The organism is Aliikangiella coralliicola, assembly GCF_007004725.1.
Classification (GTDB): domain Bacteria; phylum Pseudomonadota; class Gammaproteobacteria; order Enterobacterales; family Kangiellaceae; genus Aliikangiella; species Aliikangiella coralliicola.
Window position 1 is genome coordinate 346,030 of record NZ_ML660167.1, and the last position, 57,671, is coordinate 403,700.

Annotated in this window: 26 protein-coding genes (2 of these 26 only partly in view); 2 read left to right on the forward strand and 24 right to left on the reverse strand. The window is 42.1% G+C overall.

Annotated features, from left to right (window positions below):
- The 3 genes from FLL46_RS18880 to FLL46_RS18890 all read right to left on the reverse strand — a co-directional run.
- Nucleotides 1-1,637: the 5' portion of a thiamine pyrophosphate-binding protein gene (locus tag FLL46_RS18880; RefSeq protein WP_142932897.1), read on the reverse strand. It extends 355 nt beyond the left edge of the window; only the first 1,637 of its 1,992 coding nucleotides appear in the window; its start codon is at nucleotides 1,635-1,637; the stop codon falls past the left edge of the window.
- A gap of 65 nt (nucleotides 1,638-1,702) precedes the next feature.
- Nucleotides 1,703-2,527, reverse strand: coding sequence for a DUF5996 family protein (locus tag FLL46_RS18885; protein ID WP_142932898.1), 825 nt, complete (start codon nucleotides 2,525-2,527; stop codon nucleotides 1,703-1,705).
- Nucleotides 2,528-2,823: 296 nt separating this feature from the next.
- Nucleotides 2,824-3,732 (reverse strand): MipA/OmpV family protein, encoded by a 909-nt coding sequence (locus FLL46_RS18890; protein ID WP_142932899.1) that lies wholly within the window; start codon nucleotides 3,730-3,732, stop codon nucleotides 2,824-2,826.
- Nucleotides 3,733-3,921: 189 nt separating this feature from the next.
- On the opposite strand from FLL46_RS18890, the gene FLL46_RS18895 reads away from it, so the two are divergent.
- Nucleotides 3,922-5,061, forward strand: a complete 1,140-nt coding sequence (locus tag FLL46_RS18895; RefSeq protein WP_142932900.1) for a sensor histidine kinase — start codon at nucleotides 3,922-3,924, stop codon at nucleotides 5,059-5,061.
- A gap of 39 nt (nucleotides 5,062-5,100) precedes the next feature.
- The gene (locus FLL46_RS18900; protein ID WP_210418759.1) at nucleotides 5,101-5,739 is read left to right on the forward strand and encodes a response regulator transcription factor; all 639 of its coding nucleotides are present in this window, start codon (nucleotides 5,101-5,103) and stop codon (nucleotides 5,737-5,739) included.
- Nucleotides 5,740-5,832: 93 nt separating this feature from the next.
- Here the strand turns inward: FLL46_RS18900 and FLL46_RS18905 are convergent, their stop codons facing one another.
- The 21 genes from FLL46_RS18905 to FLL46_RS19005 form a co-directional block, all read right to left on the reverse strand.
- The gene (locus tag FLL46_RS18905; protein ID WP_142932901.1) at nucleotides 5,833-9,498 is read right to left on the reverse strand and encodes a beta-ketoacyl synthase N-terminal-like domain-containing protein; all 3,666 of its coding nucleotides are present in this window, start codon (nucleotides 9,496-9,498) and stop codon (nucleotides 5,833-5,835) included.
- Between the two features lie 1,147 nt (nucleotides 9,499-10,645).
- Nucleotides 10,646-14,287 carry an AAA family ATPase gene (locus FLL46_RS18910; protein ID WP_142932902.1) on the reverse strand — a complete coding sequence of 1,214 codons (3,642 nt, stop codon included), beginning with the start codon at nucleotides 14,285-14,287 and terminating at the stop codon, nucleotides 10,646-10,648.
- Between the two features lie 119 nt (nucleotides 14,288-14,406).
- Nucleotides 14,407-15,213 (reverse strand): 4'-phosphopantetheinyl transferase family protein, encoded by an 807-nt coding sequence (locus FLL46_RS18915; RefSeq protein WP_142932903.1) that lies wholly within the window; start codon nucleotides 15,211-15,213, stop codon nucleotides 14,407-14,409.
- 63 nt (nucleotides 15,214-15,276) lie between these two features.
- Nucleotides 15,277-16,035, reverse strand: a complete 759-nt coding sequence (locus tag FLL46_RS18920; RefSeq protein ID WP_142932904.1) for a metallophosphoesterase family protein — start codon at nucleotides 16,033-16,035, stop codon at nucleotides 15,277-15,279.
- A 433-nt stretch (nucleotides 16,036-16,468) separates the two neighbouring features.
- Entirely contained in the window at nucleotides 16,469-16,894 is a 426-nt protein-coding gene (locus FLL46_RS18925; protein ID WP_142932905.1) for a PaaI family thioesterase, read from the reverse strand.
- Nucleotides 16,895-16,961: 67 nt separating this feature from the next.
- Nucleotides 16,962-18,287 carry an MATE family efflux transporter gene (locus FLL46_RS18930; RefSeq protein ID WP_142932906.1) on the reverse strand — a complete coding sequence of 442 codons (1,326 nt, stop codon included), beginning with the start codon at nucleotides 18,285-18,287 and terminating at the stop codon, nucleotides 16,962-16,964.
- A gap of 155 nt (nucleotides 18,288-18,442) precedes the next feature.
- Nucleotides 18,443-22,732, reverse strand: a complete 4,290-nt coding sequence (locus FLL46_RS18935) for a non-ribosomal peptide synthetase (protein ID WP_142932907.1) — start codon at nucleotides 22,730-22,732, stop codon at nucleotides 18,443-18,445.
- Entirely contained in the window at nucleotides 22,729-28,287 is a 5,559-nt protein-coding gene (locus tag FLL46_RS18940) for a non-ribosomal peptide synthetase (protein WP_142932908.1), read from the reverse strand. Before FLL46_RS18940 ends, FLL46_RS18935 begins: the two co-directional genes overlap by 4 nt.
- Before the next feature lie 1,033 nt (nucleotides 28,288-29,320).
- A complete protein-coding gene (locus tag FLL46_RS18945; protein WP_168204238.1) occupies nucleotides 29,321-30,292 on the reverse strand; it encodes an acyltransferase domain-containing protein in 972 nt (323 codons plus the stop codon).
- A gap of 46 nt (nucleotides 30,293-30,338) precedes the next feature.
- The gene (gene fabD, locus FLL46_RS18950; protein WP_142932910.1) at nucleotides 30,339-31,538 is read right to left on the reverse strand and encodes an ACP S-malonyltransferase; all 1,200 of its coding nucleotides are present in this window, start codon (nucleotides 31,536-31,538) and stop codon (nucleotides 30,339-30,341) included.
- A gap of 147 nt (nucleotides 31,539-31,685) precedes the next feature.
- Complete coding sequence (locus FLL46_RS18955) at nucleotides 31,686-32,966, reverse strand: beta-ketoacyl synthase N-terminal-like domain-containing protein (protein ID WP_142932911.1); 1,281 nt, start codon at nucleotides 32,964-32,966, stop codon at nucleotides 31,686-31,688.
- Entirely contained in the window at nucleotides 32,953-33,192 is a 240-nt protein-coding gene (locus FLL46_RS18960; protein ID WP_142932912.1) for an acyl carrier protein, read from the reverse strand. Before FLL46_RS18960 ends, FLL46_RS18955 begins: the two co-directional genes overlap by 14 nt.
- Nucleotides 33,193-33,377: 185 nt before the next feature.
- Nucleotides 33,378-34,151, reverse strand: coding sequence for a phosphoglycolate phosphatase (locus tag FLL46_RS18965; RefSeq protein ID WP_246119354.1), 774 nt, complete (start codon nucleotides 34,149-34,151; stop codon nucleotides 33,378-33,380).
- A 144-nt stretch (nucleotides 34,152-34,295) separates the two neighbouring features.
- Complete coding sequence (locus FLL46_RS18970) at nucleotides 34,296-35,096, reverse strand: TauD/TfdA dioxygenase family protein (protein WP_142932913.1); 801 nt, start codon at nucleotides 35,094-35,096, stop codon at nucleotides 34,296-34,298.
- A complete protein-coding gene (locus FLL46_RS18975) occupies nucleotides 35,093-36,070 on the reverse strand; it encodes an L-tyrosine/L-tryptophan isonitrile synthase family protein (protein WP_142932914.1) in 978 nt (325 codons plus the stop codon). Before FLL46_RS18975 ends, FLL46_RS18970 begins: the two co-directional genes overlap by 4 nt.
- Before the next feature lie 310 nt (nucleotides 36,071-36,380).
- The gene (locus tag FLL46_RS18980) at nucleotides 36,381-37,130 is read right to left on the reverse strand and encodes a polyketide synthase (protein WP_142932915.1); all 750 of its coding nucleotides are present in this window, start codon (nucleotides 37,128-37,130) and stop codon (nucleotides 36,381-36,383) included.
- 84 nt (nucleotides 37,131-37,214) lie between these two features.
- Nucleotides 37,215-38,003: an enoyl-CoA hydratase/isomerase gene (locus FLL46_RS18985; protein ID WP_142932916.1), complete on the reverse strand. Its 789-nt coding sequence runs from the start codon at nucleotides 38,001-38,003 to the stop codon at nucleotides 37,215-37,217.
- Nucleotides 37,991-39,250, reverse strand: a complete 1,260-nt coding sequence (locus FLL46_RS18990) for a hydroxymethylglutaryl-CoA synthase family protein (RefSeq protein ID WP_142932917.1) — start codon at nucleotides 39,248-39,250, stop codon at nucleotides 37,991-37,993. The genes FLL46_RS18985 and FLL46_RS18990 overlap by 13 nt, the downstream gene beginning before the upstream one ends.
- Before the next feature lie 212 nt (nucleotides 39,251-39,462).
- Nucleotides 39,463-40,170 (reverse strand): MBL fold metallo-hydrolase, encoded by a 708-nt coding sequence (locus FLL46_RS18995; protein ID WP_142932918.1) that lies wholly within the window; start codon nucleotides 40,168-40,170, stop codon nucleotides 39,463-39,465.
- A 437-nt stretch (nucleotides 40,171-40,607) separates the two neighbouring features.
- The gene (locus tag FLL46_RS19000) at nucleotides 40,608-44,732 is read right to left on the reverse strand and encodes an SDR family NAD(P)-dependent oxidoreductase (RefSeq protein ID WP_142932919.1); all 4,125 of its coding nucleotides are present in this window, start codon (nucleotides 44,730-44,732) and stop codon (nucleotides 40,608-40,610) included.
- Between the two features lie 177 nt (nucleotides 44,733-44,909).
- Nucleotides 44,910-57,671, reverse strand: the 3' portion of a protein-coding gene (locus FLL46_RS19005) for an SDR family NAD(P)-dependent oxidoreductase (protein WP_142932920.1). It continues 1,254 nt past the right edge of the window; 12,762 of the gene's 14,016 nt are visible here — the last part of the coding sequence; its start codon lies beyond the right edge, outside the window; it ends in the stop codon at nucleotides 44,910-44,912.

The window sequence follows — 57,671 nt, forward strand, 5'->3', positions numbered from 1 at the left end:
GCTGCCCAGGCTCCCATGGCGGCAGGAAAAGAAAAACCAATTGAACCAAGATAACCGGACATCAGCACATTTTGATTCGCACATTCAAAATAACGGCCAAATGAATAGGTATTATTTCCTACATCTACTGCAATAATTGCGTTACCAGGAACTAAACGTGACAGGCTATCGAAAATTGACGCGGAGTTAATACCTTTGCCGCTGTCATCTTTCATTCGACTCGTTTTTTCCTCACGCCATATTTGCCATCGTTCGGCTAACTCTTTTCGCTGATCAACAGTCCCGATATTAATCTTAAGCTGTTGCTCAATCAGCGAGGCCGTGGTCGAAATCTCTCCCCAAACTGGTAAGGTGACGGGATGAAATTTCCCCAGTGCCATTTGATCAAAATCAACCTGAATAATCGGGCGTTTGTTGGTTATCCCTGTATGGTTTGAAAAAGAAGCACCGAACACCAAAATCAGGTCACACTCATTCATAAACCAACTGGCGACCGGCGTACCAGAGCGGCCTAGTACGCCAGCGGCGAGCGGATGAGAATCAGGCAGCTGACCTTTAGCTTTAAATGTCGTTAACACCGGAGCCTTGAGTTTTTCTGCTAAATGAACCACTTGATCCATAGAATACTTGGCACCATATCCGACAATAATAATCGGGCGCTTGTGCTTTTTGAGCATCTCAAGCACTTGGGAAATACTGTCCTTTGACGGTGTTATCGCCGTGTCGCCCAGTCGGCCCTTTGGTCCTCCGACAGATGCGTTTTCTCTAGCGCCTATGGTCTGAACGTCGTCAGGAAAAATCAAGTGGGCCGGCGTACGATTGACAATTGCATTTTTACAGGCCAGGTTCATAAGCTCCCCATGTTTAGAACTGTCGAGAACCGTTTGACTAAAGTCGGCAACTGATTCAAAAGCCGACGACAAATCAATTTCTTGAAACGCTCCCGGACCAAGAACTTGAGCGTCGATTTGTCCGGTTAAAGCCAACACAGGAGCACGATCAACTTTTGCATCCCAAAGACCGGTTAATAAATTAGTCGCGCCGGGACCGGCAATGGTCAAACACGCCGCCGGTTTTCCCGATGCCTTGGCATAACCGGAACACGCAAATGCGGCTGCACCTTCATGACGTACGCCAAAAAATGAAAGGTTACCTTTTACTTCCTGGTTTCTGAGAGCGTCTGCTAATCCAAGATTTGAATGACCAACCATACCAAACACACTTTTAACGCCCCAGTTAGTCATAGTTTCCGCCATCACATCAGAAATTGTTCGAGGTTTGGTCACTTCTTTTTTCAGACCGATATAAACCCCATTCTCTCGAACTTCAAGGGGGAAAATTTCCTGACCCGAGTCTTCGTGACCACCGGGCGGCTTGCCGGTAATCGGATCGAAATCCCAACCATGCCACGGACACCTTAACCAACACTCACCATTGGCTCCCTGTTCAATAGAGCCTTCTCCCAAAGGACCGCCCTGATGTGGGCAACGATTATCCATTGCGGTGTACTGCCCCTGAATATGAGTCAGCGCAAATGACTTGGTTCCTGCTGTCACCGTCTTGCATCGCCCTTCAGGTAAATCATCTAATTCTGCCACTTTGTGCCAGTCAAGATCCGGTTGTTTTTTACCCGTCATTATTACTCTCCCCTCTATCTCATCGAATTGCGCTTATGCAATGAACCAAGTTAATTTCAGCTGTTTTATTGCATCAGTTTTGCCCCGGATTTGACGACTTCTCGCATTATTTCAAGCAGGCTTTCAGCTGGCTCCTTTTGTTGACAAAGTATCGAGTAAGAAAGATACACGCCTTGCCAACCGTCTTCATTCCACTGCGCGCCTGACGGTAAACTAATGCGATTAAAATTTTCAGGCGTTGGGTACGCAGTGAAATAAAAATAAGGTTCCGGTGTTTGTTGGTCGCCTACTGAAAATCCAAAGTTCATCTGCTCATCTGCGTTTTCTTCGTCATCGGGATCTTGTTCTGGCACAAGACGACCGGAAAACCATAAAACAGCAAGATCGAAATGGTGGGGCCATAGTTGAACCGGGCTGGTTTCTCGTCGTTGCTCATTTTTGAATTGTTGAAATACGGCACCAATAGCGCCTAAGGCCTTAGCTAAGTTTACAGCATTATCGACGTCAAAATCTGGATGAGCTTGGTCGGTTATCTTTTCTGGGTTGCCAGATACTTCGATTTTTCTCACAAAAAGTAACCCCGATATTTCAACAAATAATGTGGATGCCGACTGTCCCGATAGAGGAACTGACTCAAGTAAGTCGTGCCACTGAACTATCACCCTTGAGTTAGCCAAATCTAGTATGATTTCAAAAATTTCACCTTTTTGATAAATTGGGCCGGTGGAGAACCCATTGGAAACCGGCAGTAAACTAACATGCCACCAGTGCTTTTGTTTTGGAACTAACTGAGCTCTGATAATACCAAGAACCTTTGCGTAGCTATGCAGCGCGTCGCGTGTGGCCGGCCATTTGTTATTTTGAAAATGGCTAAACTGGTAGAAAGACATCTAAAATTCCCTCGTGTTAATTTTCTCAATTTAAATCCTTGAATCAGCATGCTACTGACTGTCACTGATTATTAATAAGTTAGACCTACATCAGCAATTGAGCAAATTTTAGACATTCATTTTCAGAGGTTCATTCTCTTATGGTCGTCTGGATACCTTGAAAAAGTCACCTTGAAAAAAGTCCTTTGAAATAAATCACTTTGAAATAAGAGCGGTTAAAATAATCGTTGAGGGATCCCCTTGTATTTTCACAGGAAATCCGCTCAGCATGTTTTAACTCGATTGTTAACCCGAAACTAACGCAATGAATAAGAAACAATAGCAATCAGGGTATCTTGAAACTCGCTATCGATCAGCGGACTGTTAGTAATATTTTCATGCAACCGGGTACGTGATATCTGGCCAACGATCGCCCATTTTTGATTGATTGGAACAACGGCACTAAGGCCTAGTTGATAATTCGTTGCAGCATCTGTCTGGTAATAAAAACGTCCAACGCTTATATCGGTTTGTTGTTCGTTTATTCCATAATAGTAGTTAACGTATTTGTCGTTATACCAATGGGCAGATGCAATGGCTTTTATCATTAAGCCTCGTTTGTTGGCGTAAAGAGGAATATCAAAAGATGCGCTGGCTGAAGTCGAATCTGACCGGTCTGAAATATCCTGGGTAACATCCAATGAGAACAAACCGAACTTAACGCCGAAATTTCCGACCAGCTCTCCATCGGGTGACTGGTAACCGTCAAATACCGGGTGATCAGATAATTTATTCAATGGTGAAAAGTCGCTATCATAGCCGTCGTTTCGATAATTCAAGCCGGTAGAGAAACTTAATGTATCGCCTGGTTTATAGTGATAAGAAACCATATTGTTAACGCCGAACTGCCAGTTGCCATAAATTGCTTGAAAATAAGGTAATGCCCCCGCTTCTACATCAAGTGAACGCCATGGTTTCTCCCCAACGATAAAGCCACCTCCAACATTGATTTTCCAATCAGAAACTTTTGACTTTAATTTGGCAGAGCTGACACTCTCAGTAACTTTTTCGTTGTGATGTTGTTCCGCATAAAATTGAGCGATACTCGTTTTTTTTAAGTCAATAGTTTGAAGTGTGGCAAAGCCATCAACCGCTCTCACCTCGCAGCTAAAAATAATTGATAATAAAATACATAAATACTTTTGAGTTCGTTTTAATAAATGCATAGTTCAATTTCCTTGTTAGTGATCGCGGAAATTTTATCGAGGGTGTAGTTAAGGAACAGGTGTCAAATGTCACGGAAAATCTTGATAGTTCCCTTAAATCCCAACCGAAATACGTCGTGACATTTGTCTATATTGATGAAACAAGTGATATGGCATAATGTCATCCACGCGGTATTTGGTCGATTTTAGATGAAGCAACAACCTTTAGAATTATACTTGGGACTGGTCACCTGGCTAGGTGTGGCGCTGTTGACGTTTTCAGCCTGGAATGGTGAAGATATTAGTTCTCTCGATTTAAACAATACGAACATTAGTATTGTGGCCAGCTTGTTCATTTTATATCTCATCGGCTCTCTTGCTTGTGATGTGAACTTCGAACACCCGAAAAGGTCTAGAGTTCGTAACATTGGTACTATCGTCTCAACTTTAGCTTTTCTTGCATTAGTTGTCTTTTTCCAATATCCAGTAGTGGGCATTTTGGCAATTATTATTGTTGTGCAAATTGTCGAGTTTTATGGGCAGAAACTTGCCTGGGCAGCGGCGATTCTATTTCCTGTTTCGGGTGCGTTGATCGATGGTGTGATAAAAGAAATTCCATATGCTTATCAGGGGATATTGTTATATGCACTATTTAATTTTTTCGCATTGTTAACAAAAAGTCGCTTTATCAGCGAGCAACACGCCAAAAACCGATCATTACAATTAGTCAGAGAATTAAAGGCGACTCAAATTCTTCTAAGCAGCGCAATCAAACGAGATGAGCGATTAAGAATTTCGCAAGATTTACACGATGTTATCGGTCATCACTTAACCGCATTGAGTTTACAGTTAGAAGTTGCTTCACACGTTAAGGAAACTGAAATACAGCAGCATATTCAGCGGGCCAAAGCCATCACTGGTTTGTTACTGTCGGATATTAGAGAGACGGTTTCCGAAATCAGGCCCGATAAAAATCTGGACCTGGAAGAAGCCTTAAAAACCTTAACTCAGGATATCACTAACCTGGACGTTGAGCTCAACTATCAATTACCAACATCGATTTCCGAGCCACGATTAGCGGAAGTCATTTTTCGCTGTGTACAAGAAGCGATAACCAATACCTTAAAACACGCCAATGCTTCCAGGTGCACCGTTGATTTGTCTTTAGCCGGCCAAGAGATAATTTTGACTATCGCTGATAATGGTCTATCGGAGGCCCCGATTAAGAAAGGCAATGGCTTAACAGGAATGAGTGAAAGAGTAAACAATCTTGATGGTCAGCTTAATATCGAGAATATGGCCGAGGAGTTTTTGTTAACCGTTAGACTCCCGTATCGATATTCGATTTAGTCAGTCGGTGAAAAATGAACTTGGGAAAAAGGTAGCTTAATGTCGATAAAATTATTATTAGTCGATGATCAAAACTTGGTCAGGATGGGGATCTGTAGTTTGTTGCAGTTGACCGACCATATCGATGTGGTTGAACAGTTAGACGACGGAACCGGCGTGCTAAGCGCAATTAATGAACATCAACCCGACATCATGCTACTCGATATTCGAATGCCGAGAATGGATGGTCTGGCTGTTCTGGAAACACTCAACGCCCACAAAATAAATTTGCCAACATTAATTTTAACAACTTTTGATGAACATGAGTTGGTATTAAATTGTCTTGAGCTAGGAGCAAAAGGATACTTGCGCAAAGATGTCACCCTTGAAAACCTGGTTAATGCGATCGATGCAGTCGCTGCTGGGAAAATGTGGGTGCAACCGGCAATTACCAATCAAGTGCTAGAACACAAAGATGTCATTAAATCCGATAAAAATGATGTCATAGAGCCATTGTCTGAAAATGAAATTCAAGTGTTACGATTGATCGCTGCAGGTTACTCAAACAATGAAATCGCCAGTGCCATTCATCGCTCTGTTGGTACAGTGAGAAACCTGGTGTCATTTATTTTAGCCAAACTGCAGGTTCGTGATCGAACTCGGGCTGTGTTAAAGGCAATAGAAAATGGTTTGATTTAAGTTTGATAATTTAAACGATTGAAGAAAAGGACTGCGAACCTGCCCTGTTCATAGAACAAGACAGGCGTTCATTTTCGTGGTGATACCGGGTAATTAATCGCCAGGCCGTAATATGTTCTGCGCAATTTGTTTTGCAGGTCCGTCATCAACAATCGAAAAGTGACTGGCTTTGATATCAAAAATATGAATTGGTTCTGATGAATACTGCCCCCAACCATAATCTTCCAGTTGGCCCAAAGATTCCTCACTAGCACGATACAAAGAAAACTCGGTTTTGTGCGGTAATTTTTGAGTTTTATAGTGACGACACGCCCGCTCACTGGCCATCGCCACTGAAAAAAGTATGTTGAATTGATTTTGCGGAATATCTAAACCATTACGCGTCATTATTTCATAGAGGTACTGACCATGTTGTTCTTCGGGGAGTTGTCGTAGATGTTCAATATCAACATTGAAGTTCAGTCCATAGACACTCTCAATACTGTTGCACACTCTCAGAATTTCTGACGCCTGGTCATTAGTTTGCTGGCCAGGTTCAAGCGTATCCAATAAAATTAAATCAGCTACTTTGTCACCGCCATGTTGAAGCAACCTGGCCATTTCAAAAGCGACGATGCCGCCGTTTGAATAACCTAACAATGTGTAAGGGCCTTCAGCCTGAACTTCCTTTAATGCTTCAATATTCGCTTTGGCGATTTCTTCGACGTTATCAACCGGCTGCGTCTCTCCGTCAAAACCGATCGCCTGTAAACCATAAAATGGCTGCTGCTCACCTAACCCGTGGCTTAACGGTCTTAAGGGGAGCGTGTAACCTTCAACCCCAGGTACGGCAAAAATTGGTCGTCGATCTCCTTCAGTTTGAATTGGGACCAAAATATCAAAGGAGTCTGATTTTTCACTGAGTATTTCCTTAGCAAGAGTAGCGATGGTCGAAGCAGTGAAAAGAATATCCAGCGGTAACAATCGACCAAACTGAGCTTTGATCATTGAGATAAGTTTCATCGCGGAATTTGAATCGCCGCCTAGCTCGAGAAAATCATCATTAATCCCGATCATGTCAGGATCTTGATCGAGTATTTCGCTCCAAATAGCCACAAGCTGTTTTTCGGTATGATTGCGTGGAGCAAGATACTTTTGTTTAGCGGCCGACACAGTCGGCTGATCATTGCTGACCGGTTGCTTTTGTGACAATAAGAATTCAGGTTGAGGCGTGGTTGCAGCTCCCACCGAATACTTTTCCTTTGCAAAAGGATATCCAGGCAAGGAAACAGGTGTTACCTTCTGTTCTCTCCAAATAACCGCCCAAGGTATAGTCGCGCCGCAGGTCCACAGTAAGGCGATTTGTTGCCACTGTTGAGCAATCATGCTCAACTCAATTTGTTGTGCACTCATATCCTTGGTAATCAAATTGACCAGGGGATTATTACGAATTTGCTCAAGGCTTCCATAATAAATATCTCTTTCTTTTAAACCACTATTCTCACCAGATTTAGAAAGCAAACCAGATCCTTTGACAAAGTTTAACTTTTCAAGCAGATCATCAACTGATGTTGCAATCACCGCCAATCTTTCCGTCATCGCCTCCCGACCGGTCTGTAAACTGTAAATTAAATCTTCAAATACAACCCCCGACTCCGCCGAGAGAAAATCAATATACCGGTCAACATAATCAGCCAGTCGAGCCCGGTCCTTCGCCGAAAGAATAAATAACTGCGCCTGATTGACCGCAGCAGTTTCCGGTTGAAGATGATTGTTTTGTTTCGAAGTGACATACTCCTCCAACACAATATGAACATTCGCCCCACTATCGGCAAAGGAATTAACCCCCGCACGAATGAGTCTGTCCTGCTCTCCACGAATGCCCTCAAACTCGATTTCCCGGTCCGCAATATAAAGCGGGTGGGATTTCTGCTTGATATCAATAAAGTCACTCACCTGACGTTTCGTTATCGTCGCCGGGAATCTCCGGTGCTTCAGCGACAACGCCACTTTTATCACACTGGCAATACCACTCGCCGGCTCAAGATGACCGATATTGCCTTTTACACTGCCTAATGCGCAGTGTTTATGGCCTGGCTTCTGCCCCTTAAACACATTCTTAATCCCTTCAAACTCAAACGAGTCGCCCCATTTGGTTGAGTAACCATCCACTTCGATATAATCGATTGTTTCCGGATTAATACCTGCCTTGTCATAACAGTCCCCTATCACCCTAGTTATCGCTTCATGTTTGATTTCCGACAGGTCATTAGCACCGCCCCGGTTATTCTGATGACAGGCTTTTATCACCCCGTAAATGGGATTGTTATCTCGCTCAGCATCGGCCAGGCGTTTTAATATCACCACACCAACCCCCTCTCCCCGGGTAAAGCCGTTGGCATTATCATCAAACACACCACAGGTCCCATCCGGCGATAACATCCCGTATTGCGAGCCGGTGATATAGTCATTCACAAACAGGTTCAGACAGACTCCGCCCGCCACTGCCACTTCACTTTCCTGGTTCAGCAGTGAATAGTAAGCCCGGTTAATCGCCACTGCCGAAGAAGCGCAATTGGTATTAATCGATTCACTCGGTCCACAGAAATCAAAAAGGTAAGATAGCCGGTTGGCCAGGTAATAGGTCGGACTCGATGAGTTAAACAGCGGCGCATTCGCTATCTGGCCTGCATGGTCTCTTAAGTACTGCTCATACTCGGCATATTCATAACCGATAAACACCCCGGTATTGGAGCCGCGCAGACGCCCCGCATCTATCCCGGCATCTTCTAACCCCAGGTAGACCTGTTGCAGTAACAAACGCTCCTGGGGGTCGAGCACTTTGGCTTCATCGGCTGACAGGTTAAAAAACGATGGGTCGAAACAATCCACATCTTCAATCAGCGCCCCCCATTTGGTCACCGTTTTTCCCGGTGTTGGCGCTTGGGCGTAATGTTCTTCCCAGTCCCAGCGCGACTTGGGGATTTCTCGAATACTGTTTTTCTCTGTTACCAGGTTATTCCAGAATGTCCTGGCATCGGGGGCATCGGGAAAGTGACAGCTCAGGCCTACTATGGCGATGTCAAAAAGTTTTTGTGATGATTGTCTTTGATCGTTCAGTACATCAGCTTGAGAAACTTGTGTTTCCTCAACCAGGTTTGCATTAACCTCAAATTCCTCAGACAGTTGATAGTGAGATATCAATTCATCAAGATGTTCTGTGATAAGAAAACTAACGATTTCATCAAGTGAATCAAATGCCCTATACGTCAGATCGATTGAGTATGTTTTTTTGATGTAACCAAGTAGTTTTTTGAATGTCGGACGCGAATTCTGTACATCAAATTGGTTTTCGGCAAATACAGGCCTGTGCGTTTTTCCTTTGCGGTGTTCTGAACGATAAGATTGTTGACGAGTTAACTGACGATTCTGAGAACTGCCATTTTTTATTTTTAATTGTTTGGTATTCTGAGAGATGCTTACAGCTTCTTGAGCGCTGGAAGTTTCCTCCACGAAAACAGTATCAGCAATGTCATCAAGATTTCTTTGGATAGTGCTTGCAAGTTCATTAACCGTGTTAACTTCAGTAAATTGGGCGGGCGTAATTGAAAGATCAAATTTCTTAGATAAATTTGTCATCAGTTCCATTGTAATGATGGAATCCATTCCAAAACTTTCAAACTCTGCGTCAACATCTAATTTACCAAGCGGCATTTTCAGTGTTGACTCCACTATCTTTTTGACTTCTCCTAAAACTTCAAACTCGGCGACTGCTTGCATTTCAATTCCCTCCACATTGGAAATTTAATCAGTATGTTTTAGCAACTCACTTTTTATTTACATTAACCATACTTCTCTACAACCTTGATGAGAACTCATTATCAGTACAAGCAGCAACCAACTTGCAAAAAGCATCTCAAGAATGAGATTTGTTTTTTTAAATATTATAAGAGAAGTCAAAAAAATATCGTTCAAAAACTGCGGAAACCATGATTAATACAAAGAGGCTTTGTAAGTTGTCCTTCGTTTTTAATTATTAACTTCCTTTAAATTAGTTTTGCTTACACTGGTTATTTAATTTAGATACGCCGACATCATATCAATTTATAATTATTAGTTTTATGACATGAAAGATTTCAAACCATCCTGTAAATATTGTTCTACTGTTTTTGTTATTATAAGATTTTATTAGTGCACTACACATGCGCTAATTGATGAGGCAAAGATAGACCGAATTGTTCTCTTTAACAATAATTAGTTTGAGATATTTATTAATTTTTTCCAATAGATATAATTTTTTATTAAAAACCAAAGTCACACTAATCTAAAATTACAAATCACTAATACTTTCTAACTCAGCTTAAACTAATGCCCAGCCGCTTATCAGGCCGCTACTTAGTTCAATTAAATTAACGCATCAACATCTTGGAATTTCAGTCGCTCTTGCCAATATCTTTTTGGACTAACGAGCATTTACTCTTCTAAAAAACCTAAAAACTCAGATAAAAACAAGTACAAGAATAATTTTTGTCAAGATGTAAGTGAGAAAAAAATGAATTACAAAAAATGTTTGGCTCTAATCATTAGTATTCACTAATTAACTTTGAAAAATCTGAACAACTATTTTTCGAGTTTTCCTGAATTAAAAATATTTCGGATAAAATCGGCGTGGCATTAATTAAACACCAAGTCGGCGGGGAGTTTTGATAACAATTACTTAATGCGGCAATTGCAATATTTATACTGTAATTGATTAAGTTCGCGAAAAGAAGGAAACTTTAACGTCAGGTGTTTTGACGCCAGATGTTTTGACATCAAATATATTAACATCGAAAACTTTACCATCCGATAGCTAAAAATTAAATTTCAAGCTATCGGATGGGAGCAAACTGGAATAATCAATCTGAGATTGATTTAAAGCACAGAACTAACCCACATAATCTCGCGGTCTAACAGTACCTTCAGGAACCTCTTTCTCAAATTGTTGATTAAACAGTTCGCGCCCCAATTTTTCCTCTAACTCTATAAGTCGGGTTTTCAATTGTTCGACTTGCGCCTGTTGATTAGATTTGAGTGCACGTACCCAAATTTTACAATAATAAGGTAACGATGCAGGATAGTTTCCATTTTGAAAATGAATATCACATTGAATACCTTCTAACATATCGGCAAATTTTTCTGCCTCATCAGCTTCCCTTAGCTGATCTAAAAGAAGCTGGGAATGTTGGGCCTTACCTCTTGATACTCTCGTAAATAGAATGTCCAACATTTGCTGAAATTTAAAGCCAGGTGGTGAATTTTCATATGGAATATCATTTATTATCTGATCTTCGTAAGCTAAAGCCTGTTCACTATCGCCGAGCTCATAAGAATACTTTGCCAACGACTTTAAGGATTGAATAACACCTTGCCACGCTTCGTGTTGTTGGTATATGGAAAGTGTTTTTGTGCCGACGATGAGGCAATCATTCCAGTTGCTCTGGCTCTGGTAAAAATGCTGCAGAAAAGTGGAGACTTGTTGAAGCAAAAGGAGTTCCGATTTCTTCACTGGTTCTCTTAATTTATCAAACCAGGTTTGCCATGCTTGGGCTCCCTCTTTTAGCCGTAGACTATTTTTCGCTTCAGACTCACCCATAACACTTGAAGCTAATGTCAACCACGCTATTTTTTTATTTATTGCACCTTCGCTGTCGGTTTTATCTGAAGGAGACTCTTGCAAATTGAGTTCATCAGTAAAATAAGTTTTTGGTGTACTCTCCAACAACTTAAGTGACCACGCCCTGCTTTCCCCATCAAGCTTAACTTGTTGTAGCAATTGTTCGAAGGCATTTTTAACCCCGAAAAAACCACGATAATCATCATTAATCCAAAGATTTTCAAAATGCTTTACCCAGAACCGACGGTTGATCAATAAATTATTAGAAATATTTGGATTAGGTTGTTTAACGACATGTTGTGCCAGTAATCGAATTCCCTCACAAATAATCTGGCTAAAACGAAACTGTAATTCTTCCTGGTTAATATTATTCAAGCCACAGTTTTCTCGTTGTTGGGCTAAAAAATTCAGACACCTTGAGTCTACCATTCGGCCATGGGGTAAACGACTCAGAAAGCCCGCACTTTCCCATAGTTCTATTCCCTCAGCAAGTTTGACATTTTTTGGGTCTATGTCCTCTGCTGTGTTTTTCTCCGCCAATAACGAAAACAAGTTTTTTGCTGGTTCAAACGGCGTTTTTTGATCGGTAACCGTCATTATCAGTTCAAGCAACAATCCACGGGTTTCGCTACACAAAACGAGTAGCTGTTGCCAAAATGGTGCTAACTCACGCCATTGCCATTGATAAAACAATGCCATTTTTGATCGCTTTACCAGTGAATTATCCTGTTCATCGTTAATGTGTTTCTCAACCTGACTGGTTAATTCACCTACATTAGAAGATTGCAGTAACGGCATCACTTTTCTAGTTAACCAGGGATTCCCTTTTAGTGACAACAAGAGTTTTTCCCAATCTTGGTCGCTGCAAATTGCTGTGAGATTTTCGGCCGTCAATTCCGAACTCGAAAGTGACAGCTGACGTAAATTCTCAACTGCTATCATTTTTTGCTCGACCATTGGCAGCGGTGATAACTCAATTTTAACTGTGGCTAAGTTTTCATCTATTACTGGCGTTAATCCGGCATAAGACTCGCCAATAATAACGATCTTATGTCCGTCAGACAGCAATTGATGTAGAAAACAGTTCAAGCTTTGTTGCTCTGCCTCACTAGTAGAATCTTTAGCAATATTTTCCTTACTTGATTTATCGACATTATCAAAAATAAAACAACAGTGATAATCCCCGAGTTTTTGTTTGACTTTCTCAAATGAGAGTTCTGGTGATTGAGTTTTATTAGCGATTACAGGCGCGATCATTTCGAGCATATCACTGGGCGAGTAATGATTGGCACCACAATCAAAATAGAAACCAAAGTCAATTTGCTGTGTTTGTGCGAGATACAGACTGACAATATGAGCCAATTGAGTTTTTCCCGAACCTTTTTCGCCGACAACTAAAGCCGCCTGCTTAACATTAGACATTTGGGGATTGGTAAATTGAGAAGTCGATTGAGAAATCAACTGCAGTGCCTGACCATCTCCAACTTGCTTTAGCATCGGCGGCTGCATTTCTGTATGAAAACCGAATAGTTTTTCACGAAAGTATTCAGTTTGCTGAGGTGTATCTTGTTCAGCGAAGGTTTGAGGCGATTCAAAAAAAGTCACTGATTGTCTTCCATAATGAACCAATAGCGACCAAGGATGGAAAGGGATCGGTTGAACCGTTGTTAATTCTGTTTCTATCTGAGACTGCAGTGCTTTGCGTGCCTCAACTACCGCTTGCGCAAGCGTTAAACCTTTAGTTATTTGCAAATAAATCGCTTCAAAACATTGTACTCCAATCCACGGGTTAGCGACCTGCCCTAATCCGATGACATTACCTAATCCCTGCTGATGAGCCTCTTTAGCAATAATCGCAAGTCCAGCTGACGCAGAAATTGTTTGTTCATTTTCCAGATAGCAACGTGCGTCAACGCTCAATGCAGCGACCTGATTCTCGACTAAGGAATCGGCTAGTTCACTTATTGAAATGCGGCTGCTCGGCGTGTTATTGAACAGGAAATGTGCTTCTTCATTTTCGAAGATAACTGGACCATCGTAATGAAAAATATGGACGGGCTTACTTTTATCCTGCAGTCTTTCTATTAACTTTTCTTTGTCCGCTACATGGCATAATTCGTAGTCAATGACACCACCGGACGCAATTGCATTTAAGCTTAAATTGATCACACAGCTATTATCATAGGGTAATTTGAGCGCTGTTGGTCTTGAAATAAAATATAAAACTCTTAGCGGCTGGTGCTCTTCTCGTTGTCGTTGACTTTCTTGTTGATGGCCAACATCAAAAACAGGTGATGATTCACCTTTAACCTGCGTGGTATCTCCTTGCAAAAGTTGTGAAACATGATCCTGGACTGGTGGAGTTGTTTTTAACTCATAGCGAAGCTCTGCCAACTCCTTTTGCAAGTCAGCACTCGACGAATCATTTAAGGAATCTGGAGAACCATTTGTTTGAATAAATCGGCGTTGAAAACCTTTTACCACCGCCGATAGAACGTACCTGGATTCATGTAATATCGCAGCTTCCCAAAGCTCTTTAAAAAAATCGATTCTGGCAGACTCTACTTGCACTTCCAAGTTCTCATAGCCTTGTTCTTCAATCGTTTCCTTAATCTTAATTAACTGATAATCTTCACCCAATAATTCGTCGCCAATATACTGACCAAACTTGATCACCTTTTCGACAACGCCACGATCACCAATACTCTCTTGTAAACTCTCAGGGTTGTTTTGAAGTGGATAATCACTAAAATACCATGCAAGCGTTTGATAAAAATTTTCGTAAACAGGTGACGTATAAGACTCTGTAATAAAGCCTTCAGTGGAATTATTACTCTCTAATAAAATCTGAATAGCGTCTTCAGCTTTTTCTGAGTTCTCGTTAGCTGGTACATCGATTATTCTTAACAACATAATTTACACTCTCAATCACTTTAGCTTACTTTGTCAGGTCAAAGCCGACTAGATAACACATCAACTTTGTTTCCTGGTTTCATATTGCAATACTATATTAAAGTTTTTTATTAACATGACTACACAGTCGAGTATGTTTCACTATTGGTAATAATACTGCCATGTGCAATCGGATAAGTTACTTCTTTGATCGCTGATAAAGGAATAATCTCTCGCATTGAAATCTGATACGAGCTGCTTTTTTTTTCATCTTTTATCGCCAGCGAAACTTTGTGGGTGTCATTGGGATGAACCTGCCAAAACTGCCATTTATCTGGTTGATCCTGACGAGCAGGATCAAAGCTAATAGTAATTTTCCCTTGTTGAGAAAAAGAATAACTAAAATGATCCAGAGGTATCGACAGCCCCATTCCACAGGCTTTAATATAAGCTTCTTTTAAAGTCCATAAGTCAAAAAAGCGATTCTTTCTTTTCTCCGGTGGCAACGCGAATAAATGCTCTGTTTCCTTAGGCGAGAAAAATCGGTTGGCGATCTCTAACATTTTTCCAAGTCGAGGTAAGTACTCCACGTCCACGCCGACTTCTTGATTAGAAGTAACAGCTATGGTAACTAACTTATCGGTATGAGAAATATTAAATCGCACTGGTTTAACGATTTCAGAGTTACTAATAAAAGGTTTACCAAAATCGTTTTTATCAAAGGTCCATGCGTCTGGTGCTATACTGGCATCATACAAAGAAAGGACACATCTAACCATCGCGCGAGTAATTAAATATTGATGCCGATCTTTTTCAAAATAAAACTTTTTTTGCTGTACAAGCTCCTCTTCACTTAAAAGCTCAAAGTATCGTGATAGCAAACTCGGCTCAACAATTTCTTCATCATAAACATGCCATAAATGTACTTCTTGATCGCCGATAATCATATAATAAAATTCCTTTTCTAAAAGTACCGTTGAACCGCTTTTTTGGCGGCCAGGTAAAATCGTTTAATGTTCATAAATGCAAAGTAGATTTTTGATTGAAATACTATCTTCTGAAGGATAACCGAAAGCATTGTTGACATACTTTATTCCTTCTAGTGTGACCCGCCGATTAACATGGCTGTGTCCGTAAACGTGAATGTCGGGTTTCAACTTTCTTATTTGTTTCTCTAACAAAACGCTACCTAAGGCCGGATAAACATACCGGTAAGCTTGCGGAATATAAATAGGCATTAAATCAATACGGGGTAGAAAATGAGAAAAGCTAATCACTGTTTGATTAGTAATCTGTAAATAGGCTTCATTTTTTGCGACAAAATATTCGGTGACATCTGCCGGTCGTAAATTATCAGGCCAAACGCAGGCGCGAAAATCCATCCAGATTTTCTCTAATTGTTCAGTCAATGGCGCAAAAGAAAAGTCGTACCATCCTAGTAAAGGCACAATTGATAAGGTTTCATTGTGATAGGGTTGCGTCCCCACATCATTATCTGCGGCGACTTGAGTAATCAATTCAAACTTTTCAAGAGAATGACTAGTTGTATCTCTTGAAACCCAAAGTTCATGGTTTCCCGGGACAAACAAAACCTTAAGAAACTTCTTTGTTAGTGCTCGAAAACACTGATCCAACAATTTAAGATCGTCGGTAATATCGCCGGCTACAATTAAAATGTCGTCGACATAATCTTCATTCGAGATATCCACCAACCACTGTTTATTTTCCGAATAATCGACATGAATGTCAGATACCACAAAAACTCTCATTCATCCTACTCTTTATTGACAATCCATTTAAATTCTTCTTATTTCCCATTGATGCAAAAATACTTGTCATCGCCCGTTAATTCGTTTTTCTTCAAGTATTCATTTCTTTCAATATAGAACCAGCATTTTGACGTGACGGCAAAAATCTCACAATGCGTTAATTATGTTACTAATCGCTTTCAAAACGCGACTTAACAGGCTACAAATATTTTATATCAGGCGCTTTATTTTCCTAATTATTCGGCTGTAATGCAAGCTCTTAAAGAGATTAGTGATTTTTTACAGAATTTAGTGAGAATGGATGTACTCCCTCTCCTTCAGGGAGATAGAAAACTCTTTTTCTACGTAATCTCAAACAATAAAAACTTTCTACCTCTCCCTGGCCCTCTCCTTCAAAGGAGAGGGGAAAAGATGGCCGCTTCAGAGAAAAAAATCAGTTTTTCATCACTGAATCTGTTTCTACTTTAACAATAGTCCCCTGCGCAGCCGCGACTAATGAATGTTCTCCGTTTTTAATGGCGTACACCTTACATTCACAGACAGCCTGCCGAAGAGCAAATGATAACACTGTTGATTTGGCGACGAGCTTTTCACCGACAGACGGCATCAGGTAGTTAATTTTGTACTCTGAAGTCACGCAATGGCCCAAGACTGTGGCAGCGGCGAATGTTAAACAGTTGTCTGCCAAATAACTGACTACACCGCCGTGAACAAATCCGTAGCTTTGTTTTAATTCTTCGCGGATTGGCAGCGAGAGTTCCGCTGTTCCTTCAGATAAGCCGGTAAGTTCAGTTCCCAACAGACAACTAAATGGTTGCGAGTTTAAGACTTCTCTACCCTTTTCTAAAAAATGACTCACTTCTTACTTTCCTCTAGTTAGTAACCTGAATTCGAGATCACGACTTCACAAGATTTCAATTGTCGCATCACAGTTCGATTGTTTTCCATCGACCACTATTCCAAAGCGCCGTGATAGCCAGCGCCGCGAGCAGGCTATATGTGGTTTGGGCTAACCACACCGGCAGAAAACCATATTCCAGGTAAGGACCGATTATCCACACGGCGGGTAAAAATATTAACCATTGTAAACCGAATGACACAATCATGACTCGACTACCATCACCAATGGTCACCAGGGTAATTGAAAAAATGTAAACTAAACTTGCAATTCCCGTTGTAAGTGCTGTTAGCTGCATTGGAATAAGCGCTAACGAAATGGTCTCTTGTTCTGATAAAAATAATGACAGGAAACTTTCTGGAAAGATAACGATAGGCACACCAAGCAAAGTAATGACCAGGACACCAATTTTTCCGGCGTCCCAACCACACTGACTGGCCCTTTCCAGATCGCCCTTACCAATTGCATCGGAAACCAAAGTTGCTGATGTTTGTCCCAAAGCTTCAGCAAATAAAAACATGACGATAGTAACCCTTATCAATACGGTTGTCACTGATAACTCTTGCGTACCTAATTGCCCAATCATCCAGAACAAAACAATAAAGCCAGCAGAGAAGGAAATGTCGTGTAAGCTTGCTGGAAATCCCATCTTTAATAAGCGTTTGTATAAGTTGAAGCTGGGCATCGCTGTGAGAAAGCCTTCTTTTTGATAATGAATAAAAGTCACAATGAAATAGATAATAGTGCCGGTAAACATCGATGCAGCAGAAGCTATCCCTGCTCCCATAGTTCCCAGTGCCGGCGCACCAAAATTTCCGAAAATTAAAACATAGTTTAAGAATATATTCAGGCCGTTAATCAGCAGAATAATGATCATACAAACTTTTACTCGCGCAATACCGGTCCAATAACCTTCGAATACGGCACACATTCCAAAAGCAATAGTTCCTGTCAGCAATGCCCTAAGATAAGGAATACCTTCTTTAGTAACTGCCGGGTCTGAGGAAATCATTGAAAAATAATAAGGTGTTAACCAGTAACATAAAATGGAGAGTGGGATACCAATGGTTAAAATCAGGAATATGCCGCCGTTTAATGGGAGACATTTCGCTTCATCAGATCCTTCTCCTTCCCTGCGCGCGACAATACCTTGTACAGCTGGTGCCAGCCCCATAACAAAAGCAATAAAAAGTTCAAAACTAAAGCCGGAAAGTCCGGTTGCAGCGACCGCGTTGTCGCCTAATGTTCCCACCATGGCGATGTCAATTAATCCCATCATGTAGTCAGAAAACAGGCCAATGGTTATGGGGATTGCCATATTGAGAATTGTTTTTGTTCGTTTTCGGGTAATCATAATTATTTGCTACTTTTTAGTGAATAAATGAGAAATGACCACTAAAATGAAAAACACTTGAGCTGTTGCCACGCACTTATGTTAAGCACTTATACAAAATACTGGTCGCAACAGCATAAAGAAATTTTTATTTTGGTTATTTATTTTGCTTATTTTTAATCATTTCCATTTTCGGCGGAAAGTACTATTTTTTCGGCAATTTCGTGGACGTGGTCTTTGTCTAACATAGAAAAATGATCCGCATTAACGTCGACGACTCGAATCGAATTCGATAGTAACTGGTTCCAACCATAATCATCTGAGTCAACGCTTTTTCCAGTCTCACTTTCAATCGCACGAAACAAAGACACGTCGATCTCTTTCGATATTTCCGCAGCCTGATAAGTGCGGTACGCAAGATCATTTGCCTTAAAAACACCGTAAAAAATATTAAACTGATCGACGGTCAAATCCAGGCCGTAACTTTTTAAGACATCTACCACATACTCTTGCCGTGTCTCCTCTGGAAGTAAACGCAGTTGCTCGATATCGACGGCCGAATTAACGCCATATAAACTTGCCACTGTCGTACAAACTTCGAAAAGCATCACAACTTCGTCCGCCGCCATCAGATGTTTGTTTTCTAACGGAGCGACTGCATCGAGTATAGTTAGGGAAGCAACTGTTTCACCTTGCTCTAACAATATCCGCGCCATTTCAAAAGCAACAGCACCGCCGTAGGAATAACCGATCAAATGATAAGGACCTGAAGACTGAACCGTTTTCATTGCCTCAATATTAGCTTTAACAATTTTTTCAACACTATCGAGGGGCTTTTTCTGGCCGTCGAGACCAACGGATTGCAGTCCGTAAAAAGGCTGCTCTTCTCCTAAATTCTGGCTAAGCGGATGAAACGGTAGTACTCCCCCGTCAGCGCCTGGAACCGCAAAAACGGCAGGTCTTTCACCCTGCGTTTGGATAGGCACCAAAACATCGAAAGCCGAAGTATTTTTGTTTAGGATCAAGTTAGCGAGCCCCGCAATGTTGGGGGCCGAAAAAAGAACCGCCAAGGGAAATGACAACTCAAAATGCGAATTAGTTTTCGCCATTAACTGCACCGCAAGTAGTGAGTTTCCACCCAGCTCGAAAAAGCTATCGTTCACGCCAATTTTTTCGATATCGAGATTGAGTACCCCTGACCAGATATTAGCGAGTTGCTTCTCAACTTCGTTACGAGGTGCAACATGTGCCTGCTTGGAAGCTAAGTTAACATCTAACTGATTTAGCGCGCGGCGATTAACTTTACCATTAGTCGTTAACGGAATTGCCTCAAGGCTGACAAATGCCGTGGGCACCATATAGTCGGGCAAGACTTGTTGCAGATGTGTTCGAAGATCGTCAGCCGCAAGTTCAACAAGTTCATCCGTGCTAGTTTCTTTTGCCACATAAAAAGCAATCAACTGTTTATTAACTTCTTTGCCGCGAGCAATCACCACACTCTCTTTGATCGCTGGATTTTGGTTAAGTCTGGATTCTATTTCGCCGGTTTCAATGCGAAATCCTCGAATTTTAACCTGGGTATCTATTCTCCCCAAATATTCGATGGTGCCATCATCAAGCCATCTCGCCAGATCGCCACTTTTGTACATTCGTTCGCTGGTCTCAAACGGTTCTGAATTAACTGGGTTTGAATTAGCTAAGTCCGAATTAACTGGAAATGATTCTGAGTTAACCGAATTAGCATAAAATGGATTAGGCACAAACTTCTCACACGTGAGTTCCGGTCGGTTAAGATAGCCTCTCGCCAGACAATCTCCCGCAATGTGTAGTTCTCCCGGCATACCATGGGGTTGCGGCTGGTTATGACGGTCGAGAATATAAATTTGAGTATTCGCTATTGGGGAACCGATCGGCACTGTAGATGATTCTAACTGCGAGCAGTCATAAGCAGTAACATCGATTGCAGCTTCAGTTGGGCCGTATAAATTATGCAGTTCTGCTTGTGGAAATTTCGTTTTGTAATTTTTTACCTGTTGACTGTCTAGCGCTTCACCACTACAAAATATCTGCCTGACACCAGCACAAATATTTTTAACATTATTTAGATAAATATTGAACATCGATGGCACAAAATGAAGCGTGGTTACTTTCGTATCATTGATCAATTCTGATAAATAATTAACATCTTTATGACCTTGAGGATTTGCAAATACAATTGACGCGCCCGACATCACAGGCCATAAAAATTCCCACACTGACACATCAAAACTAAACGGTGTTTTCTGCAATACCACATCATTATTATCCAGATGATATTGTTGCTGCATCCAGTCAATTCGATTCATCAATGCACGATGTTCTACCATCACACCTTTCGGCTGACCGGTTGAGCCGGAAGTATAAATCACGTAAGCCAAATGCGATGGTGTACTCTGTTGTTGAAGAGTCTGGTTTTTATCAATCTGACTTGCCGCATAATCGTTAATCTCGGACCATTGTTCATCCAGGTTAACCCATTGTATATTCGCTGCAGACTCATTTGATTTATCGAAAAACTTCGATTCTGTGAGAATAATTTTAGCCTGGCTATCCTGTAGCATGTAAGCCAGTCTTTCATCTGGATAATCTGGGTCAAGGGGCAAGTAAGCAGCACCAGCTTGCAAAATCCCCAAAATGCCGATAATCATCTTCGGCGATCTTTCCAAACATAAACCAACCAGCGTATCGGGTGTAACCCCTTTTGCCTGTAAGTAAAAAGCTAGCGCCTGGCTTTTGTCGTACAACTGCTGATAAGTTAATTTTTCCTGGTTAAAAATCACCGCAACTTGATCGGGTTGTTGTTTCACTTTAGCTTCAAACAGCTGATGGATACATTGCGATTTTGGGTAGTCCGCACGAGTTTGATTATAGTCGAATAAGAGCGTTTGCTTTTCAGCAGAGCTCATGTAATTCAAACTTCTAATAGGCTCGTCGGGCGTGTCGGTAATCGATTGACAAAGCGCGCTTAAATGTTCGATCATTCGCTCAATAGTTTGAGGTTTATACAGTTCAGTACTGTATTCTATTTCACCGACTAACCCTTGGGGTGTTTCAGTAAACTCAACAATTTGATCGAGATCGCTGGTATCGCTGTCGAGTGGATAAAGTTGAACCCGATCGCCCAGTTCCGTCGGTTCAGCCTGCAAGATAAGCATTACTTGAAATAGCGGGTTGATCGCCATATTCCGTTGTGGTTGCACCAGGTCTACAATCTTTTCAAATGGCGTGTCCTGGTGTTCGTATGCTTCCAGACAAGTGTTTTTTACTTTCGCTAAAACAGCGTTGAATGTTTCCTCCCCCTGCACCTGACTTCTTAAGGCTAATGAATTAATAAACATGCCAATCAGGCTTTCTGTTTCACCATATTGACGATTGGCAATAACGCCCCCGACACAAATATCTTCCTGGCCGGTATAGCGATAAAGTAGCACTTTAAACATAGCCAACAAAGTCATATAAAGCGTGCAGTCTTGCTTTTCAGCCAACGATTTTAATCGCTCCGTTAAATCTCGACTAATCTTGAATGTTTTCACTGCACCGGCAGCCGTTTGCACGCTGGGCCTTGGATAGTCAGTCGCCAATTCCAAACACTCGGGAACACCTGACAATTTGTCTTGCCAATAAGCTAACTGTTGTTTCAGCACGCCGCCTTTTTCCAGCCAGTCTCTTTGCCATACGCTATAGTCTACGTACTGAATTGGTAAAGGTGGCAATTCTACCGATTGACCTCGTGCTAAGCCTTCCATAATCAGAAAGAGCTCGGTCATTAATACACCCATTGACCAGCCGTCACTAATAATATGATGCATGTTAAGCATCAAAATATGTTTTTGTTGGGCTAGTTTAATCACCTTGCCACGAATCAGCGGTCCGGTGGTCAGGTCAAAAGCCGTCGCCGTTTCAATTCGGCAAAGTTGCCTGGCTTTCTCGTCTTTTGCAGTTTGGTCTTGATAGTGGCTGAGATCGATAACATCTAAATTAAAATCAATACTATCCAGAATCAACTGCTGAGCTTGACCTTCATGACTGGGAAAAACGGTGCGTAAATTATCGTGCCGGGCAATAATCATATCCAAAGTCTGTTGCAGGTGGTCGATATTAAAATCGCCGTTGATGGTTGCCGCTACTGGTGAGTTGTAGCTCGCACTATCTGGGTCGAGTTGATTGATAAACCAGAGCCTTTCCTGAGCAAAGCTGAGAGGAAATTGCTCATAATCATCGCGATTAATTGGAACTATCGGTGGGATTTTATTGTTCGGCGACACTTGCCGTAAAAAAGCGATGATATCACTTTTATTATCGATTAATTGTTGGCGAATATCATCAGTAATCGCACCTTTTGGTGCTTTAAATTTTAATTGTCCATCTTCTTGCCAAAGTTTAATTTTCTTGGCGCCTAATTGATTGATCAGTGTGTAAACGGTCATAACGAGCCCTCTTCAAATTCGGTGTTAAATTGATTGTCTGTGTCTAAAGTTTCCTTGTGCTGATATTGGATGGCATTAATAGCCTCAGCAATTCCAGCAACAGTATGTGCACTAAAAACAGCTTTTAACGGCAAATCAATTTTCAGTTGACTTCGGATTTTGGAGACGAGTTGAGTCGCCAACAGCGAATGTCCACCAAGTTCAAAAAAGTTATCGTTAACTCCAATTTTTTCCGCTTCTCTGTTTAATAATTTCGACCAGATCGATACTAGTTCTTTTTCAGTCTGATTGCGTGATGCCAGATAGCTCTGGCTTGATTCAATATTCACCTCCCAAAGTTCCAATGCACGGCGATCAACCTTCCCATTTGGTGTTAGCGGTATTTCTTTCAAATTCACTAACGCCGCCGGTAACATGTATTCTGGCAACGCCTGTTTTAAATACTCTCTAAGCTTTCCATTCAGGCTGTTAAAATTGTCAGCGCTATTCCCATCCTCGGAATTTTCAGGCACATAAAAACCAATAAGCCTTTGACCGATAGAATCCTTTTGCGCCACAACCACGCTATCTTTTACCGACGGGTGTTGATTCAACTCCGTCTCTATCTCCCCCATCTCAACTCGAAAGCCACGAATTTTGACCTGCGTGTCGATTCTGCCCAGGTATTCGATAGTGCCGTTTTCCAACCATCTCGCCAGGTCGCCACTTTTGTACATGCGGGCTTGTTGACCCGTCAATTCTGAAGCGCTTAAAGCTGACTTGAAAGGGTCAACCACAAACTTCTCGTTAGTTAAATCAGGCCGATTCAGGTAACCACGTGCTAGACCGTCTCCGGCAATATGAAGTTCACCTGGAACGCCCACTGGTTGCGGATTATTATTTTGATCGAGGATATAAATTTGCGTATTCGCAATTGGTTTACCAATAGGAATATTTTGCGAAGACTCTACCGTTTTGTCTTCGTTCAGCGACTCAATCAACTTTTGCGTAACTGTAATAGCGCTACTGATTATCGTGGTTTCCGTCGGTCCATAAGTATTGTGTAAACAGATCTGGGGATAGCGCCGCACAAACTCGCAGGCTTTCGAATAATCGAGTTTCTCACCGCCAATAATAATGGTTTTAACACCTCCTAAATCAACATCTTCTACCACTAACTGATGGAAAAAAGCAGTCGGTAAATTTAATACCGTAACCCGGTGTTCTTCGATTAAAGCTTTAAAATAGTCCAGCGTTAATAGCTCATCTTTGTGCGCTAAAATCAGCTGTGCACCACGATTTAATACCACAAACACTTCTTCAACAAATAAGTCAAAGCTAATACTTGAGAACTGGATCTGCTTATCCGCTTCATTGATTTGGTATTTTTCCGCCGCATAACAATTGTGATTAACCAGACTTTGATGTTCGATCATGACGCCTTTCGGCTGGCCGGTGGAACCTGAGGTATAAATCACGTAAGCTAAATGATTCGGTCGAACTAAATGTTGTAATTCGACCTGGCTCTTTTTTAATTCAGAAACGCGATGAGTAATCTCAGGCCATTGTTGGTCGAGGTTAATCAAGTGAGTATTTTGCTTAACAAAAGCATTCAACTTGCGCTGTAATTTTTCCTGAGTCAGCACAATGTCGGCCCGACTGTCCTGTATCATGTAGGCCAGCCGGTCATCAGGATAATCGGGATCTAAAGGTACATAAGCCGCGCCTGCCTGCAGGATACCGAAAATTCCCACCAGCATATCCAACGAGCGTTCAACACACAAACCAACCAGACTATCGGGCCTGACACCTTGTTGTTGTAAATACAATGCTAGTGTAGAACTTCGATCAAAAAGTTGTTGATAAGTTATCTGCTCCTCGCCAAAAACAGCTGCTACTTTATCAGGTGTTCGCTTGACCTGCGCTGCAAACAAATGATGAATACATTGATTTTTTGGATAGTCAGTCAGGGTTCGATTGTTTTCAGTTAATAACTGATGTTTTTCTAACTCTTCGACAAAACTCAGTTCATTAATTTTCAAATTAGGTTGAACAGTAACAGCTCGACACAACGCAATAAAATGCTTGATCATTCGTTCGATTGTCTGTGGTTTATACAGGGCTGTAGAGTATTCAACAGAGCCATTTATTCCATTGGCGGACTCTGTAAATTCGAAGGAGATATCAAAGAGGCTAGTATTTTTCGTTAAAGGAAAAGGTTCTGTTCGGTTGTTTTCCTCATAAGAAATCGCATTCTGTAAGACTAGCATCACTTGGAATAAAGGACTTATCGCCATGTTCCGATTTGGTTGCACTCGTTCCACAATTTTTTCAAATGGTGTGTCTTGATTTTCATACGCTTCAAGGCAAGTCGTTTTAACAGTTGATAAAAATGCAGCAAAAGTATCTTCACCATCCAACTCACTTCTTAACGCCAGGGTGTTAACAAACATACCGATGAGATCTTCGGTTTCACCGAATTGCCGATTTGCAATCGGACTACCAACGCAGATATCTTGTTGGCCCGTATAGCGAAAAAGCAAAACTTTAAATACTGCAAGCAGCGTCATATAGAGAGTTGCATTTTGTTTTTCGGCTAGTTGCTTGAGTTGTTTCGACACTTGACTATCCAATACAAATGTCTGAGAAGACCCAGCAAAGTTTTGTTCGGTAGGCCTTGGGTAATCTGTTGCTAAGTTTAAACACTCAGGAACACCGGAAAGCTTTGTGTTCCAATAAGTTAATTGTTGCTCTAACACGCCCGCTTGTTCCAACCATTTTCTTTGCCATACACTGTAGTCCAGGTATTGAATAGGCAGTGGCGGTAATTCGACCGGTTGGTTATGAGCGATCCCTTTTAACGCCGAAAATAGTTCTTTCAATAAAATTCCGAGTGACCAATCATCGCCAATGATGTGATGCATATTGATCATTAAAATATGTTTTTGCTGATTAACTTTGATCACTCTGGCTCTGATCAGCGGCCCGGTTGCCAAATCAAATGGTTTATTCGCTTCAGCTTGACAAATTTGCCTGGCCAGTGATTCACGGTCAGCCAGATCATTTTCCCCACAAAGATCGGAGAGTTCCAGTTTAAATTTTTTATTGAAGTCTCTACAATCTAAAATTAATTGATGAGCCTGACCACTTTTACTCGGAAAAACAGTGCGCAAATTATCATGGCGAGCTATGACTTTATCGAATGCCTGCGAAAGATATTTAACATCCAACTTGCCTTTAATCACTAATGCAGTCGGAATATTATAATTGACATTACCCGGTTCCAATTGATCAATAAACCATAGTCGTCCTTGCGCGAAACTTAACGGAAGTAGAGTTAATGCAGACCGATTGACGGGCTTTATTGCTGGAACTTTACTTTGTTCTTTGTTGTCGATTAAAACAGCCAGATTACTAATGCAACGCTGTTCAAACAAGTTTGCCTGGGATATATCAACTGAAAAGTGTTGACGTATTCGCGAAATCAATTGGGTGGCCAAAAGCGAGTGTCCACCCAGCTCAAAGAAACTATCATTCACACCAATTTTTTCAGGCTGAATATTTAAAATATTCGACCAAAACTCAACCAACTGTCGTTCGATATCATTACGCGGAGCGATGTGAATATGGCTGGTTCGAATAGCCACTTTTGTGTTTTCCAATGCGCGACGATCAACTTTACCGTTAGGCGTTAGCGGTATTTTTTTCAAATTCACCAACGCCGACGGTAGCATATACTCCGGCAATGCCTGCTTTAAGTAATCTCTAAGTTCTTCGTTCTGGGTGCTAGAACTATCGGTATTATTTCCGTCTTCGGAATTTTCAGAAACATAAAAACCAATAAGCCTTTGACCGACAGGATCCTTCTGCGCCACAACCACGCTATCTTTAACTAACGGGTGTTGATTTAACTCGGCTTCAATCTCCCCCATCTCAACTCGAAAACCGCGAATTTTGACCTGCGTGTCGATTCTCCCCAGGTATTCGATAGTGCCGTTTTCCAACCATCTCGCCAGGTCGCCGCTTTTGTACATTCGGGCTTGTTGACCTGTTAATTCTGAAGAGCTTAAAGCCGACTTGAAAGGGTCAACCACAAACTTCTCGTTAGTTAAATCAGGCCGGTTCAGGTAACCACGTGCCAGACCGTCTCCGGCAATATGAAGTTCACCTGGGACACCAACTGGTTGCGGATTATTATTTTGATCGAGGATATAAATTTGCGTATTCGCTATCGGTTTACCAATAGGAATATTTTGCGAAGACTCTACCGGTTTGTCTTCGTTCAGCGACTCAATTAACTTTTGCGTAACGGTAATAGCACTACTGATTATCGTAGTTTCCGTCGGTCCATAAGTATTGTGTAAACGAATTTCAGGATAACGCTGTACGAACTCACAGGCTTTCGAATAATCAAGTTTCTCACCGCCAATAATAATGGTTTTAACACCACTTAAATCGACGTTCTCTACCACTAGCTGATGGAAAAACGCAGTCGGTAAGTTTAATACCGTAACCCGATGTTCTTCGATTAAGGCTTTAAAGTAGTCCAGTGTTAACAGCTGATCTTTGTGCGCCAAAATCAGCTGTGCACCACGATTTAATACCACAAACACTTCTTCCACAAATAAATCAAAGCTAATACCTGAGAACTGGATCTGCTTATCAGCTTCATTGATTTGGTATTTTTCCGCAGCATAACAATTGTGATTAACCAGGCTTTGATGTTCGATCATGACGCCTTTCGGCTGACCGGTGGAGCCTGAAGTATAAATCACGTAAGCTAAATGATTGGGGCGAACTAAATGTTGTAATTCGACCTGGTTCTTTTTTAATTCAGAAACGCGACGAGTGATCTCTAGCCATTGTTGGTCGAGATTAATCAAGCGAGTATTTTGCTTAACAAAAGCACTCAACTTGCACTGTAATTTTTCCTGAGTCAACACAATATCGGCCTGACTGTCCTGTATCATGTAGGCCAGCCGGTCATCAGGATAATCGGGATCTAAAGGCACATAAGCTGCGCCTGCTTGCAGGATACCGAAAATTCCCACCAGCATATCCAGCGAGCGTTCAACACACAAACCAACCAGACTATCGGGCCTGACACCTTGTTGTTGTAAATACAATGCTAGTGTAGAACTTCGCTCATAAAGCTGCTGATAAGTGAGCTGTTGTTGCCCAAAAACAACCGCGACTTTATCAGGTGTTCGCTTGACCTGCGCTGCAAACAAATGATGAATGCATTGATTTTTTGGGTAGTTTGTTTGGGTTTGATTAAACTCAGTGACTATTCTCTGAGCCTGATCCTCCAATGATAACTGAACACTATTCGCTAAGTGACGACTAATCATCTTAACTAGCGAATCTACTGTATTATGATTTAATAACTGTTCCTGGCTTATTGAGATATTAAACTTTCTCTCAATACATTCTCTTAATTTCACCTTATTGGCTGAATTAAAATCCAGATTCTTAAATTCCGAATTAATCTCTAAAACACCTGCTGGTATTTTCAATATTAATTCAACAATTCTTATAACTTCATCTACTACGTCTATCTGCTCCATGGTCTGCATAATGATTCACCCCCTTGTTAGGATTTTTTATGCGAACTTTGTTTATATTTTATTCTTGTAATTTTTATTGGCTTTATATTTCACACTTTCCTTATATAATTTTTATTCCATGTTATTTATTTTCTTTGTTTTATTTTCTTAATTTCATTTGTAACACACGGTCGATGTGCAACATTTAACTTCCTCTTATTTAACCTCCCTCCAGTTTTAATTTGTCATTAATTGAATATTCGCTCGTCTGACCTAGAATGTTTTAGTCAGACAGTGAGCACAGTTATTTGCAAACTACTTTAGTGTTGTTTATGTTGTTCTATAATGCCCCTCCTTACCTTCAAGTAAAGGACACCCTTTGCCTCACAGCTGCGGCAAACTTTTTTGTAAAAGCATTTTCCCATTGTACTTTCAACGGTGTAACTTATAAATAATTGAACGCTTATCAAAAGTGCACAATGAACATACAAAACCCGAAAACAAAACGCTTGCGCCATTTTGATATTTAGAGGTAGTCATTCATATTTTTTGATAATTAACACTCGCCGTCTTGGCTTTAAGAAGTGTCCTTTTTGGTACTTTAACAGCAAAATATCTCCATTCAAAATAACAAATAGAATTATTTGAGATATTTAAAGCTTTTCGTTATTTTTTCAATGTTATTAAATATTTTATTTATACTTTGTGTTTATTGCTGATTGAAAAAACATCTACTAAATTATTTTTGTTGGTTATTTTATTGCCCAGATTTCAGGCTTGAAAATACTACGCTTTGACTTTTCATCCATTGAAAACGAGATAGTAAAATTAAGGAATGATTGTGTAAACTAGAGAGAAGCGAGTCAGGATTTTAGAACTCCTTACCTGGATAGTTTTTGCGGACATTTATTTAGAGAACAGGTTGACAAAAAGCCACGTTGAATTAACCTGAATTCTAGGCGAGAACTCAGGTTAGTTCGGTTATAAGCCACCAACAGAAAATAGTGACTTAAATAGATAGTAAAAAAGAAATAAGTTTATTTAGACAACTAGTGAAAAGCCGCTAAGCAGGTTCGCAATCGACAACTGGCATACTAGCTTTTAACTTTTCCAGAGAGCTCAAGTTTTTTCCATACTGATTAATTGTTTCGAAGGTAACAGAATTGGAATTGGCAGGAAGGATATACTTAACAAAGGTCGCCAAAGTTCCACTAGGGCCAAGGTCGATAAAGATATAGTCATCTCTATCAACCATATTTCGAATAGTTTGTTCAAACTCAACCGGCTTTCTCAAAACTTCCCAGAAATGAGATTCATCAATATGCTCGATTTGTTCCGACTTTAGTGAGGAAATTATTGGTATTCTACTCGGCGTAAAATTAAAGTCGGCACCCAGCTGTTTGAATTTTTGCTCATGAGGTGCCACTAGCTGAGTATGAAAAGCGTAGTTTACCGGCAGTTTTTGCGACATTATCTGCTTTTTGTCCAGCTCCGATTGTAGATTTTGAATATCTTCGGTCGAACCGCTCACCACAAAGCTAGATTGAAAGTTCTTTCCGGCTAACCAACAGTCTCGGAAAATTTGCGGATATTTTTCAATGATATTTACAGAATCAATAACCGCCAACATCGCGGCTGGATTAGCGTCTCTTTCAAAAATTTCGGCAAACTCGATAACTAATTCAATCCCCTCTGATAACGATAGCGCACCAGAAACTACTGAGGCAATAATCTCTCCCAAACTATAACCTAAAACATAGTCAGGTTGGATATCCATCTCCATTAAGATTTTTGACAAACTGAATTCAAGACACAGCAAGGCCGGGTTGGTGTGAACAAGACGATCAAAAGGCTCACTCTTGCTGTGTTGACGATAGAGGATATCGATCAAAGATTCTTGCAGCAAAGGGCGTGCGATCTGATCGCAATGATCCATCCACAACTTGAATCGTGGATGGTTTTCATACAGCTCTTTCCCCATGTGGTAATACTGAGAGCCCTGGCCTGAGAACATAAAAACGATTGCTCTGTTCATTGTCGATCTATTCATATTGCTATTAACTAATATTACGTAACTAATATTACGCCGGAGTAATTTCGTTTAAATCAAAATAGCCATTGTAGTCTTTCATATAGACTGCAGCTCTATGTCCAAATAAAACCACGGCTTCAGTTCTTGTCTCAAGGCTATCGTAGTCCATAACGGTCGATTTTACTTTGGTACCTACAGGATGCTTTTTATTCCAGGCTTCAACTTTCGCTTCAGCCTCTAGAAAAGCTTTAGGAACTTCGATCGGCTGGTTATTTTTTGGCGCCGTTTTTGTTGGGCTACTCGCAGACTTTTTATCGTCAGCTTGCTTTGTATTCGCTGTTTCCTTAGCGCTCTTGGCGACAGCTTCTTTTGACGAAGATTGTTGGGAAATACTCGCGACTTCCCTTTTGATGGTTGCGACAATTTTTGTTAGCACATCACCATGACCAACTTCTTCAAAATCCATCTCGTCTTTACTTTTTTGTTCCATCAGATATTGAATGCTCTCAGACCACCTGACACCACTTGCCATCTGACTGGATAAGTTTTCGAGTACATCAGCTTTTTTGTAGGGTTGAGCAGTGACGTTCGATATGACAGGTATTTTTAAGTCCGAAAACTTAAACTTCTTCAAGTAAGTTTTAAACTTTTCCTTCGACGGCTCCATAAAACGGGAGTGGAATGCACCACTGGTATTTAACGGGTAGTAAAGTATCTCTCCTTGCTGAAAAAATTGTTCCGCGCTACCTATTTCTTCAATTGGACCGGAGATAACAATTTGCGACGGCGTATTATAATTGGCTAAATCAATATTGTTTAAACCATTTGTCTTTAAGATTTCTTCTATCTGCTCTTTTGTCGCATTAAGAATAGCTGCCATGCCGCCATCAGTGGCCTGACTCATCAGTTCGCCACGCTTTTTCACTAATTTTAATCCAGCTTCAAAATCAAAGCATTCTGCTGCTAGCAGCGCATTAAACTCGCCCAGGCTGTGCCCGACAACAAAGTCAGGCTTTTTACCGACTTCTTTGATTTTTTTATAATAAGAAAGCGCATTAACCACATATAACGCAGGTTGAGTAAATTGCGTTTTATTCAACTCTCTCTTAGGGTTTTCAAGACAAAGTTCTTTAATTGAATAACCTAAAATTTTGTCGGCCTTCTCAGTTAACTCTTTAAATTCATCAAATAATGTTCCGCCCATTCCTTTAGATTGGGAACCTTGGCCTGGAAACATATAGGTTTTCATAAGTATCTCCTACTAGAAATATAATATTTGTTATTAATCTTTTCGCCGGCGCGAGCTGTTTTTACTAGCCCACGATTTGTAAACTCTAAATAACTTACTGACTCGACAAGCCCATTACCACAGCAGTATTAATCAAGTGATCAACACCTAAATATTCTGTAAACAAACTGCCGTATTTACACCACCGAAGCCCATACTTAAGTTAATTGCATTTTTAATATTGTGTTTGGTCCCTGGTTGCTTCACCCAGTTGTAGGTTTCCTCAATCGGGTTATCTAAATTTCTCGTGGGGTGAAGTTTCCCCGCTTTCATTTGCATTAGCGTTGCAATGATTTCGACAGTTCCAGCGGCACTCAAACCATGACCGATAATCGATTTGGTTGCATTAAGATATGCATGATTTAACTCACAGTGACGGATTGCTTTAAGCTCGGTTTCATCACCGATGGTCGAACCCGTTCCATGGGGATTGATATAGTCAATTTCCCCGGGTGATAGCTGCGCTTGCTCTAGTGCTTTTTTGATCGCATTTACTTCACCTTCAAAGGAAGGGTTGGGATTTCTGTTTCCATCCATTCCCATGGCTGTACCCGCCAGTCGTGCATAAGGGTTGATGTCTCGCTTTGTTGCCGAATCAATACTTTCTATTACAACCACACCACAAGATTCACCAAAAATAAATCCATCGCGGTCTTGGTCAAAAGGACGAGCCGCCAACGCGGGTTCATTGGCAAATCTGTCTGATCCCATTGCGCCTAAAGTGCGAAAGCCCTGACATTCCCAATACGAGAGATCCATAAGCGCGCCAATCGCAATACAAACGTCAACTTGTCCAGACTTGACTGCCTCAACCGCTTGCACCACACTGACCTGTCCACTGGCGGAAGCGCCGCCTAATGTGAAAGCAAACCCTCTTATTCCAAATATTTCGGTGCAGAGTCCACATAAATCACTATCCATGTATGACATGGCATAGGTCGGTCGTAGAAATTCTGTTCGGTTGTGATAAGTCTGATGGGTTTGGCTCAATTCGCGTTGTTGAAAATTAGAACCGCCGACAATCAAACCAATTCGGTCAGGAGGAACTTCATTTAACTTCGCTTCGTTCCAAGCTTCATCTAACGACGTTAATGCAACTTGCGCTGACAGCGAAGCGGTTCGTAGCAAGCTTTTTGGAATAGACTCAGGAATTAACAATGATTCAATTTCAGCGCCGAGAAAAGCGGTCGTTTGCTCATCATTCGTTGATGATGGAGCAACCGGCTCCTCAGTAGATGACAACTTAGCCTGGCGACCGGGACGTTGCATTACATTAAATTTATGTTGGCCTTCCAGCAACGCGGCGCTAAAAGCAGACTTCCCTTGTCCGATTGCTGAAGTAACACCGACTCCCGATATAACGATTTCTTGTTGATTATAATTTTTCATGAATGATGTCAGCTAACTCACCAATATTTTCGGCTCTGGCAATTACAATTAACGGAATGTTTAACGATAGAGATTCTAAAGTCATCATAACAATTTCTGACCGATCGATTGAATTCGCTCCCAGATCTTTCAATGCATCGTCATATTTAAACGGATGATCTTGTAACTTCGGAATAACTTCTTTCGCGTGGTTAGTAATAATTTCAAAAATGTCTTCTTTATTCATAATATGCTAACTCCTGATATTTATAATTTGCATTCTGTTTATCGCGAACGAACTTCCTCTGAGGTAGTTTCGCTAAATTGTTTTACAAGTAGGTTGGATTTTACAACCCAACACCACTGGTAGGCTTTAACACCAATGTTGGGTTTTACAACCCAACCTACAATTAGTTATTGAGCACCGAGATTCTAACTCAGTACATCAAGGATATTCGAAAAATGATCGAGCGCAATTTCTGGTTGAAAAATTGAAATTGATTCGCCGTAGTTATAGCCATAAGTTAGACCGATACTTTCCATACTTATAGCTTTCGCTGCAAGGATATCATTTTTCGAATCACCAATCATCAAACATTGTTGCACGCTAACAGACAATTGCTGACAAACGTAGTTTAACTGCGCAGGATCTGGTTTCTTTTTAGCAAGCGTATCACCAGCAACAACCAATTCAAATATTTCGTTCAGCTTGAAACTCTTGAGTATTGGTGTAACAAACTGTTCAGGCTTATTGGTAACAATCGTTAACTTATAGCCTCTGTCTTTTAACCTCTGCAATGTTTCTCGCACGCCTTCATACAATTGTGTCTCATTGCAAACATTTGCCTGATAAAACTGTAGAAAACGTTCTAACGCCCTATCAACATATCCCGCATCCAGCTCGGGAGAAATTTCAATCGAGCCGGACAATGCTCTTTGAACCAGTGTTTTTGCGCCGTTACCAACCCAGCTGCGAACAACCTCTTGTGAAAACTCTGGCATTTGTAATTCAGCCAACATCAAATTGGCAGCCAACGCCAAGTCGGGCGCGCTATCAATTAAGGTTCCGTCCAGGTCGAACAGTAGTACTTTTTTACCCTTAAAAGCGACTTTATCCTTAAAAGCGACTCTCTTTTCCGAGCTTTCAGGCGTAACCATTCTCTGTGCTTCCTCGGAAAATTCGATTTCATTATTACTCAACTTCAATTGATTTATCCTTTTGAAAACTTGCCAACAACCTATACTAAGTATTTAATTTCCAGCGACTTCGCAGCTTTTCATTAATCAGGGCATTGGCGAAAGTCTGGTTATTGGCAAATTTTCTTTAGTTAACGAGCCATTCCGCAATCTCTAAATGATATGAATTCTCTTTAGTGATCGCGTCAAACCTGTTCCTTGAAAACGTCTTCTGCCATGCAGTAACGCATTATTGTCGACCATTACATAATCACCTTTCTGCCAACGGTGATCATAAAAATATCGCGACTGGTAACACCAATCAATGATTTGTTTTAACAGTCGATCATTTTGCTCATCTTCAAAGCCTTTAATTGCCGTAACCACGGGATTAACGTCGGCATTATCCTCGTTAAATGGCTCGATAAACTGCATCCTTAGTTTTCCAGTTACTGGATGCTTGCTAACTAAAGGCGTTTCAATTGAACCTCCATAGTGCGCTTTTTTATCTGCCTGGTAGCTAATTACAATGTCTTTTATCATGTCCAGACTATCTTGCGGCAAAGAGTCGAGAAACTTAACGGTATTTAAAAAAGTGGTCTCCCCTCCGCCAGTTTCTGCGCTGCCATCTAAACACTGAAAAAAATTAAAACGCGGCTCAACTGAAGCGAAGGCCCCGTCCCAGTGTAACTCGACTCTTCCTTCACTGAATATGTGATTTTGCGGGTTTTGTTTTAGTTGTAACTCAAGTACGTAACCAAAATCCCACTTGAGCAGCTCGCCGAACTGTCGCGCAAAGTCACACATTTTTTCATTTGATAATGCCTCAAAACCTCGTAATATGATAAAACTTTCGTCGAGTATTAGCTTTTGCAACTCGTTCTTATCGAGATCAAAAAGCGAATCTCCGTTGTCAGCCTCTAGTACCATACCGAAAGGAGTCTCTGGGATAAAATTTTCTGTAGCTAAACTCAAGATATTCTCCCAGGTAATCTTTCAAAATAACTCGGTTGGCCATCAATATAAACTAAAGCACAATCCAGTTTTTCTGCTTCCGCGCGTGGCAGCAATGATTCTTTACCCTTATCTTTAACAACAACCGAGTGCCAGGGAGTTGTCCAAACGTCGTTTTCACCGATCATGGAAATACCAATTTTCTCCGAGACCAGATATTGCGGGTGTATCGATAATCGCAAACTATTGGGAAATTCTTTTTTCAATAATCGTCCCCAGGCGTTACTACGTTGAATAACTCGATAAGCAGCAACTCTAGCTTTTCGCTGTATGGCTGTTCGGCTATGGTTACTAAATTCCTCTACCCCTTGATAATCTTCAAACATGAACTTGGTGATCCCTTTGTACATCGTAGACGCTTCCCGCTGTTCTTTGATGCGTTTGCGCAAAGAAGTTAATGGTTCACCATAACTAATCATCAATTCCTCACGTAACGAAGAGTAGTCTTCAAACCTGTCGTAAACATCTTCAAGATTGTAAAAAGAGATGTGCTCAGACAGATGTTTTTCTGCATAAGCGCGGATCCCTTTAGCGTACTCGCTAATATGTTCATCTGGTACGTAAATAATATCGGCAAACACTCGTCCGTCAGAACAAATAATAATTTTTGCACCAGGCTCGTAAATCGCCTCGATTTCCCGGCACAACTCAACCAAATTCCTCATCGCCGAAAATTCACCATAGTCAGGTAAATGACTGAGCGTCTTACTGCGATTTGGAGACTTACCCGGAAATGCAGGCAGTATCATTTCAATTGGTTTGTTTTGTTCAACATAATTAATAACTTTATCGATATGTGGTGCTATTTGCTTTGCAAATTCAACGTCTTCTTGTTCCTTTAGCAACCGTCGCCGCGCAAAGATAAGTTCAATTATCCGAGTGGCGATCTCATAAGCTGGTTGCAATTTTTCCGCAGTCGTTAATTTTGAATTCATAAATATTTTCCTTAGCAATTAAGTGACAACTATCGATTATCCTCAATCATTCCATCTAATAATAATTATTATAATAAGGGAGAATTTTTGACATTCTACCCTGATAAAATTTCAAAATTGTTATCGGACTTTTTTCTAAATTACGTGCTTCGATGTTTATTTTATTGTTTGGTAATGCCTGTCGTTTAGTAACATCTCTTGTTTAGTAACATCTATTATTTAATATGCTTGTTGTAAAATTGTTCCTTTTAAAAAGTGTTTAATGTATTAATGTTTGCGATGTAAATTTATGTTGTATGAATATTTACACCTACTGCCCAAAAAATGCCTCGATGCGATCTTTCACTTCCGGCTGATGAAATGTCTTATCGTGCATAATGACTTCTTGCTCAATAATCTCTGGAAGTTTTTCTCGCAACGGAGCGACCAGGTGATCTTTTAACGTGACCAACGACACTCTAGGTTTTTCGGCCAATGTCTTTGCCAGGTCAAGGGCATAATCCATCACCTCGCTCCTGGGTAAAACCGGAAAAGGAATACCGCGCTGTTGCAGTTCTCCGCCTCGATAAGTTTTAGCGGCCAGCAACATTTCTTCAGCTAGTCCAATTCCCAGTTTTTGCGGGAGGATAAAAGTTGCCCCCATGCCCGGAGTAAAACCATATTTCATAAAGTTGGTCGTATAAACGCTCTCTCGACTCAATATTACAAAGTCGGCAAATAATCCCATCACAAAACCACCGCCAATACCATGTCCCTGCATTGCTGAGATTACCGGAATCGGGCAGTTTAACGCCAGGCTATAAAGATCGGTGTCACTGAACTTACCCTTTCCATCAGAAAGATAAAGTAACGCTTCTTGTGTGCCACCGCTAGCAAAATAGCTATCAAAACCGGTTAAGATAACAACCTTATATTGAAGCTGATTCTTTATCGTTTCAAAGGCTTCAATTAGTCCTTGAGTCAATGCATCTGAAAAAGTGTTTTTATTCACTTTATCCTGCATCTTAATCTGAATGATTCCTTCATCCACTTCTGTCAGTTCAATTACCTGGTCAGACATAAAACTTTTCTCACTTAACCCTTTTGCAAAACACAATTATTTTCTGGCGTTTGATACAAGCCTTTAATTAGAAAATACCAGATCTCAATCACCCTCCCAGGGAAATTGACCCGTTGTTACATAACGGGTGATCTTGGCTAAATTTTCTTTATCGGAAAACACTTCGATATTTGCCGCTAATGCTTTTGACTTAGAATCAGCTAACCCGTTATCAAGTGCATTCATATACCGTTTGTAACGAGCCACGCCAGATTTACTCAGGCGTCGCAACCTTAACAGATGTTTGCGCAATAAATTTTCGCTTTTTTCTTCGCAAGCATCTACTAAGCCCCACTCCATAGCTTGTTCCGCTGAAATCGGCTGAGTTAGCAGCGTCATATAATTGGATTTTGTAAATCCCATACGACGAATTAAAAACGGCAAAACACACGCAGGCATTAAACCGAAAAGTAACTCTGACAAACTATAAACGGCCTGTCGTTCACTCAGCACCACATCACAAGCAGCGACAAAACCGATGCCGCCTGCGTTGGCTTTTCCCCTCACATGGGCGATAGTGATGTATGGACCGGAAGCTAATTTGAGCCACAAGTCGTATAAAGGTTCCGGGTTTTGTTCTTGGCTGCTCTCTTGTTCAACACTTTGTTGTAGGCCTTGAAAGTCGGCGCCGAAACAAAATACTTCCGGCAAACCTTCTAACACAACAATCTTTGCCGCCGTGTCACAATGATCTAAAACCTGACTGAACTCTTCGATCAAACGGTCGTTGATTGTGTTGTTTGCATCAGGTCGGTAAATCTGAATAAAACAGATATCTTCTTCAAACCTGACTCGAAGCGTTTCATAGGCTGCCGTGTCCATTAAGATACCCATTCGTACTCCCGATGAAATTCTTTGATTTCTTTCAAAAACAATACTTCTTTACCTTGTGCACTGCGAGCTTGCGGGATAAAGCTAGAATCTAAAACAACGTTACGAGTACCAAACTTTACTGCGTTACTGCCGATTAAAAGATTGTCGTATTCTTCCATTGTTAATTCATGTCTTTTGTCGAACTGCTCGCTAATTTTCATGGCATGTAATCTTTCCTGACCTTCTTTACCAATAACGCCACTGAAGAATTCTGAACAACAGCCTGAGCCGTAAGAAAAAACGCCAACCCGCTGTGGCGTTTCGAACCGACCGTTGTCGATGGTGCTGGCCAAGGCGAGTGCGGTAGTTGCTCCCATAATGTTGCCGACACGTTGACAATAATTCATACCAGGCATTACTCGTCGCTCAAAGTCTTCCTCAATCGCCTGCGGCTTAGATTTAATTAATTTACGCATCATATTACGATGAGCCCCCTTTACCATGCCGCCGAAAGGTGTGTGATAGGCTAAATAAGTAAAGCTTTCAGCAAAGTCAGCACCTTCAACGCGTTTTTTATATTCTAAGAATGCGTTCTCACAGCAATCGAGATAAGACAGTAAAGACAAGTCCGAATCACCGGCATCGGTATCGGCAGTTGGTCGGCAGGTGTCCATGACTTCATATCCATAATAACCATTGGCGCCCACATCAACCTGGAATATGTATGGCTTATCACTGATCAACATGGCGACGGCACCGGAACCGCCGCTTGGCTCTGCAAAAGACCACTCGGCTGTTAATCCTTCGCCGCCTTCCTCATCCATAAATCGAGAAAGATCTGTGGCGATAACCAATACTTTCGCGCCAGGTGAAACTTGTGACAGGATAAAATTCACCGCATTTTGAATGCCGGCAACACCTGAGTAGCATGCATTTTTTAATTCAAACAAACGACAATTTCGATTTAATCCGAGTAAGTCGTGACAATAAGTACTCATCGATTTACCAAAGTCGAAAGAAGACTCGGTACAGGTAATGACCATTTCAATTCGATCTTTTTCTTCTGGACTTAGCGCATCAACAATTGGTTTGGCCGCATTTACCGCATAGGTAATGGGATCTTCATAAGGTAACGCGACAGTTTTTTCCTTCATCAATAAATTTTCGAAACGAGTTGTGTCCAGGTTACGGTGTTCTGCCAGCTTTTCTACATTTAAGTAGGCGGTGCCGGCGAATACATTCATGGCTTCAATTCCAGCTAATCTCATAAGTATTTCCTAATGTTTAAAGTTAAAAATATTTCTTACTAAAATTCGTCTGTAAAATTCAGGCGTTAAAATAGTGCTGCTCACTTCGCAGTATTTTTGTTTCTTACCTATTTTATGTTTTATAAATTAGCCCATTCGAAGGGCTAATTTAATTGGCTGCCAGTCTTTGATTTATCCGAAAAATATTCTGGAGAAAAACGACTTGCGGCCCACTATCGAAAATTAAACATCTTCGATTTATTTTGGCCGCTTCTTAAACGAAACGCGGCAAACGATTCTTTATCCCTGAATTGCAGGTAAATATTTTCCTGTAATACTTGCGAAAATATTCGCCCTGGTTGTCTTCCATAGGAATGACCAGGAAATATTCGAGTGTGGGGTTTAAGCACTCTTTTTAGATGATCGAGACTGGTATACATATCGTAAGCAGCCTCGGTGTCCGGGCAGATACCACAACCTTCGGCAAATAAAACATCACCAGTAAACAAATTATCCGAAATTTGATAACAAATGCAGCCCGGCGTATGTCCCGGCGTTAAAATCGGCTGAATTTTCATTTTGCCCACAATCCATGGAGACTCGTCAATTCCAACCAACTGGTCGGCTCGATAACCGGAAGCGTCGATTTCTTCGTGCGACATCCATATGGGGCAATTATATTTAGCCGCCAATGGTTTAGACAAATGAACATGGTCAAGGTGAGAATGCGTTAACAAGATACCACTCAATGTCGCTTGAGCGTCAGCTAGCGCCTGATCAACTTTTTCAATTTGCCAGGCAGGGTCCACCACAACCGCTTCACGGGTGATGGGATCAACCACAAGGTAATTGTAATTAATCATAAACTGATGCGACATTTTTAGCACAGTTACTTGCGGTGTCAGCTCCTTGTGCCTGAAATCTATAAAACTTCCATTCATTTCGATACTACCCAATTTATATGTAATGACTATTTTTTATTTAACCTGATTATCCTGTCAGATTTATTAGTTTCATTTTTACTAAATTTGTTTTTATTAATCTTGCTTTTTAATCTCAATCGTAGATTGAAAATTAGTTCTAAAGTGTTAACTCTTGCAAACTAAAACATTCCGATGAACATGTTTGGTGTTCCATTCAATTTTTAGCCTTCTGTGCTCAAATCAATCTTCCGTGCTCAAACCAATCTTCCGTCTCACGCATGAGACTTCGGTTAATGAATATCAACCCCGAAATGACGCACGCTTAATTTCGATAAGGCCACACTTGGTGGTGTCTAACCGGTTTCGGCCATTGTAATCTTCAATATTGAATTCATTATTACCGTTAATCTTGTACCTGCACTCCCCATACGTGAGCGTCAGCGACAATCTACATTTCACCCATGCAAACTTTGCCAGTCAATTTGAGTGCCTTTAACCCATAACTCGGCTAACTTTTCGGATTCGTTGGTTGCAATTAACTGCTTAATATAATCTTTACCGGCTTGGGTGTCGCCGATTTCGAGATTGTCGGCTGCACTTAGTTTAACACTACCTCGGTAAATTTTTCTATTATAAATCTTGCCTTTTTCTTGTAAAAAGCTATTCAACTGCTCGGTCCACTCGTCGAAAGAATCGGCGACAAAGACTAAACGCTCTTGCATTTCGGCTCGTCCGGTCTGTAAGGTATAGGCGACATTCTTTAACGTGGCGTGCTCATCCCGCAGGTTTTCGATATACGATGGAAATTGTGCCACATAATCAATCAGACTATCTTCGTTTTTAGCCGAAATGACCAAAAGCTGAGACTGGTTTTCGCCTTCACTTTCTTCTCCATCGACATCCACTATTGGTTGTTCGAACTCTTCAAGGATGACGTGTGCATTAACTCCACCGAAACCGAAACTACTCACACCAGCCGTTCTCGCCAGCCCTTCAGGTACTTCCCAGTCACTCTCGGTTTGGGCTATTTCAAACGGTGTTCCGCTCAAATCTATATACGGATTTAAATTTTCGCAATGCAGGCTTTTCGCTATCTTTTTATGTCGCATTTGCAAGATAACTTTAATCAGACCAACAACACCGGCGCCATATTCTAAATGTCCAATATTCGACTTAATACTGCCAAGTTTGCAGGTCTGCTCACCATTTTGCTCACCGTCGAGAAGTTCAGCTGCAACCGACTTAAGACCGTTAATTTCAACGGGATCGCCCAACTCAGTGCCCGTCCCATGACACTCAATGTAACTCACGCGGCTGAAGTCAATCCCCGCATCTTTAACTGCCTGTTTAATGACTGCGGCTTGTGACTTGGGATTCGGCGCAGTCAAAGAGTTGGTGCGCCCACCGTGATTTTCAGCTGACCCCTTCACCAAAGCATAAATAGTGTTGTTATCGCGTATTGCAGCTTTGAGCGGCTTAAGCATCAACATGCCTATTCCCTCTCCTCTCACATATCCGTTGGCTTTATCTGAAAATGTTTTGCAACGGCCGTCCTCACACAACATGCCTGATTTGGCGAAGCTGATGTAGCCATCGGGCGCCAGTAGCAAATTAACGCCGCCAGCAATCGCCTGCTCACATTGTCCTGAGCGAATAACTTCCACTGCGCGGTGTAACGCCACCAATGCACTACTACACGCGGTATCGATTGGATTACTTGGGCCGTGCCAATCCATTAGATAGCTAATACGGTTAGGGCCAACTGACGAAACGGTTCCTGTTGCCGAATAAGCTTCTATCGGCAATCCGTGAAGTAATGAGGAATAACCGCTAGGCCCGCAACCGATAAAGAGCCCGGTACTGTTACCTTTAATGTCGTCGCCACCACAACCGGCATTTTCGACGCATTCCCACACGTATTGCATCATTAAACGCTGCTCGGGGTTCATATACATGGCTTCTGCCGGAGAGATGCCGAAAAACAGGGAATCAAATTTATCCACATCATCGATAAATGATCCCCATTTACTAACGCCCGGATAGTCACGCCAGTCCCATCGATCCGATGGGATTTCACTGATCATGTCTTTCCCCTGATCAAGCATTTCCCAGAATTCATCTGGATTAGTGGCACCGGCAATTCGACAGCTCATACCAACAATCGCGATATCCTTATCGCTGTACCTGATGCTCGATTTATAAGATTTTTTGAATCCCTGGGCGAAAGCGCTAATTTTCAATGGGTCTGGTTGCTGCGAACTAGACTCTTTTTGCTTGCCTGGATCTGGCATTTTGCGCGAACTTTTAGCCCTTTTATCAGCCGGCTTTTTATTACCGTTCAATGCCAATTTTTTCGCCATCTCATCACCGTGTTTATTCGCCAGGTATTGGCTGAACAATTCCATGTTGGTGGCTTCGAACATCACTGTCGGCATCAGGTTTAAGTCAAAATGAGTGTTAAAACGATTAACAAAACTAGATAGCAAAATCGAGTCAAAACCAAATACCGCCCAGTCTGCAGTATCATCTAACTGGTTGGGGCGAAGTTTAAGATGCTCGGCGGTCTGTAACCTGACTTCTTGCAGAATTTCCTTGCTCAACTTACTAGTTTCAATCCCCGATTCGTCTTCCTCGCCATTTTTCTGCTGTTGTTTTTGTAGCTGAGTCTTTTCATTTTTATTCGATTCAGACGGCTTAGATTCAAACAGCGTTGCTATCGATTTTTTCTGGCCGTACACAACGACTAATTGCTGATGCTCACTGGCAATAATCTGCTTTAATGCAGTGACCCCCTCCTCGGTGGGTAGCGGTTTAATTTTATAGACCTGCAATAAATTTTGCGTGGTCGCCTCGTCAATTTTCATACCACCGCTTTCCCAAAGAGGCCAGTTAATGCTGATACTTTTACCCTGGCGTTGTCCGCTCTCAACCTGTCGTGCTCGCTCCTGAATGTAGGCGTCCATAAAACCATTGGCAGCAGCATAATCTATCTGCCCTGCATTACCGAGAGTGCCGGCAATGGATGACAAGGCAATAAAAAAGTCCAGTTTATAACTAGCGGTCGCTTCGTCCAGATTAGCAAGACCTTTAACCTTGGGCGCTAATACAGGTGCTATTTCATCCTTCGATTTTTTATGGATAAAATTATCGCGGATAATCCCCGACCCGTGAATGACACCGCTAATGTCTGGGTATTTCGAAATCACGGCAGCAACATCCTTATCTTTCGAAATATCGCAACGCACATAATCCACTTTGGCGCCTAAATCCTCTAGTTGCTGAATGGAAGCTCGCGATGAAGAATCTAACTCGCTTCTCCCCACCAGAATTAAGTGATTGCCCTGACTATTTTTAGCAATGTCTTGTGCGAAAATTAATCCTAGCCCACCGAGACCGCCGGTAATTAAAACCGTTTTACTATCTGGCCAATTGTAGGTTGTTGTACCAGGCAATTTTTGTGTACTGTAAGTGAGCGTCTTTAGTTGGTCGCCGACTTTCATGCGATAACTAATTTTTGGATATTCTAGCGAAACCGTTTTTAACTGTGCAATGATCCCTTGCCATTCAGGTTTATCTGCCGGGATATGTACCTCAATTACGTGCCCTTCAGTTTTATCATTAATTAGTTTTTGCGACACATCAAAAACCGATTTAACCAGATTGTCATAGTCCGTTGAGTCACTAATGACGGTAACATTCTGACTGTGTTCTTCTGAAGCAAATTTGTCTTTCTCATCGCTTGATGTGTTCCATTCAGGTTTGTAGAAAACCAGTTGATCTTGTTGAGCATTGAGGTCAATTTCTCGCGTGAGAAAACCATTGATAATGACCTTAATTTCACCGGATTCATCACTGACGGTATAGTCCAGCCCCTCCTCCGTCTTAACCACATGCACATACATCTCATCAACAAGCGGCGCGAAAACCTGCGTTTTCATTACCGCAAACGGAACCACGTTAGCTTCTTCATTACTCGACAAAGCAACGCCACCCTGAATAACACTGTCCAGCATGCCTGGGTCCATCGCCATGCCTCGGCTACTCGAACCGGGAATCGATAACTTTACTAATGCACAACCGTCGCCGAGTTTGATTAACTCTACACCACGATGACTGGGTCCCAAATTCACTTCTCTGTTTTTGAACCCGGTATAAAATTGTTGTTTAGTCGGCCCGGACGCGGCACAATCTTGATTAAGCGTATCCAGGTCAAGGTAAGGTTGCTCTGGTCTCTCTATAATTTGCGCTTTACTTTGAAAGTGGACACCTAATTCCGTACTAACTTCAACCCCAAATTCTCCTGCAGCACCAGGGTAAACTTTGACTTCAAGGGAACACTTTTTAGTTACCACCAGAGCGTTAACAAAAATACTGTCACTTAACACAATCATATGCTTGTCACTCAGTGACACAGAAGCGGCAACCGCAGCTCTGGATATTTCCAGGTACGCCATTCCAGGCAGAATTTTTTTCCCTTGAATAATATGGTCCGCTAAAAAGGCTTCATTGCCTGTAAAGACAGAATTAAACACGCCAACAGGATAATCTTTTGCTGTTGATTGTGATGCTGCATTTGTCATTTATCGATCCCGTAAAATCTTATATGTTTGTGTTATTGATCTCGTGCTGCTTTCAGTCTTAATGACCTAAAATCCCTGGGGCTAAAAATTTCAGTGGCTAAAGTTTCAATGGCTAAAATCTTCATGACGGTCTAATCTAGCCATTGTTTGATCTTGCCATTGGATTATTTTTTCGATTTAGGATTCCACTAACTCAAAATTATCAACGCCACCTGATTGATCCGGTTCTTTGGTTAGCGCTCTAACGTAAAAATCTTTCATCCGCACCAGCACTTCGCCACGTTCATTCAGCAGTTGGATATTAAACTTTTTAAAGTCGCCTTGTTGATGGCCTTCAGTATCGGCCGACTCAACATAGGCATAACAGTTATGAGTTATCGGGCGAATAATTTCAACTTCATCCAGCGCAAATGGCAAATAAGGTGTGCCTGATTCAAGTCGTCCGATTAAGCCCACAACCGTTTGTAACGCGCTGTCGATAATGCAAGGGTGCAAAATATATTGGTCGAAATCTGCTTTCAAATAATCAGCAATCTTCAGCTGAGACAAGGCAAAATTATCATTGACATAGAACGCCTCAATTGCCTGAAAAGCGGGACCATAATCGAAACCGAAGGACTTAAAGTTTTCGTAATATAAATTTCCATTCTGTGGCGCCGAACACTGAGATTTAAGTTGCTGAATAGAAAAAGTCGTTTCTTTCTGGTTATCAACAATACTATCCGCCTGCAGATCCGCTTCGAAGAATAACCGACCTTCAGAATGTACAATTCTTTCGTTTTCCTCATCCAGTGAAGTTATTTCATATTCAGTGCTATTCCCTATCGTCTTCATAAACGTCTGAACCAGTTGTGGTCCATTGCTAAAGCTCAACGGATGGATCCAGACGATATCTTTAATTTTCGCGACTCGTTGCTCTCCGGCAATATTGCCGGCAATGCACGCCATCTCCATAAAGCCTGCACCAGGGAATATTTTTTCGCCATTGACTCGATGTTCCAACGCGTAAAACTCGTCATCTGACAAAGCAGAACTGAAGCTCACCTGTTTTAATGTTGATGAATTGTAGGAGACCAGCGGGTGCAATTGGCTAACTTCTGACTTAACTGTGAGACGTTTTTCCGGAATCAAATCATCAGATATCCAGCATCGTTCTTTTGCAAAAGGATAAGTCGGTAATGCAATTCTAATGGGTGTTTTTCCAGAAAGCTCACTGGCGGAAATTTCAGACAGTTCGGCATTTGTATAAAGCCTTTCCCAATCAATCACTTCACCTTGCGTCCATTTATCAGCCAGCGCCGTTAAGTTTTGGGATTCGAACATTTCTTGCAATAATGCTTCCTCTTTACCCTTCGCCAATCGCTTTTTACCCTGGCGAGGATCGAGACTGCCGCGATAAATATTGGCAACCGGCTTTCTTTGTCGCCAACCGCTTAGCTGGCTAACTAACTCTTTCACTTCAGAGACAACAATAGCCAGCCTTTCGGCCATTGGCTGACGACCGATTTGCAGGGTATAACACAAGTTAGCTAAATCAACGCTTTCTGTTTTGTTGATATAATCCAATAGTCGGTCAGCGTACTCGCGCAGCGCGTCGGCATTTTTCGCTGACAGGATAAACAAGTGGGATTGATTATTAACAACTTCTGCAACAGCTGAGTTTTCTTTTGCCGCGCTGACTTCGCTCGCGTTGTTGCCTTCGCCAGCTTTGTTTTGAGTTACAGATTCAACGGCGTCACAATGCTCTTCCAAAATTACACAGGCATTAACACCACCGGCTCCAAAGGAGTTGATCATTGCTCGTCTCGGGTGATTGGGCGATGCCTCCCAATGAGTTAAGTCGCGCTGCAAGTGAAATGGCGAATCGTCAAAATCAATATTTGGATTAATTTCCTCACAATGAATACTTGGCACCAATTGTTGATGTTTCATCTGCAGAAGAATTTTCGCGACGCCGGCTACACCAGCCGCTGATTCTGAGTGTCCGATATTCGCTTTAACCGAGCCAACCGGGCAATAGTTCTTTTTGGTAGTCTGCTTTTGGAAGGCTTGAGTCAAAGACACAATTTCCAGACTGTCTCCTAGTTGGGTTCCAGTGCCGTGTCCCTCAACATAACTGATAGACTCAGGATGAATTTGTGCTTTTCGCAGCGTATTTTCAATTAAACTCGCCTGAGAATTAGGGTTAGGTGCTGAGTAACCATTCGAGCGTCCACTATGATCGTAAGCGCTGGCAGCAATTACACCATAAATGTGGTCGCCATCTGCTTTTGCTTTACTGAGCGGTTTAAGTAACAAAGTGCCAACACCTTCTCCCGGCACAAAACCGTCATCACCGGCACCAAAACTACAGTTTTTACCCTGTTGTGAAACCATGCGTCTGGAACAAAATGATTGATACTTTGACGGGTGTAAATACAGATTAACACCACCGGCAACAGCAACCTGGCATTCTTGTCGGTTCAGACTTTCACAAGCTAAATGCAGTGCAACCAGCGACGACGAGCAGGCAGTATCAACCGGCATACTTGGCCCCTGGAAATCAAAGAAATAGGAAACCCGGTTGGCGATCGACCAGGGTAATGCGCTCGGCGAAACCATATTTCCCCGGCTCCACTCCTCAGGCGTGAGTAAATGATAAGAATTGGTAGTAACACCGGCAAACACACCAACATCAGCACTTTTTGCCTTCGGGTAGCGCTTTTTCAGACTATCAACGGTGTAACCAGCATCTTCAATTGTCGCCCAAACCGATTGCAAAAACAGACGCTCCTGTGGGTCGATAATTTTTGCTTCTTGCGTCGTCAGATTAAAGAACGATGGGTCAAACTTGTCAAAATCATTCAGAAAGCTCCCCCATTTACAATATATTTTTCCTTCTGCCGCTTTATCAGGATCTGCGTCAAAAAATTCCTCAAAATCCCATCGATTGGCGGGAACTAACTCCACCAGATCTTTGCCTTGTTTTAAGTTCTCCCAATAATCATCCAGGTTTTCAGATTGCGGGTAATATCCGTGTACACCGATAATCGCAATCGATTCTGGCTGACTAATGGGTGAAGCCGGCTGAATTGAAGTTTGTAGATTTGCGCTCTGTAATTCATTAGCGGCTTGATTATCCGCGGCCTGGCTGTCAATTTGAGATTGAGAGGTTTCTGAAGCGCTTTCTGAAGTGGCTTTATCCGCCGAATCGGACAACGCAAAATGCAGTATTAGCGCTTGTTGTGACTCTTGGGTTAAATACTGAGTAAACTCTTCAACCGTTTCGTACTGATAAAATAACGTCTTCGGTAATTCACCCAGATGTTGCTCCAACTTCGCGTTCAATCGCCCAATAATAATCGAGTCAATGCCATAAACGTCGAAACTCTCTAATGGGTCAATTTGTTCCGGCGACAGCTTAATTTCTTCACCGATTAAACCTTTGAGGTAGGCCTGAGTTTTCTCTTCCAACATTGCCAGGTCGACAGCTCGGTCCAACCCGGACTCAGCACCGATGGTATCAACAGCAATTCTTTCAGCGCCACCACCTGCGGCTGATTGTTGCGCCACATACGCGCTTATTTTGGAGGGCGTTCCATAGAGCGCGAGGCCTTGAGTTAAGTCCAACGAAAGTAATTCTTCCCAATATTGAATTCCTGCTTCTGTCGGTAACGGACTCATTCCCGCCTGACTTTCGTTTAACGCAATTTCGTTTTGACCAATTGTCATGCCTCCTTCTAACCAGAGCGGCCAATTAATTGACAGGGTTTTACCGAAACGCGCATGTGTGCTTCTGAGGCTTTCACGGGTTTGGGCAAAAGCATCCAGGAAATGGTTCGCGTAAGCGTAGTCACATTGCCCAGCATTACCTAATGCGCCGGCGACTGATGAAAACAGGACAAAGCAATCGAGCGGCTCGTTTTGTGTCGCTCGATCGAGGTTAATAGTGCCATAAACTTTCGGTGTGATAACCGCGTCGATTTCCTGGTTGGTTTTCTTAAGAATAAACGAATCACGATTGACGCCGGCACTGTGAATTACGCCGTTAATATTTGAAAATCTCGCTTTAGCTCGACTAACAACCGAATCCATATCTTCCTGAGAAAACACATCAGCCTGAATATAAAGGATTTCTGCGCCGTGAGATTTCAGTTGATTAATCTTTTCCTCTTGAGCATTTTTCAGCGCAGACCGACCGACTAAGACTAATCGAGCCTGGAAGTTTTTCGCTAAATATTTACTGAAGATAAATCCTAGTCCACCGAGTCCACCAGTAATAATGTAAACGCCGTTTTGCTTCAGCGGTAACGCTGCTATTTTGGTTTCAGCAGAAGCCTCGGTTAATGGATAAGACTCGAAATTTTTAACATAACGATCATATCGAGATTTTTCCTCAAGCTGTTGATAACGAACCTCAGCCGTTCTCCAATTTTTATCGGTCAGCTCATTGAAAATAAGGTCGAGTTGCTCGTTATGTATCGCGCCAGCTTTTTCACTCGCCAGGTCCAGCATCATATGTTGGAGCTCTAACACTTTACCCAGATACTTTGGATTTTCCAGAGTTAAAGTTTTGTAAAAACCACCGAGCGCAGTATTAAGTGGCGCGCCTGTGGAACTGGTTGCAAAAACCGACAAAAATTGAACTGAAGTTTGATGCTTTTGTTTAATTAAAGACTTAGACAAATTAAACAGGGAATAAATTCCCGCGTTAAGTCCTTTAGCAATATTATCGTTAAGAATATTTTTGCTGACAGTATTGTCAGTAAAAATATCATCAGTAAAGCCGTGGTGAATGATATAAGACGGCAACCGACTTGTATTCTGCAGCGTTCCGACCAACTGCTCAAAATCTTTTTCTTGCAGCGGATTCACCACAAAAGTATTTCGCGAAGTTTTTTGGTATGCCTCTCCAGGTTTCACCCAGACAATCGCGTCTTTTTGTTGAATATCGTCGCTGAATTTAAAGCGATTTTCGGCCTTTAACTGCTTTTTCATCTTTGAAAAAAGCTCATCAGTTTCAGCCAAAATCAGTATGGAACCCGTTAATGTCTGTTGCTCTTCCGCCACATTAAGCGGTTGTTTGTTCCAACTTGGCGAAAACAGCACTTTTTGCTTTTTCTCTACCAGTTGCAGCACATTGTCAGCTTGCTCTCGGCTCGCATTTTTGTTTGCTGAAACAGTTTCTCCTTGTTGACTCAACGACCTCGGTGTAGAAGGTGATGGTGCATCGACAGCGGAAGATTCAACCCAATAACGCTCTTTTGCAAAAGGGTAAGTCGGAAGACTAACGCGTTTTGGTTTGCTTGGTTGTTCGCGGTTTTCGGAATACAACTTGTTCCAATCCAGCTCCAACCCTTTTACCCATAGGTCAGCTAGTTTCGACAGTTTTTTCTGACTAATCCATTTATCAATCGTTTCACGCAAATCAGCATCTGCGGTAAACAGTGATAAGGTTTCTTTGTCGCGCGTTACCTGCCCTTGAAAAACACCGTTGACCGAGCGCTCAGTATGGGATCCACTAACAACCTGCTGGAGTTTTTCGGTTAATTGTTCAATCGAGTTAACCACAAATCCCAGGCGCTCTTTCATGGCGCTTCTGCCCACCTGCAAAGTGTAGGCCATAGAACGCAAACTCAGTGGTTGCTCTGACTCATTTGACGATGTGATGAACGCCAATAAATCGCGTGCTTTTTGCTGCAACTGTTTTTCAGTTCTGGCCGACAAAGGAATAATGACTTCGCTAGCATCAAGCGCTTCGATATTCGCTTGATTGGTCGAAATTGGCGGCGCATATTCTTCAATGACCAAATGAGCATTAGTTCCGCTAAAGCCGAAAGAACTGACGCCTGCGCGACGCAATGTGCCAGGTTTCACTTCCCAGTCCTGCTTTTCTCTGGAGATGTAAAATGGCGAGCTGTCGAAGTCAAACAAACTATTTTCTTTGTTGACATTCAGGCTTGGCACCAGCGTTTTGTGTTTCATGGATAACAACACTTTTTGCACACTCGCCACACCCGCGGCACCAGAAGTATGGCCGATGTTGCTTTTTACTGCGCCCAAAGCACAGTAGTTTTTGTTGGTTGTCTTTTCTTTGAATACAGTCGCTAGTGCCTCCAGCTCAATTGGATCGCCGAGCTTGGTCCCTGTACCATGGGTTTCAATGTAACTGATAGTCTCAGGATTAATATCGTGTCTATCATATAAATCGCGCTCCAGTTCAATCTGACTATTAACACTTGGCGCAGTGATGCCATTGGTTTTACCGTCCTGGTTAATGCCTGAACCTAAAATAACACCGTAAATGAAATCGTTATCTGCTTGTGCATCTTCTAAACGCTTTAAGACAACTGCACCGGCCCCTTCACCAGGCACAAAGCCGTTGGCAGAATTATCGAAAGTTTTACATTGCCCTTCCGGTGATAACATGCCGGCACGACACATACCAAGATAAGATTCAGGCAACAGGTATAGACTCACGCCACCGGCTAATGCCATATCGATTTCATGGTTTAGCAGCGCCTGACTACCGAGATGGATCGCCACTAATGATGACGAACATGCAGTATCAATTGGAATGGCTGGTCCTTTTAAATTCAGATAATAAGCGATTCTGGCCGCGCCGATGGCGAAACTGTTGCCAGTAGTCTCTACATTAGTATTTGATAGCAAAAACGAATATTCACTACTCATGATCCCGAGGTACACACCGCACTTTTGATTGCTTAAACTATTGTTAGCGTATCCTGCATCTTCAAACGCTCGATAACCTTCCTGCATAAATAAGCGATGCTGGGGGTCCATGCTTTCTGCTTCTGAGGGTGAAATTTGGAAAAATAGTGGGTCAAAACAATCTACATCGTCCAGAGCACCTAACCATTTACAGTAGACTTTACCCTGCTTGGTTGGATCTGGGTCGTAATATTGATCCACATCCCATCGAGACGACGGGATTTCAGTAATAGCGTTTTTACCCTGGAGCAAATTGTCCCAATATTCTTGTAAGTTTTGAGCTTGTGGGTATCGGCCGGACATACCAATGATAGCGACTTTTTCGTTATTGATTTGTTCATTTTGTACTTTACCCTGTTTGCCTGACGACAAGGTAGATACCGCAGAATGGGCGGATACTGAGCGACTCCCCCTGCTTCGTCTGGTTAATACCGGGTAAGCATCAATTAATGGAACCTGACCTGGCGATACTACTGGCGTAGTGGTTTCAGCTTTTTCCGCGATGGCTGCAGCGGCCTCAGAATTAGTCGAGACAGCAGAATTAGTCGAAACAGATTGCGTAGCAGCAGACGCAACAATTGACTTGATGGCAGAAGCCGGTTTCTTTTCAAGCTCTTTCGCTAAAAAGCTAGCGAGTTCCTGAATATTCGAATAGTCATAAACGCGAGTCGCTGAAATTTCTAATCCATATTGTTTGTTGATCGCTTTAACCCATTCCACGCCCACAATCGAGTCTAGCCCCAAATCAACAAAGGACTTATCGGTGTCGATTTCACTAATATTCATATAAAGAGCGTCAGCCAGACTGTCTTTCAGCTCGAGCTGTAATTGCTCAGTTGAAATTGTAGGGACAGAGTCCTCGGTTTGACTTTGGGTTTCGCTTTGCTCTGATATTGCAGTGACCGATGCGATAGGCGAAGTTTGTTTCAGGCTTTTTGCCGGTGCACTTGACGCATCTTCCACAGTTAAGTTTTGTGTTGACGAATCATCTGGTAAAGGAGCAGCTGATTTCTCCAGTTCGTTTTCCAGAAACGAAGCCAATTCTTTCACATTAGAATAGTCGTAAACTCGAGTTGCGGAGATAGTCAGACCATATTGTTTATTAATCGCATTGACCCATTCCACCCCGACGATGGAATCTAACCCTAAATCAACAAAGGACTTTTCAACATCAATTTCGTTGATGTCCATGTAAAGCGCTTCGGCCAGGCTCACTTGAAGTTGTTGTTGCAATGTCTCTTTAGACAGTCTTTCGTTAGACAGTCCTTCTTTAGACCGACTCTCCTTAGACAGACCTTCTATAGACGACGTTTGTTGAGACACAAGCCTGTTAGCTGCAGGCGGGTTAACCGCAACGTCAGCTGGTGGTTGTGTTATTATACTTTCTGCCGTTTGCTGTCGAGACTTCGCCTGTCCAGCTTCTACTAGCCCCACTTCTTTCAATGACACTAGCGGTTGTGGCGATAAACTTTTCGAAACTGAATGATCGCCAGTGATGGCTTCCGTTACCGCGAGAGAACTCGCCAGCTGCACAGAATTGGGTTTAGCCATTGTTTCTGACACAGCAGTAAAGCTACTACTTGGCGTAGCCAGATTAATGGTTGAAGGTGCCGAGTCTATTTTCGGCTGTTGCAATGGTACTGATTGTAGAGGGGCCGATTGTAGAGAAACCGAGCGTAGAGATAGCCCTTTCATCTGCACACAAACATTTCCCTGTAAGTCGCACAAATCAACGTCTAGTGCTATTTTTTCCGACGAGTCACTAGTTTTAGAATGACGGACCCAAATGTGCATTTCATCAGTGCAGCCAAAGACAATTTGCATTGAATCTAATTCAAATAAAAGTGATGACGAATGTCTAAATCCAACCAGGTCCATCGCAGTCTGAACAACTGCGTCCATTAACTCGGGATTAACGATAAAATCGCTCAATGGTTTCGAAGAAGGTTGCTTATCTATCCCTGGCATTCTGACTTCTGCCAGACGATGGTTTTGTCCGCGGTAAAAGCCCGTGATTGCCTGACTAACAACACCTTTTTCCGCAAGCATACCTTCTGCGAAAATACCTTCGGCTAACAAACTTTCTAATTGAATTGACGCCATCTGTGATTTTAGTTCGCTAACATCCAGTCTGGCGGGTGCAGGTTGTTGCACAAAAATCGCCCGCCCCTGACAGTGCACGACCTCAGGTTGAGAAGCGTGGCCTGGTAAGTCAACTTGCTCAGGTGTGTAAATGTCAAATTCTGTATCGCCATTGTCATTAGTTGTTAAGCTAATTGAAGTCGCTGTACCACGCGCGAATAATGGCTGCCCCCAGACAACATCATGTAATTCAAGGATGCTCGATTCTGGCCGCGAAGGTGTTGCGTACTCAATCGCCGCTCTGGCCATTTCCAGGCTAACCAAAGACGGCAAAAATTTAAGCTCGGATTGAAATGCTTGCAAGTAGTTTTCGTCGCCTCTGAAAACTGTATCGTAGCGCTGTTGATCGAGATCGGAGGTATTAGTGTGCAACAACGGATGTAGTGCCGTGCTAACCATTTTTCGCGAGCCAGACTCAGGCAAATCGCTAGGTAACGCTAAACCTGTTTTAGGCGCGTATTGTCCGACAATCGGATCGATCCAGTACTTATCCTTTGCAAACGGATAAGTAGGTAAACTAATCCGTGAAGGTTTATTTTCTCCATAAAGTTTATGCCAATCTAATTCGAAACCTTTGCTCCATAAATCCAGTAGTTTTGGGAGCTTTTTACGTGCAATCCACTTGCCGATGGTTTCCTCAAAGTCAGCGTCGGCAGTGAACAGAGAAAGCGTTTCTTTGTTGCTTTTAACCTGGCCCTGATAAACGTCTTCGATTTCTTGATCGCCACCAACATAAGCTGATAGCTTTTCAGCTAGCTGGTCAATGGAATTAGCCATAAAACCAAGTCTTTCTTCCATCGACTCTCTACCTACCTGCAGGGTGTACGCCATGGCCGACAGGTTAAGGCTTTGGGTGGAACGCTCCGCTTGTTGCTCGATAAAATCGAGCAAATCACACGCTTTTTGTTTAAGTTGGTCGACCGTTCTAGCTGATAAAGGCACAATCACCTGAAGGTTCGACGTTGACTCGGCATCGATTTTGTCGGCCGCATCATACTCCTCGACAATGATATGCGCGTTAGAACCACCGGCGCCGAATGACGATATTCCAGCAATTCTCGGCAACTTGCGCCCATCAATAACCGGTTGCTCCCAATCTTTTAAGGTCTGATTAACGATAAAGGGGGTATTTTCAAAGTGAATATTCGGGTTTAGCCGGGTTGAATGTAGCGAAGGCACAATCTTGCGGTGCTTCATTTGCAGAAGAATCTTGGTAATACCAGCGATTCCCGCCGCAGATTCACAATGTCCAACGTTCGACTTGGCAGAGCCAAGTAAACAAAACTGCTTGGTTTGCGACGAGTTTTGAGCCGAAGATTGTTTCGAATCGATTCCTCGTATATTTTCGTTAAACGCTTTACTCAAAGCAGCGATTTCAATTGGGTCGCCCAGCTTTGTCCCTGTGCCGTGGGCTTCAATGTAACTGATATGGCGCGGGTCAGTTTTTGATTCTATCAATGCCCGGCTAATCGCATTCGCTTGCGCCTGTGGGTTCGGAACGGTGTAACCGTTAGTTTTACCGCCGTGGTTAAGCGCGCTTCCTTTAATTACGCCATAAATATTGTGGCGGTCTCGTTTAGCTTCCGATAACCGTTTTAGAATAACGCTTCCCACGCCCTCACCAGGAATATAACCATCGCCACCCTCACCAAAACTTTGGCAATGACCATCACTGGAAATAAATTGCCCTGCACTCAACATTTCGTATTTATTCGGGTGAATACAGACATTGACTCCCCCGGCGATGGCGAGATCGGTGCGCCCCTGTTTTAAATCCTGACAGGCAAGATGAATGGCAGTTAGCGATGAAGAACACATGGTATCCAGGGTAATACTCGGACCATGCAGATTGAGCACATACGAAACCCGGTTAGCAATGCTCGCTAAACTGCCCGATAAATTATATTCCCCATACATCACCCCGACATAAACACCTACCTGCCCGGTCGTATCTGTGCTGGCGGCATTGCCATGGGGCATTTGCAAACTGGCGCGAGTATAACCTGCATCTTCAACCGCGATCCAGGCGTGCTGTAAAAACAGCCGCTCCTGCGGGTCGATATACTCTGCTTCACGGGGCGAAATATTAAAGAAGATAGGGTCAAACTCTTCCACACCTTCGATGAAGCCTCCCCATTTACTGGAATGTAGGCCTTTGGTTTTCGGATCTTCGCTATAGTATTCTCGCCAGTCCCAGCGCTGTTTTGGTATTTCAACGATACAGTCTTTACCATCGCGCAGATTTTGCCAGTAGGTGTCAACATCAGGAGATTCAGGATAACGACCGCTTAGCCCAATAATTGCGATTGGTTCGTCATTAACTGTTTGCAACTCACCGCTGAAACCGGCCGTGGAATTATCGGAATGGCTTGAACGACGGAAACGGCGACTTACCCTGGATTTACCAGCGAGCCGTTTTTGATTGGAAACTGTTTTTGTTTCAGAAGAAGAAGCCGAAGCGTCAACCATCGGCTGTTGCGAATCTAACTCATTGTTCTCATTTTCGGCGACATCAAAAAGCGTTGCTAGCTGCTCTGTATGCGACTCAACAAAATAGGTCGTTAGTTCGCTGATAGTTTGATATTCGAAAAATAGCGTTTTTGATAAAGACCCAAAAGTTTTTTCCAGTTGACTGGTTAAGTTCATCGCTAAAATTGAATCGATGCCATAATTTTCTAACGGCGCTTTAGGATCAATCTTGTGTGAGGGTAATTTTAATAGCGTCGATAATTCTTTGCGTAAATAACTCTGTGTTTGCTCTGACAAATCTACGGTCTGTTGACCGCTAGCTGAAGTTTGGCTTTGTTGTGAAGCAATTGTAACGGCGTTCGGTGTTTTCACCGCTGATTCGTCCTTAGTTGACGATTGCACCTTCTCCGTTAATGACACTTTTGATGCGGCATTTTGACTGGCTTCTGCGGAAAAGATCTGACGTATTCTCGCCAGATCACCTTCCATTACTAAAGTTTGTGAATATCGTAAATTTAAACTACGATAAAATGCCTTTATACCAGAGTCGGTTCGCATGGGTACGACGCCGCTGGATTGTAGCAACATTGCTCTGGTTGTCTCATCGAGCTGCATGCCCCCTTCTTCCCAGAATGGCCAATTGATCGATAAAGTTTGTCCCCGTCGCTGATTATTTTTGACCTGCTGATTGCGATAGGCCGCAAATTGATCCATAAATCCATTCGCTGTTGCGTAATCAGCCTGACCCACGTTGCCTAAAGCCGCTACCCCGGACGAAAACAACACCATAAAGTCTAAATCAATGTCTTTACACGCCAGATCCAGGTTATAAGTGCCGCTAACCTTCGGCTTCAACACCTGGCTAAATTCTTCACTCTCTTTTTTCAGAATAAAGTTATCAATAATCATCCCTGCACAGTGAATGATACCGCTGAGCTGCTGTTCGCTTTGTTGTAAATCACTAACGATATCGCTGACACACTGTTGAGTCTTTTTCAGATCACTAATGTCTAGTTGTTGATACGTGAGTTGATCAATGCTCGCACCATTATCAACCCGTTCAATTAATGCGTTTAACAGCGATTGTTTTGATGAAGTTAATGCAGAACGGCCTGTGAATATAATTTTTGCTCGGGTGGTTTGGCGAAGAATTTCCTCGGCAAACAGTATTCCGAGACCACCAAGACCGCCAGTAATTAAATAAGCACCATTGTCCTTAAAAGTAATTGTTGGCTGTGAGTTTTGTGATGAAGACTGGTCGAGTTCATCCCAATTGAGGACATAGCGTTTGTTATCTTCATACTTTATCACCGAATCTTCGATTCTGGCGCTCTCGTCCGTCAGCCGGCCGGCTAGTTCCACCTCGCTGAGAGTCGAGTCAGTTAAAATAATTTGACCCACAAGGTGCGGATTTTCCTGAGAGGCCGTTTTCAGTAAACCAGTTAATCCGGTACAAAGCGTCAGCGTCGGGTCATTGGCGATGACAATCTGGATCAGCGTTGTTCCCTTCTTCTTTTGTTTTAATTGTTCTTTTACCTGCTCAAAACAGGCTAATGCGACGGTATGATAATCCTCTGCAATATTGTGCTGTTGAGAAGTTTTTAACGACACACATCG

Coding starts and splice junctions, on each gene's coding strand:
- FLL46_RS18885 (WP_142932898.1), bottom strand. CDS start 2,527: ATGTCTTTCTACCAGTTTAGCCATTTTCAAAATAACAAATGGCCGGCC.
- FLL46_RS18890 (WP_142932899.1), bottom strand. CDS start 3,732: ATGCATTTATTAAAACGAACTCAAAAGTATTTATGTATTTTATTATCA.
- FLL46_RS18895 (WP_142932900.1), top strand. CDS start 3,922: ATGAAGCAACAACCTTTAGAATTATACTTGGGACTGGTCACCTGGCTA.
- FLL46_RS18900 (WP_210418759.1), top strand. CDS start 5,101: ATGTCGATAAAATTATTATTAGTCGATGATCAAAACTTGGTCAGGATG.
- FLL46_RS18905 (WP_142932901.1), bottom strand. CDS start 9,498: ATGCAAGCAGTCGCCGAGTTTGAAGTTTTAGGAGAAGTCAAAAAGATA.
- FLL46_RS18910 (WP_142932902.1), bottom strand. CDS start 14,287: ATGTTGTTAAGAATAATCGATGTACCAGCTAACGAGAACTCAGAAAAA.
- FLL46_RS18915 (WP_142932903.1), bottom strand. CDS start 15,213: ATGATTATCGGCGATCAAGAAGTACATTTATGGCATGTTTATGATGAA.
- FLL46_RS18920 (WP_142932904.1), bottom strand. CDS start 16,035: ATGAGAGTTTTTGTGGTATCTGACATTCATGTCGATTATTCGGAAAAT.
- FLL46_RS18930 (WP_142932906.1), bottom strand. CDS start 18,287: ATGATTACCCGAAAACGAACAAAAACAATTCTCAATATGGCAATCCCC.
- FLL46_RS18935 (WP_142932907.1), bottom strand. CDS start 22,732: ATGACCGTTTACACACTGATCAATCAATTAGGCGCCAAGAAAATTAAA.
- FLL46_RS18940 (WP_142932908.1), bottom strand. CDS start 28,287: ATGCAGACCATGGAGCAGATAGACGTAGTAGATGAAGTTATAAGAATT.
- FLL46_RS18945 (WP_168204238.1), bottom strand. CDS start 30,292: ATGAACAGAGCAATCGTTTTTATGTTCTCAGGCCAGGGCTCTCAGTAT.
- fabD (WP_142932910.1), bottom strand. CDS start 31,538: ATGAAAACCTATATGTTTCCAGGCCAAGGTTCCCAATCTAAAGGAATG.
- FLL46_RS18955 (WP_142932911.1), bottom strand. CDS start 32,966: ATGAAAAATTATAATCAACAAGAAATCGTTATATCGGGAGTCGGTGTT.
- FLL46_RS18960 (WP_142932912.1), bottom strand. CDS start 33,192: ATGAATAAAGAAGACATTTTTGAAATTATTACTAACCACGCGAAAGAA.
- FLL46_RS18975 (WP_142932914.1), bottom strand. CDS start 36,070: ATGAATTCAAAATTAACGACTGCGGAAAAATTGCAACCAGCTTATGAG.
- FLL46_RS18980 (WP_142932915.1), bottom strand. CDS start 37,130: ATGTCTGACCAGGTAATTGAACTGACAGAAGTGGATGAAGGAATCATT.
- FLL46_RS18985 (WP_142932916.1), bottom strand. CDS start 38,003: ATGGGTATCTTAATGGACACGGCAGCCTATGAAACGCTTCGAGTCAGG.
- FLL46_RS18990 (WP_142932917.1), bottom strand. CDS start 39,250: ATGAGATTAGCTGGAATTGAAGCCATGAATGTATTCGCCGGCACCGCC.
- FLL46_RS18995 (WP_142932918.1), bottom strand. CDS start 40,170: ATGAATGGAAGTTTTATAGATTTCAGGCACAAGGAGCTGACACCGCAA.
- FLL46_RS19000 (WP_142932919.1), bottom strand. CDS start 44,732: ATGACAAATGCAGCATCACAATCAACAGCAAAAGATTATCCTGTTGGC.